The following is a 56658-nucleotide window of genomic DNA, read 5'->3' as shown; positions in this document are numbered from 1 at the left end:
CGGCTCAATGGGCTGGCTGAGATCGCCCTGGGCAATCTGGCGGAACTGCTGGCGAATGCGATCCAGCGGTTTTACCAGCATCGCCACCAGGTAACGGTCGGTGAAGAGCAGGATCAGCAGGCCAATAATCGTGGCAACGATAATCACTGTGCGGGTCATGCTTGTCAGGCCGTCCACCACCACGCGGGTGCTGTCGAGCGACTTCGCGGCGGCATTATTGAACTCCTCAGCGGCCGCACCAAACGCGCGGCTCAGCGGCGGCGTGACGTTGTTGGCCTGCTGGCGATACCCCTCCAGAGCCCCCTGCTTCGCCTGCTGCATTTGCGGCGTTACGCCCTGTTCAAGCAGCGCCTGCCAGGTGCCAATCACCCTGGAAGAGATCTGCTCATCCATCGGGCCTGGGGAGATCGCCTTCATCTCGGCCAGTTTCTTGCCCATGTTATCCAGCGCCTGTTGGGCAGATGACAGATCCGGCGTGCCGCCTGCGGCTTTGACTTCCATTGCGCGGCTCAGACGGGTCACAAAGCGGAAATATTGATCGTTACCCTGGCTGAGTACCGTCATCTGTTTAACCAGCTGGCGATCGACTTCGTTGCCGTCTGAAACGCGAGAAAGGGACCAGGTGCTGTACAAGCCAACACCCGCCCACATTAAACAAAAGATCCCGAGAATCGTCAGCATGACGAAACGGATCGTGAAATTACGGAGCATATTCATAAGTCTTCCTTGCCGTGAGGGTGAGTTCGCCCAGAGGCGAGTACTACTCTCGTTATCGGCAGGAAAGAGGGAAATTATAACGTTTTGTGATCATTTTTAATTAGCGTGGCTTCACTGGTCACACAGCAGTTGTTAACCATCAGGCCCGAGCTTAGTGATGTAATTTGTGATGTGATAAGTTCAGAATGAAAACGTTGTTTCGAAAATTTCATCAATAAGAAAGGAGACATCATGTCCTGGCACCCTTACCCCGGCCGCTATGAGAATATGCAATACCGTTATTGCGGCAAAAGTGGCCTGCGCCTGCCCGCGCTGTCGCTGGGACTGTGGCATAGCTTCGGCCACGTCCAGCCTCTTGATGCCCAACGCGCGCTGCTGCGAAAAGCCTTCGACCTCGGCATCACTCATTTCGATCTTGCCAATAACTACGGACCACCGCCGGGTAGCGCGGAAGAGAATTTCGGCCGCCTGCTGCGGGAAGATTTTGCCGCATACCGCGACGAACTGGTTATCTCCACCAAGGCGGGTTATGACATGTGGCCTGGGCCGTACGGTTCCGGCGGTTCACGCAAATATCTGCTCGCCAGCCTCGACCAGAGCCTGAAGCGTCTGGGCGTCGAGTACGTCGATATTTTCTACTCCCACCGCGTGGATGAAAACACCCCGATGGAAGAGACGGCATCCGCGCTGGCCCATGCCGTGCAGAGCGGAAAAGCGCTGTATGTGGGGATTTCCTCCTACTCGACAGATCGCACACAAAAAATGGCCGAGCTGCTGCGCGAGTGGAAGATCCCCCTGCTGATCCATCAGCCGTCCTATAACCTGCTTAACCGCTGGGTCGATAAGACCGGCTTGCTGGATGCGCTGGAAGCAAACGGTACGGGCTGTATTGCCTTCACCCCGCTGGCGCAGGGGTTGCTGACAGGGAAATACCTGAACGGTATCCCTGAAGGATCACGCATGCAGCGCGAAGGGAATAAAGTGCGCGGCCTGACGCAAAAGATGCTCACCGACGCCAACCTGAGCAGCCTTCGCCTGCTGAATGAGATGGCGCAGGCGCGCGGACAAACCATGGCGCAGATGGCACTAAGCTGGCTGCTGAAAGATGCGCGCGTGACGTCCGTGCTGATTGGCGCAAGCCGCCCGGAACAGCTGGAAGAGAATGTACAGGCGCTGGAAAACCTGCGCTTTACGGAGGACGAACTCAAGCGGATTGACCAGCATGTTGCGGATGGGGAGTTGAATCTGTGGCAGGCGTCGTCTGATAAATAATGCCGCACCGAGCAGTCCCCTCTCCCCTTTGGGGAGAGGGTTAGGGTGAGGGGTAAGGCGTACTTTACTTCTTACTGATCTTATCCAGATACCCCATCACAAACGCAGACAGCACAAACGTCAGATGGATAATGACGTACCACATCAGTTTGTTATCCGGCACGTTCTTCGCGTCCATAAATACGCGTAGCAGGTGGATAGAAGAGATCGCCACAATCGACGCGGCCACTTTATTCTTCAGCGACGAGGCATCCATTTTGCCCAACCAGCTGAGCTTCTCTTTACGCTCGTCGATATCAAGCTGGGAGACGAAATTCTCGTAGCCGGAGAACATCACCATCACCAGCAGCCCACCCACCAGGGTCATATCCACCAGCGAGAGCAGAACCAGAATCAAATCCGCTTCGGCAATGGAAAAGATATTCGGCAGAACGTGTAGGATTTCCTGAAAGAACTTAATCGTCAGCGCGATAAGTGCCAGCGAAAGGCCAAAATAGACGGGGGCCAGTATCCAGCGAGAGGCGTACATGGCATTTTCAAAAAAGCGTTCCATAGAGTCCTGTTTGCAAAAGAAACCAGCGCCCAGTATATCTCAACGGCGCTGACTGTTTGCAATAACTCAACGGTACGTCACTCAGACGTTGTCTGGATTAACTTCCGGACGTGCGTACTCCGGCCAGACAAGCGCCACCAGTTCAGGATAGGCTTCCAGACTGAACTCGCGAAAACACTGCCGCAAATTCAATACGTCCAGATCGGAATAAGATACCTTTTCTCCGTTAAGACAGCGCTTTTTGATATTGTCATAATATTTATAGACTGCTGAATTCAGATCGCTACAGCGACGCTGCGCCTCAAACAGTCCGGGCGTGTCATTAATTTCCGACATTTTCATGCGCTTAATTGTCGCATGTAAAAAGTCGATATATTCGTGGTTCACCCGCCAGTACCAGACAGGCGTAACGGAGTTCATCAATACAGAGAAATGGTCTTCACCTTCCTCTTTTGTCATCAGTTCAGGTTGTGGGGGCTCACTGGCGTCTTTCGACACTTTCGTTTTATTGAACTCTTGCATCAATAAAAGCACACCAGCGGTCAATAATAGTAATGTGATGACCGTAAAAAAGATGCTGTTCATGGGTAGGCTCCATTTTTTTTGATTTTAAATTTGCCTCATGATATTGTCAACGAATCTCACGCCTTTACCAACCCCACCCTGTTGAAATTAAAGGAAATTAAAAATGCTGCCCGACTATCTCGTCCCGGCTAAGTACCACATTACGCCTGTGGAACAGCAACCGACGGAAGCAGAAAAAGAGGCCAGTTTCACTCAGGGGAAAAGAAAGCTCTCTGATTTCGAGCCCGATATATTAATTGGTGTTTCCCGAACTGGCAAATCGCGAAATATGTTGCTGGAAGAGCACGATCGTCATATAAAAGACCGCTTATTTCGCGCTATAAAAATTGAAGCCTTTGTCCACCTGCTGAATGACCTGCAGGCCGAGGGAGAAATAGATGCCCAGAAACTAAGTCAAATAATAGCCGAGAAAACCGAAGAAATTAATGAAGCGGGCAATGAAATTTGGCTTAATTTAATTACGCGCGAAAAAAACAACCCAATTTTTTATAGCCTGGGGGAAGATTAACGTGAAAGAAGTTAAAAATAACGACGTTTATTTGACTTTAGATGATAAAAAAAGTGATGAATTTATCTTAAAGCAAAATCTCGACGTACTACGAAACACAAAAAATGACGAGATGACGCGCATTACACAAGACCTGGTATCGATCCCGGCGACGCTGGTTCGGCTTAAATGGCAGAATCGCCGTGAAATTTATCCGCTGCAGGTCAAAGAAGAAATTTACGGTGCCGTGATGAATGCCATCATTGAACAGCGGCCAGAGCTGAAAGAGAAGCTTCTGGGGCGCCTCGAGGCCAATTATCAGTATCTGCTTGCCAGAGAAATCGCCACCCTGCGTCTGACGCGCAAGCTGTCAGACGGTGAGTACCGTACCTCAAACGTCACCTGCGTTGCGCTTGATGAGGACGCGCTGGCAAATCCTTCTGCCGCACCAACGAATCACAAAAGCGCATAACCGACAGGCATAAAAAAAGCCGGCTTTCGCCAGCTTCTTTATCACTTCGAGGCCGCCTTTTCTTCGCCGACCAGTCCAATCTTCAGGTAACCCGCCTGATGCAGCGTGTCCATTACCTTCATCATGGTTTCATAATCAACGGTTTTATCCGCACGGAAGAAGACCGTAGTGTCTTTCTTTCCGCCCGTAAGCTGCTCCAGCGCCGGGATGACTGAGTCGGCCGTCACCGGGTCGTTCCCGAGGAACATGGATTTATCCGCTTTCACCGACAGGTAAATAGGCTTCTCCGGGCGCGGCTGGGGCTGGCTGGAAGATGCCGGCAGATTCACCTTCACATCCACCGTCGCCAGCGGTGCAGCTACCATGAAGATAATCAGCAGAACCAGCATGACGTCGATAAACGGCGTCACGTTGATTTCATGCATTTCGCCGTTATCGTCCAGATTTTCGTTTAGACGCATCGCCATACTATTAACCTGCGCGCAGTTTAGACGCCGCATGCACCGGCTTAACCGAGCTGGCATTCAGATCGAGATCGCGACTTTGCAGCAGCAGAACCTGCGCGGCAACGTCTCCAAGAGTCGCTTTATAGCTGCCAATCATACGCGCGAAGATATTATAGATGACCACCGCCGGGATAGCGGCAACCAGACCGATTGCTGTCGCCAGCAGCGCTTCTGCGATACCCGGCGCCACGACCGCCAGGTTGGTAGTTTGGGTCTGCGCGATACCGATAAAGCTATTCATGATGCCCCAGACCGTGCCGAAAAGACCGATGAACGGTGAGATCGCGCCGATGGTAGCCAGATAACCATTGCCGCGCCCCATGTGTCGGCCAACGGCCGCAACGCGGCGCTCCAGGCGGAAACCGGTACGCTCTTTGATGCCTTCGTTATCTTCACTGCCTGCGGAGAGTTCCAGCTCGTTCTGCGCTTCATTCACGAGCAGGGTAGTCAGGCTTTTCGCGTGGAAAGATGAGGTCATATCTGAAGCCTGATCCAGAGAGCGGGCTTCAGCCAGCTGCTGCTGTTCCCGCTTCAGGCGACGCTTCTGCGAAAGCAACTCGGCACTTTTGCTGAAGAAGATAGCCCAGGTGACAACGGACGCCAGAATCAGGCCGATCATCACAATCTTAACCACGATGTCAGCATGCTGATACATGCCCCATACGGAGAGATCCGTCTGCATCAAATTATTACCCACTCTGTATCTCCAGGACGCAAATCACAAAATCTGAGCGTAATAATATCAAAACGTCGTCGAATTGATAGTAGTTCTCATTAGTATTTGCATGGTGCCGTAATTTTCGCTCACTTTCCTTGCGCTTACGCAGTAAAAATTTCTTATGCGGTTTTTTGCTAATATTTTCTGCTTATTCGATAAGCCTCGGGGTGCAGTTTTTTCCAATCGTGGTAGTCTGGACGTCCAGACGTATAAAAACAGGGTTAGCGAACATGACAAAGAAGCATCTTGATACCACGCTGGTACAGGCAGGACGCAGCAAAAAATATACTCAGGGATCGGTCAACAGCGTGATTCAACGAGCCTCCTCGCTGGTGTTTGACACCGTTGAGGAGAAAAAAAACGCCACGCGTAACCGCGCGAAAGGCGGGCTGTTTTATGGCCGTCGCGGCACGCTAACCCATTTTTCTCTGCAGGAAGCGATGTGCGAGCTGGAAGGCGGCGCGGGCTGTGCGCTCTTCCCGTGCGGGGCGGCGGCGGTCGCCAACACCATTCTGGCGTTTGTGGAACAGGGCGACCATATCCTGATGACCAACACCGCCTATGAACCCAGCCAGGACTTCTGCACCAAAATCCTCAGCAAGCTCGGGGTAACGACCGGCTGGTTCGACCCGCTGATTGGTGAAGGCATTGCCGAACTTATTCAACCAAACACGCGCATTGTGTTCCTGGAATCTCCGGGGTCGCTCACCATGGAAGTTCACGACGTGCCGGCTATCGTGAAGGCCGTACGCAGCAAAGCGCCAGAGGCGATCGTTATGATCGACAACACCTGGGCGGCAGGCGTGCTGTTCAAAGCGCTGGAATTCGACATTGATATTTCGATTCAGGCGGCAACGAAATACCTGATAGGCCACTCTGACGGCATGATTGGTACTGCGGTCTCCAACGCGCGCTGCTGGGATCAGCTGCGTGAAAATGCGTACCTGATGGGCCAGATGGTAGATGCCGACACGGCCTACATGACCAGCCGCGGTATCCGCACGCTGGGCGTTCGTCTGCGTCAGCACCATGAAAGCAGCCTGAAGGTGGCAGAATGGCTGGCGCAGCATCCGCTGGTTGAGCGCGTAAATCATCCCGCGTTACCAGGCAGTAAAGGCCATGAGTTCTGGCAACGTGACTTTACGGGCAGCAGCGGGTTGTTCTCATTCGTACTGAAAAAGCGGCTGAATAACGACGAGCTGGCGAGCTATCTGGATAATTTTACCCTTTTCAGCATGGCCTACTCCTGGGGCGGTTTTGAATCCCTGATCCTGGCTAACCAGCCGGAACAGATCGCGGCCCTTCGCCCCGGGGGTGAAGTAGACTTCAGCGGTACCCTGATACGACTGCATATCGGTTTAGAAAATGTTGACGATCTGATTGCCGATTTAGCAGCAGGGTTCGAGCGTATCGTGTAGAGTGCTGGCTGAAAATGTACTCTCTGGACGCTTTTGTGGACACCGCAAGCAGAAAAGTCTGCATGAGTTGCGCCCGGGATCAAACCCGACGGGCGAATAAGGGAGTACAATAGCGCTATATCTGCTGTTCCACAGGAAAGTCCATGGCTGTTATTCAAGATATTATCGCGGCGCTCTGGCAACACGACTTTGCCGCGCTGGCGGATCCTCACGTCGTCGGTATCGTTTACCTCGTGATGTTCGCAACTCTGTTTCTGGAAAATGGATTACTGCCAGCCTCGTTTTTACCCGGTGATAGCCTGCTTTTACTTGCCGGGGCGTTAATCGGGAAAGGCGTCATGGACTTCACGCCAACGATGGTTATTCTCACCTCCGCAGCCAGCCTGGGCTGCTGGTTGAGCTATCTTCAGGGCCGCTGGCTCGGGAATACCCGCGTCGTAAAAGGCTGGCTGGCGCAGTTACCGCATAAATATCATCAGCGTGCGACCTGCATGTTCGATCGCCACGGCCTGCTGGCATTGCTGGCGGGGCGTTTCCTGGCGTTTGTTCGCACCCTTCTGCCGACGATGGCGGGCATTTCCGGTCTGTCGAACCGCCGCTTCCAGTTCTTCAACTGGCTGAGCGCCCTGCTGTGGGTGGGTGTAGTCACCACGCTCGGCTACGCGCTGAACATGATCCCTTTTGTGAAACACCACGAAGATCAGGTGATGACCTTCCTGATGGTGCTGCCGATGTTCCTGCTGGTGGCGGGTCTGGTGGGAACCATCGCGGTGGTGATTAAGAAGAAGTACTGCAGCGCATAATTCAACAAGCCGGGTGGCGCTGTCGCTTACCCGGCCTGTGTTTCCCCTCAGGCTCCCTGCATCGTTCTGATACGTGACGCATCCTCTCCCGGCGTGACGCCGAAATAGCGCTTAAACTCCCGGCTGAACTGCGACGCACTTTCATAGCCCACCCGCATCGCCGCCGCGCTGGCCTTCATGCCGTCGTGGATCATCAACATCCGCGCCTTATGCAGCCGGTAGGTTTTGAGGTACTGCAGCGGAGAGGTGCTGGTCACCGATTTAAAGTTATGGTGAAACGCCGAGACGCTCATGTTTGCTTCCGCCGCCAGCTGGTCGACGCTGAGGTTTTCCGTGTACTGGCTCTCGATACGCTTGAGCACGCGGCTTATCAGGCTGAAGTGGGTCTGTCGGCTCACCAGAGCCAGTAACGCCCCGCCGCCCGGGCCCAGCAGCACGTGGTAGAGAATTTCGCGGACGATCTGCTTGCCCAGAATACGCGCGTCCAGCGGCCTCTCCATCACGTCCAGCAGACGCTCAATGGCGCAGAGGATCTCTTCAGACAGCGTCGCCGAGTTAATCCCGCTCGAGGCCATCGAAGGCTGGAAGAGTTCATCTTCGCCAATCTCCATCAGCAGCTCCTGCAGTTGGAGGATGTCGACATTGACGCGAATACCCGCCAGCGGAACCGCCTCTGTCGCGAAGGTTTCACATTCAAAGGGTAAAGGTACCGTCAGGAGAAGATATTCATTGGTGTCGTAGCGGAACACGCGCTCGTTGATATAGCCAATTTTATGGCCTGAAAAGAGAAAAACGATGCCCGGCTGATACATGACCGGCGTGCGCGTCCCCGGCTGCGTGCCATAGAGCAGGCGAATATCCGGCAGCAGATCGCTGGCACGATTATCATTATCTATCAATCTCTTAATCTGCACAGTGAGCTGCTGGCAGATAGCCTCACGGTTCATCCTGCGTTACTCCGGGTACGGTTTTTGACGCTAACAGTGTGCGTCGTTTTCCGCGCTTTCTCCAGCGCTCTGTAGAAATGGGCAAGACATCGGCAGGAATGTGCATTGAGGGGATAGCCCCGGACGGCCACAATGTGCAGCATCAGGTCGCCCTCTGCGCACCACGGTTTTTCACCCACTAAAGGGAACGAGCAATGAACAACTTTAATCTTCACACCCCAACCCGCATTCTGTTTGGTAAAGACGCTATCGCTGACCTGCGCGCGCAGATCCCTGCTGACGCCCGCGTACTGATCACCTACGGTGGCGGCAGCGTGAAAAAAACCGGCGTACTGGATCAGGTTTATAGCGCGCTGGACGGTCTGGACGTGCGTGAGTTCGGCGGTATCGAACCAAACCCGTCTTACGAAACGCTGATGAACGCGGTGAAAATTGCCCGCGAAGAAAACGTCACCTTCCTGCTGGCCGTCGGCGGCGGCTCCGTACTGGACGGCACCAAATTCATCGCAGCGGCAGCGCACTACGCTGAAGGCATCGATCCGTGGCACATTCTGGAAACCCGCGGCAGCGACATTAAAAGCGCCATCCCGATGGGCTCCGTGTTGACCCTGCCAGCCACCGGTTCTGAATCCAACAAGGGCGCGGTGATCTCCCGTAAAACTACCGGCGACAAACAGGCCTTCATGAACGAACACGTCCAGCCTGTGTTCGCTATCCTGGACCCGGTTTACACCTACACCCTGCCTGCGCGTCAGGTGGCGAACGGCGTGGTCGATGCCTTTGTTCATACCGTTGAGCAGTACGTCACGTACCCGGTGAATGCCAAAATTCAGGATCGCTTCGCGGAAGGCATTCTGCTGACGCTGATTGAAGAAGGTCCGAAAGCGCTGAAAGAGCCTGAAAACTACGACGTTCGTGCCAACGTGATGTGGGCCGCCACACAGGCGCTGAATGGCCTGATCGGCGCTGGCGTGCCGCAGGACTGGGCGACCCACATGCTGGGCCACGAGCTGACTGCGATGCACGGTCTTGACCACGCCCAGACCCTGGCCGTTGTGCTGCCTGCCCTGTGGAACGAAAAACGCGACACCAAACGCGCCAAACTGCTGCAATATGCTGAGCGCGTGTGGAACATCACCGAGGGTTCTGACGACGCGCGCATTGATGCCGCCATCGAAGCGACCCGCAGCTTCTTTGAAGGTCTGGGCGTGCCAACGCGTCTGTCCGGCTACGGGCTGGACGGCAGCTCCATCCCTGCCCTGCTGGCGAAACTCGAAGAGCACGGCATGACCCATCTGGGCGAGCACGGCGACATCACGCTGGACGTCAGCCGTCGTATTTACGAGGCGGCACGCTAAGCGTTTTTGTCCCCCCGACTTTCGTTTTTTGACATTTCGTCCAGACTTAATGCACACCCCATCGCCGGAGTCTCCCTCCGGCGATGCGCACCTGAAGGAGGAAAAATGGCAAACCAAACCGTAATCAAGCTGCAGGACGGCAACGTGATGCCCCAGTTGGGGCTAGGTGTATGGAAAGCCGGTAACGACGAGGTCGTCTCCGCCATTCATAAAGCCCTTGAAGTCGGCTATCGGTCGATTGACACCGCCGCCGCGTACAAAAACGAGGACGGCGTGGGTACCGCACTGGCCAGCGCCGGTGTCCCCCGCGATGAGTTATTCATCACCACGAAACTGTGGAATGACGATCAAAAACGTCCCCGCGAGGCCCTGCAGGAGAGCCTGGATAAGCTCCAGCTCGACTTCGTCGACCTTTATCTGATGCACTGGCCGGTTCCGGCTATCGACCATTATGTTGATGCCTGGAAAGGGATGATTGAACTGCAGAAAGAGGGGCTGGTGAAAAGTATCGGCGTCTGCAACTTCCAGGTTCATCACCTGCAGCGGCTGATTGACGAGACGGGCGTCGCGCCTGTCATTAACCAGATCGAACTGCACCCGCTGCTGCAGCAGCGTCAGCTTCACGCCTGGAACGCCACGCATAAAATCCAGACCGAGTCATGGAGCCCGCTGGCACAGGGTGGCGAAGGCGTGTTCGACCAGAAAATTATCCGCGACCTGGCGGATAAATACGGCAAAACCCCGGCGCAGATCGTCATTCGCTGGCATCTGGACAACGGCCTGGTGGTGATCCCGAAATCGGTCACGCCATCGCGCATCGCCGAGAACTTCGACGTCTGGGATTTCCGTCTCGACAAAGATGAGCTGGGGGAAATTGCGAAGCTGGATAAGGGCAAGCGGCTTGGGCCGGACCCGGATCAGTTTGGCGGGTAATTGCGTAAAAAAGCCGGGTGGCGGCTTCGCCTTACCCGGCCTACGTGTCGATATAAAAACCCCGGCTTGCCGGGGTTTTTTATTTACGCTTTGCGCTTCACGGGCTTCTTCACACTCGAATTACCATTCGAACGCTGATGCACAATCGGCGTGTGCTTGGTCAGCGCCGGGCGCGTATTGCGGTTCTGGCGACGCGCTTCGCGCATCTCATCCAGCGTCGGGGCCGGTACCAGACAGTCGCGGCGCGAGCCGATCAGGTGTTTTTTACCCATCTCTTCCAGCGCCTGGCGGATCAGCGGCCAGTTTTTCGGATCGTGGTAACGCAGCAGTGCCTTGTGCAGACGACGCTGTTTATCCCCTTTAGGCACCACCACCTCTTCACTCTTGTAGCCAATCTTACTCAGCGGGTTCTTGCCGGTGTAATACATGGTCGTCGAGTTGGCGAGCGGTGACGGATAGAAGTTCTGCACCTGATCCAGGCGGAAGCGGCGCTGCTTCAGCCACAGCGCCAGGTTCACCATGTCCTCATCACGCGTGCCCGGGTGCGCAGAGATGAAGTACGGGATTAGATACTGCTCTTTGCCCGCCTGCTTCGAGTAGGTGTCGAACAGCTCTTTAAAGCGATCGTAGCTACCCATGCCCGGCTTCATCATCTTCGACAGCGGGCCTTCTTCGGTGTGCTCCGGCGCAATCTTCAGATAGCCACCGACGTGGTGCGTCGCCAGCTCTTTGATGTAGCGCGGATCTTCCACGGCGATGTCGTAACGTACCCCGGAGGCTATCAGGATCTTCTTGATGCCCTTCAGGTCACGCGCGCGGCGGTAGAGGTTGATCGTCGGCTCATGGTTAGTGTCCATGTGCTCGCAAATGCTTGGATAGACACAGGAGAGGCGACGACAGGTTTGCTCTGCGCGCGGCGACTTGCAGCGCAGCATGTACATGTTCGCGGTTGGACCGCCGAGGTCGGAAATCACGCCGGTAAATCCAGGTACCGAGTCGCGAATCGCTTCGATCTCATTGATGATCGAATCTTCAGAGCGGCTCTGAATAATGCGCCCTTCGTGCTCGGTAATCGAGCAGAAAGAACAGCCGCCGAAGCAGCCGCGCATGATGTTGATCGAGAAGCGAATCATCTCATACGCCGGGATACGGGCGTTGCCGTACGCAGGGTGCGGCACGCGCTTGTACGGCAGCGCAAAGACGCTGTCCATCTCTTCGGTGGAAAGCGGGATCGCCGGCGGGTTGATCCAGATAAAGCGCTCGCCGTGCTTCTGCATCAACGCGCGGGCGCAGCCAGGGTTGGTTTCATGGTGCAAAATACGGGACGCGTGCGCGTAGAGCACCTTGTCGGCTTTCACCTTCTCATAGGAGGGCAGCAGCACGTAGGTCTTTTCCCACGGCTTCGGGCGCGGAGGCTGCACGACGATAGCCTTCGCTTCCGCTTTCTTTGGCTCTACCGGCTTGTTATCGGCACACGGCAGATCGTCGCCATACGGATGTGGGATCGGGTCGATTTTACCCGGCATATCAATGATGCGGGAATCCACTCCGCGCCAGCCCGGCAGCGCCTCTTTCACCATGATGGCGGTATTGCGCACGTCGCGGATGCTGCTCACCGGCTCGCCCTGCGACAGACGGTGCGCCACTTCCACCAGCGGACGCTCGCCGTTTCCGTAAATCAGCATGTCGGCTTTGGAATCCACCAGCACCGAGCGGCGCACGGTATCAGACCAGTAATCGTAGTGCGCGGTACGGCGCAGGCTCGCCTCGATGCCGCCCAGGATCACCGGCACGTCTTTCCAGGCTTCTTTGCAGCGCTGGGTATAGACGAGGGTTGCGCGGTCAGGGCGTTTACCCGCCACGTTATCCGGCGTGTAGGCGTCGTCATGACGAAGCTTACGGTCGGCGGTATAGCGGTTGATCATCGAGTCCATGTTGCCTGCTGTCACGCCGAAGAACAGGTTCGGTTTACCCAGACGCATAAAGTCGTCTTTGCTGTTCCAGTCAGGCTGGGAGATGATCCCCACGCGGAAGCCCTGCGCCTCAAGCATACGTCCACAGATGGCCATGCCGAAGCTCGGGTGGTCAACGTAGGCATCGCCCGTGACCAGAATGATGTCGCAGCTGTCCCAGCCCAGTTGGTCCATCTCTTCCCGGGACATCGGCAGGAATGGCGCCGGTCCAAAGCAGGCCGCCCAGTACTGGGGCCAGGAGAAGAGATCACGATCCGGCTGGATCAGGGAAATTGCGCTCATAATGCTTCCGAAGAAAAAATAAACAAAAGGAGCGGGATTATACGCTGTTCATCCGCCGGATTTGAAGAAAAGGATGCAGGAAGCAGGCAGATATTCACGGAACTCGTTAAAATACAGCACCCTGATAATTTTGGATCATAATATTCACTATATTTTCCGGTGATTTGCCCCGGAATGCGTGTTTGTGCGGAGCTCAGTTGTGAAGCCCAACGATTCGTTACATGTCTCCCAACTGCGGGTTGTCCTTCACCTCTGCGGTTTTCTGGTTCTGCTGTACAGCCTTTCTATGCTGCCGCCGATGGTTATCGCCCTGCTGAATAAAGAGCGGACCTACTTTGCCTTTCTGACCACCTTTTTAACCTTTTTTACTCTCGGAGGGCTAACCTGGCGGGCAACCCGTCACGCGGGCATACAGCTGCGCACCCGCGACGGTTTCGTGATCATCGTGCTGTTCTGGCTGCTGTTTTCATTGATTAGCGCCATGCCACTCTGGATGGATGACGGGCTACAGCTCTCTTTTGCCGACTCGCTCTTTGAAGGGGTTTCCGGGATCACCACCACCGGGGCAACGGTGATCGGGGACGTCAGCGCCCTGCCTAAATCGTACCTTTATTACCGCGCTCAGCTGAATTTCATTGGCGGGTTAGGCGTCATCGTGCTGGCCGTCGCGGTCCTGCCGCTGCTGGGCATCGGTGGCATGAAGCTCTATCAGTCAGAGATGCCGGGACCGTTCAAGGAGGAGCGCCTGACGCCCCGCCTTGCCGATACTGCGCGCACGCTGTGGGTGACCTACTTCGCGCTGGGGGTGGCCTGCACCCTGGCCTACTGGCTGGCGGGAATGTCTTTTTTTGACGCCCTCTGTCACGGGCTGTCGACCGTGTCACTGGGCGGGTTCTCCACCCGCAGCGAGAGCATTGGGTTTTATGACAGCCACGCGATTGAGCTGGTCGCCGGGGCGTTTTCACTGCTCTCCGCGTTTAACTTCACCCTCTGGTACGTCGCCATTGTCAGACGCACCCTGAAACCGATTCGCCGCAGCCCGGAGGTTAAATTCTTTCTGAGCGCCGCCGCGGTGATTATCGTCATCACCGCCTGGCAGGTCTGGCATGCCGGGATGTACAACGCCACTGATAGCCTGGTGCATGCCTTCTTCCTTGCCAGTTCGATGATGACCGATAACGGCCTTTCGACAGCCGACTATGCCCAGTGGCCAGCACATACCATCTTCCTGCTGTTGAGCGCCAGCTTTTTTGGCGGCTGCGTAGGCTCGACCTGCGGCGGGATCAAAGCGCTGCGTTTTCTCATTATGTTCAAGCAGAGTATTCAGGAGATGAACCAGCTGGCGCATCCGAGAGCGCTGCTGAGCATTAAGGTGGGCAAAAGCGTGGTGAATGAACGCGTCCTGCGCTCGGTCTGGAGCTTCTTTTTTCTCTACGTGATGATTACGGGCTTTTTTGTCTGGTCGCTCAATCTGATGGGCTACGACCTGTTTACGTCATTCGCAACGGTTGCCGCATGCATCAACAACATGGGGCTGGGGTTTGGCGAGACGGCGTCGACGTTCGGCACGTTAACAGAGGGGGCAAAACTGCTGATGTGCGCGGCGATGATCTTAGGGCGTCTGGAAATTTATCCGGTGCTGATACTGTTCTCGCGCTTTTTCTGGCGGGCATAAAACATTCCCGGCGAACCGGGAATGTCAGGATTATGGGGCCGGATTGATCAGCATCTGCCCTACGGAGCCCCTGTCCATCATCTCCAGCGTCTGGCTGTGGAACAGGAACGGGAAATGCGGCCACGAAGGCTGACCGTAGTAGACAAGCAGCTCAACCTGGCCGTCCACCCAGACGGTATCTTTCCAGCCGCGGTCTTCCGGGAACGGCATGGCACCGTTGACGTTGCGGATCAGGAATGCCACCCCTTCAATATGGAACGACTGCGGCATATCTGAACGCACCGTCCAGCGCTCCCAGGTACCCTGCTGCGCGGTAATGTCAATGCGGTTGACGTCCCACAGCGCGCCGTTGATGCCCGGGTCGTCGCCGAGGCTGATATCACGGCTGCGCACCGGCGAGCCGCTCATGATCTCCTGCGGCAGCAGGCGCATGGGCAGGCTATCGGTCACCAGCGGCAGCAGACCGGTTGGACGCAGGGTCAGCACCAGGGTCGAGACCAGAATGCTCGACGGTTCAAAGAACCCGCGAATACGGTCGACAATGCTGGCCGCTTCACCGCAGGTGACAGACACTTCATCCCCATTGGTCATATCAATGAGAACTTCGCGACGTTCGCCCGGCGAGAGCGCAAGCTGTTTGACGGACACCGGCGCCGGTAAAAAGCCCTGATCGCCGGAGATCACGTGCAGCGGACGGCCATCGCTCATTTGCAGCTGATAGCGGCGCGAGTTGGACGCGTTGAGCAGGCGCAGGCGCACCCAGCCGCGAGAAACTTCGACATACGGGCTTTGCGCGCCGTTGACCAGCAGCGTATCACCGACGAAGCCACCGCTGCCCGGCTCGCTGTATTCAGGCGTGCCGAAGTTATCCAGACGTTTGTCCTGGATGATTATGGGGAAGTCATCCACGCCGTAGTGATTCGGGATCGGCAGAGATTTGCTGACTTCATCTTCCACAAGCCACATGCCGGCCAGGCCGTTATAGACCTGCTGCGCCGTGCGGTTAGGGGTGTTGGCGTGATACCACAGGGTTGCCGCGCTCTGGCGAATCGGCAGAACGGGCGCCCAGTCGGCGCTGGGTGACATCATTCGCGCCGCGCCGCCAATCAGCGGGCCAGGCACCTGCAGGCCGCTGATGGTCATAGCGACATTTTCAGGGGTGCGGTTACTGTAGATGAGCTTTACGTCATCGCCATTCCACACGCGTATGGTCGGCCCGAGGTAACGTCCGTTAATGCCCCAGACGGGCGCACGCGTCCCCTGGGTAAAGGACCAGTGGCTACGCTGCAGCGTCAGGAAAAGCGGCTGACCGCGACGGGATTCAATTAATGGCGGTATAGGCAGCGGCTGTTGCTGCCCGGCGGCGCTGGCTGTCAGCGGCATCGCACCCGCACAAAGGGCGATCCCTGAAGCCTGAATAAACTGACGCCGACTGAGTGACATATAAGCTCCATCTGAAACGACTAACAACGCGGGAATTCGTTTTCCCTTCAACGCCGGGTTAAATCTTACCGGCGGCTTCTCTCTCTGCGACTTCTTTGTCGAGCTGCGCAATATGCTGAGCCATTAGCTCACGGCAGTGTGCTGCCAATTCACGCACCTGATCTTTACCGTATTTGCTGGTATCGACAGGTGGCAGCATTTCGACAATCACCAGCCCATTATTCAGGCGGTTAAGATTAATCTTATTCGAAGTATTGGAAACGCACACGGGAATAATTGGAACACCTGCCGCAATTGCAGCATGAAACGCACCGGTTTTAAACGGCAGCAGGCCGCGACCGCGGCTGCGCGTTCCTTCCGGGAACATCCAGATTGAGATTTTGCGCTTTTTAAAATGATTCACTACTTCCGCAATGGTGCTGTGCGCTTTTGCACGGTTATTACGGTCAATCAGCAGGTTACCGGTAAGCCAGTACAGCTGACCAAAAAACGGGATCCACAGCAGGCTTTTTTTGCCCACCGTCACGGTCGGTGGAAGCACGATATTAGAGGCCGTCACCATATCGTAGTTGTTCTGATGGTTGGCAATATAGATGGCGTTACCGAAATTCTCCGCCCCTTCCGGCAGACGTTTTTCAACCTTCAGGCCAAACAGCGGAGCAAGGCGCCCGAACATATGGCCAAAGGTGGCGACATGCTTCGGATTACGCGGGCTGAACAGGCAATAAATAGAGCCGAAAATACAGACCAGAATACAGTAGATGACGGTAAGAATAAGACGAACAATATATAGCATAGCGACCTCTGAAGCCCCAACAGCTGACAATTATACTTCACCTGTGGCCAGGTAAGGACTTTATTACGAGCGCGTATTGTTAATCGCAACGCACGAATTAACAACGATTTTACGGGAAATTTTATTGAAATTCCCCCTCCGGACAGAGGGGGGATATCACGACATTACTCTTCGCTGTCGCCCGCCGCGCTGCGTGCAGGAGAGTCAATCTCCACGCGATCGATACGCTGCAGACCGCGCATCAGCGAGCCGCGGCGACCGCGCTCACCCACCACCTTCTGCAGCTCTTCCGGACGAAGCTTGATTTTGCGCTTGCCGACGTGAATGGTCAGCGTGCTCTGCGGCGGCAGAAGGAAGAGGTGCGCCAGGCCATCTTCACCTTTCGCGGCCTCCGCCGACGGGATGTTGATGATCTTGTTGCCCTTGCCTTTTGACAGCTCCGGCAGATCGCTGACCGGGAACATCAGCATACGTCCGGCGGTAGTGATCGCCAGCAGCATGTCGCTTTCGTTCTCAATCACCAGCGGTGCCATCACGTGAGCGTTGTCCGGCAGGCTAATCAGCGCCTTACCGGCACGATTGCGGGAGACCAGATCGTTGAAGGTACAGATAAAGCCGTAGCCCGCATCGGACGCCAGCAGCAGCTTCTGGTCATCGGCTTCCATCAGCATATGGTCAACCGTCGCTCCCGGCGGCAGCGTCAGCTTGCCGGTGAGCGGCTCGCCCTGCCCGCGCGCGGAAGGCAGCGTGATCGGGTCAATGGCGTAGCTGCGACCGGTGGAGTCGATAAACGCCACCGGCTGGTTGCTCTTGCCTTTCACCGCCGCTTTGAAGCTGTCGCCCGCTTTATAGCTGAGCCCCGGCGCGTCGATATCGTGGCCTTTGGCGCTGCGTACCCAGCCGCTCTGCGACAGGACAATAGTCACAGGCTCGGACGGCTGCATGTCGTGCTCGTTCATCGCCTTCGCTTCTTCGCGCTCGTGCAGCGGAGAACGACGGTCGTCGCCGAAGGCGTCGGCATCGGCCTGCAGCTCTTTTTTCAGCAGGTTATTCATCTTGCGTTCGGACGCGAGGATCGCCTGCAGCTGATCGCGCTCTTTTTCCAGCTCGTTCTGCTCGCCGCGGATCTTCATCTCTTCCAGTTTGGCGAGATGGCGCAGCTTCAGCTCGAGGATCGCTTCGGCCTGGGTTTCGCTGATGCCAAAGCGCGACATCAGGGCGGGCTTCGGCTCGTCCTCGGTGCGGATGATCTCAATCACCTCGTCGATATTGAGGAACGCCACCAGCAAACCTTCAAGGATATGCAGGCGCTTAAGCACTTTCTCCAGACGATGGTTCAGACGACGGCGTACCGTATCGCGGCGGAACGTCAGCCATTCGGTGAGGATCTCCAGCAGGTTTTTCACCGCCGGGCGTCCGTCGAGGCCGATCATGTTCAGGTTGATGCGGTAGCTTTTTTCCAGATCGGTGGTGGCAAACAGGTGGTTCATCACCTGCTCCATGTCCACGCGGTTGGAGCGCGGCACGATCACCAGACGGGTCGGGTTCTCGTGGTCCGATTCATCGCGCAGGTCGTCGACCATCGGCAGCTTTTTATTGCGCATCTGGGAGGCGATCTGCTCCAGCACTTTGGCGCCGGAAACCTGATGCGGCAGCGCGGTGATCACCACGGCGCCGTCCTCTTTATTCCACACCGCGCGCATGCGCACAGAGCCGCGCCCGTTCTGGTAGATTTTGCGGATTTCCGCGCGCGAGGTGATGATTTCGGCTTCGGTTGGGAAATCTGGCCCCTGCACGATATCCAGCAGATCGTCGAGCGAGGCTTTCGGCTGCTCGATCAGGGTGATGGCGGCTTTCGCCACTTCACGCAGGTTGTGCGGCGGAATGTCCGTCGCCATACCGACCGCAATACCGGTGGTACCGTTCAGCAGGATGTTCGGCAGACGCGCAGGCAGCATCTTTGGCTCCTGCATCGTACCGTCGAAATTTGGCACCCAGTCGACGGTTCCCTGACCCAGCTCGCCCAGCAGCACTTCGGCATATTTAGAGAGACGGGATTCGGTATAACGCATTGCCGCGAAGGATTTTGGATCGTCCGGCGCCCCCCAGTTCCCCTGACCATCCACCAGCGGGTAGCGGTAAGAGAACGGCTGAGCCATCAGCACCATCGCTTCATAGCAGGCGCTGTCGCCGTGCGGATGGTATTTACCCAGCACGTCACCGACGGTACGGGCGGATTTCTTGAACTTGGCGGTGGCGTTCAGCCCCAGTTCGGACATCGCATACACGATGCGGCGCTGAACGGGCTTCAGGCCATCCCCGATAAACGGCAACGCCCTGTCCATGATGACGTACATGGAATAGTTCAGGTAGGCGTTTTCCGTGAATTCATGTAGCGCGAGGCGCTCTGCCATATCGCTCATTACGTGTGATTCCTCAACTCAGAAACCGAAGGGTTTCAGGCAATATTGCCGCAGATACTACCCTATCTGACGAGTTGAGTCACAAAGAAAAAGGGCCGCTTATGCGGCCCTTTCCGGGTTATTTGTTCAGCTTAATGACCTGCTTCACGTCGATTTCAAAATCGTTCCACTCTTTATCGACCTTGCCCTGGATTTCCACTTTATCCTGAGGGGTGACGGTCACGCCGTTCCAGCGCTTGTGGTCAATCTCCACATTGACCGTGCCGGTCTCATCGCGGAAGGTGTAGCGGTCATCGGACAGGCGCTGGGTAATGTTCCCGCGCAGCTTCACCCAGCTATCGTCCTTCATCTCTTTTACCTTCACCGCAGTGGTGAGGTTAGCGTCGTTATCAACAAAACCTCCCGTCTGCGTCTGGGTCTGGGTTTGCGTGGCCGACGGGCCGTTAAATCCGCCCTGCGCGGCAAAAACGGGGGCAGTGGTCATCATCATGATGGCGGCAATAGCAGCGAATTTTTTCATATTAACTCTCCCTTTAATCTGGTTTCGCAGTCCATTAAACAGGGTAATCCTTAACAACTTCTTAAGGGAAAAATTTATTTATTATTGCTGTACAGCAGGCGCTTACAGAGGGTTTACTGACGGCATCAAGGAGGGAATATGCGCATTTTACTGGTAGAAGACGACACGTTAATCGGCGACGGTATCAGGGCGGGTTTAAGCAAAATGGGCTTTAGCGTGGACTGGTTTACCGACGGTAAAACCGGTCAGGCCGCGCTTGCTTCTGCGCCCTATGATGCCGTGGTGCTGGATCTGACGCTGCCGGAAATCGACGGTCTGGACATCCTGCGCGCGTGGCGCGAAAGCGGGCGCAGCGAGCCGGTATTGATCCTGACCGCGCGGGATGCGCTCAACCAGCGCGTGGAAGGGCTGCGTCTTGGCGCGGATGATTATCTCTGCAAGCCGTTCGCGCTGATTGAAGTCGGCGCCCGCCTCGAGGCGCTGGTCCGCCGCAGTCACGGCCAGACGCATAGCGAGCTACGCCACGGCAAGGTCACGCTCGATCCGACCCGTCTCGTCGCCACGCTGGACGGTGAACCGCTGACGCTGAAGCCGAAAGAGTTCGCGCTGCTGGAACTGCTGATGCGCAATGCAGGCCGCGTGCTCCCTCGCAAGACGATTGAAGAAAAACTGTATACCTGGGATGACGACGTCTCCAGCAACGCGGTAGAAGTCCACGTTCATCACCTGCGCCGCAAGCTTGGCAGCGAGTTTATCCGCACCGTGCACGGCATCGGCTATACCCTGGGTGACGCATGAAGCTGACGCAACGCCTGAGCCTGAAGCTGCGCCTGACGCTCCTCTTTTTAGCGCTCTCCCTGACGGCATGGTTTGCCGCCAGCCTGGTGGCCTGGCAGCAGACCACCCACAAGCTGGATAAGCTCTTCGACACGCAGCAGATGCTGTTTGCCAAACGGCTGCTGACGATGGATCTTGACGAGATCCGCGCCCCCGAACGGATGCGCGAGATCCCGAAAAAAGTGAAGCATGGCCGTCTCGATGACGACGCGCTGGCTTTCGCCATTTACGCCGTCGACGGCAAAATGCTGCTGAACGATGGCGAGAACGGGCGCGATATTCCGTACCACTATCGCCGCGACGGGTTTGCTAACGGGCAGCTCCAGGACGACAACGACGAATGGCGTTTCCTGTGGCTGACCTCACCCGACGGGAAGTACCGCGTGGTGGTCGGCCAGGAGTGGGAGTACCGCCAGGAGATGGCGCTGGACGTGGTCAGCTCGCAGCTCACGCCCTGGCTGGTGGCGCTACCGGTGATGCTGCTTTTGCTGGTTCTCCTCCTGAGCCGGGAGCTAAAGCCGCTGAAAAAGCTGGCGCAGACCCTGCGCTCCCGCTCGCCGGATGCTACCGATAAACTGCCGACGGAGGGCGTCCCTACGGAAGTGCGCCCCCTTCTTGATTCGCTGAATCATCTCTTCGCGCGTACCCAGGAGATGATGACCCGCGAGCGCCGCTTTACGTCCGACGCCGCCCACGAGCTGCGCAGCCCGCTGGCGGCCCTGAAGGTGCAAACTGACGTGGCGCAGCTCTCGCAGGACGATCCGCAGGCGAGGGAAAAAGCGCTGGCGCAGCTGCATGCAGGCATCGACCGCGCTTCCCGGCTGGTGGACCAGCTCCTCACGTTGTCGCGTCTGGACTCGCTGGATAATCTTGACGACGTCGAACCGATAACGCTTGCCGATTTACTTCAGTCGGCGGTGCTGGATATCTGGCATCCGGCGCAGCAGGCAGGGATTGATATTCGCCTCAACAACCACGCCCCGCAGATCAAACGTCAGGGACAGCCACTGCTGCTAAGCCTGCTGGTGCGCAACCTGCTGGACAACGCCATCCGCTACAGCCCGCGCGGCAGCGTGGTGGACGTCACCCTGGACGCGCGTAGTTTTACCGTGCGCGACAATGGCCCAGGCATTTCACCTGACGCGCTGGCGCGCATCGGCGAGCGCTTTTATCGTCCGCCGGGTCAGGATGCCACGGGCAGCGGGCTGGGGTTATCCATCGTAAAACGCATCGCCGCGCTGCACGGTATGCGCGTCTCGCTGAGCAATGCGCCTGAAGGCGGTTTTGAAGTGAAGGTCAGCTGGTAGAGATTATTGCGTTTAATGCAAAAGACTTTGCACATTTTGCTCATTTTTCCGCTCCGTCCTCGCGCGTAGAATACTCGCCATACTCTCATCGTCGAGGACAAATAATGAGCAACATCCTGATTATCAACGGTGCAAAAGAATTTGCGCACTCTAAAGGCCAGCTGAATGACACCCTGACCGAGGTCGCGGACGGTTTCCTGCGCGACGCCGGGCATGATGTTAAGGTCGTACGCGCGGACAGCAATTATGACGTGAAGGCCGAAGTACAGAACTTCCTGTGGGCTGACGTGGTGATCTGGCAGATGCCAGGCTGGTGGATGGGCGCGCCGTGGACCGTAAAAAAATACATGGACGACGTGTTCACCGAAGGTCATGGCTCACTGTATGCCAGCGATGGCCGCACCCGCTCTGACGCGTCCAAAAAATACGGGTCAGGCGGTATGATTCAGGGCAAAAAATATATGCTCTCTCTGACCTGGAACGCCCCGCTGGAAGCCTTCACCGAGAAAGATCAGTTCTTCGAAGGCGTGGGCGTTGACGGCGCGTACCTGCCGTTCCACAAGGCTAACCAGTTCCTGGGCATGGATCCTCTGCCGACGTTTATCGTCAACGACGTGATTAAAATGCCTGATGTCCCGAGCTATATCGCAGAATATCGCAAGCATCTCGCGGAAATTTTTGCTTAACTGGTAGCCTGGAATTAAAGGAGTAGTAAACATGCTTACCGTTATCGCAGAAATCCGTACTCGTCCAGGTCAACATCACCGTCAGGCGGTGCTGGATCAGTTCGCGAAAATTATCCCGACCGTACTGAAAGAAGAAGGCTGCCACGGCTACGCGCCGATGGTGGATGCCGCCACTGACGCCAGCTTCCAGGCGACCGCACCGGACTCGATCATCATGGTTGAGCAGTGGGAAACCGTCGCGCACCTCGAAGCACACCTGCAGACCACGCACATGAAAGCGTGGAGTGACGCGGTGAAGGGTGACGTGCTGGAAACCCACATCCGCATTCTGGAGCAAGGGGTTTAAGTTTTCCCTCACCCCAGCCCTCTCCTGACGGGAGAGGGAGAACAGGTCCAGGCCCGGTGAGCGTCAGCGCAACCGGGCTTTGTTGTTTTTAGCTGCTTTTCTTCCCCGGTTTTAACCCGCGATGTAGCTCGTTGATGCGCTTCATCGACTTGATAGTGCGCTGCGGCTCGGTGGAGGCTACGGATAAAATAATCATCTCCAGACACAGCAGCACCGTGCCGTGGAGCGGGATTTTGCCCTTTTCGCCGCCGCGCGGAACGTGGATCACCACGCTGGCCTCCTTGCTGAAGCGCGAATCAAGGGCGTTGGTCAGCAGTATCGTTGGAATGCCCAGACGTTTTGCTTCACGCAGGGTGGTTTGCCCCTCCCGGTGCGCGGACTTCTGCGCCATCATCACAAGCACGTCGCCGCGCTGAAGCGCAATCAGCTGCTCGGCAAGCCCTATTCCGGTACGGTTAAGCGGCGTGGCGGGTAACCCCATGCGGCTGAACAGCCTGGCGGTATACTCGGCCAGAATGCCGGAGGCGCCAATGCCAAATATGGCGACCTGCCTCGCCTGCGCCAGCAGAGAGACCGCCTGGGCCATCGCGTAGCGGTTGTGCGGCTCGGACAACACCTCGCAGGTGTGTTGATGCCCCTCCAGAACGAAATCAATGCTCGCGTTGACGTCGCTGGCAAGCGTGTTCACCGTAGTGGACATCTTTTCGCTGGAGGTGACCACCGGACCAAACCACTGCTCAAGCGTTTGCTTGAGATCGCGCAGCCCGGCGAAACCCAGCGCCTGGATGGCGCGGACCACCGTGGCATCCGAGGTTTTCAGTTCCGCAGCAATCTCCATGGCGGTCTGTTCCATCACCGCTTCGCGATTGTCATGAATATAGCGTGCAACCTGCAGCAGACGCGGCGTCAGCTGATGCGCCCGCGCGCGAAAACGGTCGCCATAGACATCCACGCGCCCTTTCTCTTTGCGGATCACCGTGATGCCTCCGGCAGCGGACGCCCGGCAATCTGAGACTGTACCTGCGCGACCATCAGCCCTAAAGACGCGAACGAATTCGAGATCGCCTCTTCACGCGAGATCAGCACGTAATGCCCGGTTCGGCAGGCATTGAGGAACTGACACCAGCCCGGCATGACCGCATCCATCGCCGCCAGCTCGTCCTGCGGTTTACCGCCCGTATCCCCGCGCCAGGTGGCGAAGACGAAATCGGCATCCAGCTCCGGCAGGCGCTCGGCGCTGACGTCAATCCGTCCCCCTTCCGGGATGGACTCAATCAGCGGCGGGAACTTGAATCCTGCGTCGCGCAGCACGCGGCCCAGCGAGTGGTAGCTGTGCATGGCGTTAATCTTCCCCTGATTCGCCTGAATCACAGACACGGTCACCTTGCTGGTATCAATAGTCGACTTCAGCGCCTTAATCTGCTCCTGATAGCGCCGCTCCAGAACCTTGAGTCGCGCCTGCGTTCCCGTCAGCTGAGCCAGCTTGCGGTAGATCTCCGGCGCGCCGCCGTCGAGATGATCGATGCTCACCGTCGGGGCAATTTTCGCCAGCTGTTCCACCGGGGTGTTGCGGGTCGGCTCGGTAATAATGAGGTCAGGCTTTGCGGCGGCGATGGCTTCAATGTCGATATCGGCCGTGCCGATAAATTTAATGTCGGAATTATCGAAGTCGACGCCGGTCAACATGCCGCTGGAGCGCAGAAAGTGGCTACCGTCCGGCCGCGTGCGGCCATGGCTCGCCACCGGCGGCACGCCAAGCTCAATCAGCGGAATGGTGATATCCAGATCGTGTAATGAAACAATCCGCTTCGGATGAACCGGCACAACGACCTTGCGTCCCAAATCGTCGGTAAATACCTGCGTTGGCTCCGCCGCGCTTACCGCGAACCCCACCAGTAACAGCATCGAAAATAGTACGCGCATTATAGTCCCCTAAAATCTGTCCCGACGCTGCCAGAGCAGCAGCAGGAAAAACGGTCCGCCAATCAATGAAATGACAATTCCCGCCGGCAGCTGCAGCGGGAGGAATGCAAGACGTCCGACGTTATCCGCTATCAGCACCAGCAGCGCGCCCAGCACGGCGCTTCCCGTCAGGAGCGCCGTTTGCCCACCACGCAGCAGCAGGCGCGCCATATGCGGAGCAATCAGCCCCACGAAGCCTATACTGCCCACGCACGAGACGCTGGCCGCCGTCAGCACTACCGGGGCGAGAACCCGCAGCAGCGCCAGCCGCGTTATGCGCACGCCAAGACCCGCTGCGGCCTGATTGCCGAGCAACGCCACGTCCGCTGCCCGCGCGGTAAACAGCAGCAGCGCAAAAGCGGGAGCGGCCCAGAGCGCGGCCAGGCCCACCAGCGTCCAGTTTGCCGCATGCAGGCTTCCCGCCAGCCACAGCATCGCCGTCTGCACGTCGCGCACGTCGGCAGTAGTGATAAAGACGCCCATTGCAGCGGCAAAGGCCCATGACACGCCGATGCCGATCAGGATGAACCGCGGGCGCGAGATATCGCGCGCCAGGGCGATAACTACCAGCGCGGTGAGCAGCCCACCGGCCATGCCGACCAGCGGACGCCAGGCCAGGCCCAGCCCCGGGAATTGAAAAATCAGCAGCAGTACCGCCGCGCTACAGCCCTCCTTCACGCCGATAAGCCCCGGGTCAGCCAGGCCGTTGCGGGTGATGGACTGCATTGCCGCCCCCGCCATGCCGAGCATCGCGCCGCACAGCACCGCCATCAGCAGGCGCGGCAGGCGGATATCCATCACGATGTAGCGCGTCTCCGCCGTCAGGCTTTCAGGTGAAAACAGCGCGCGCACGATGGCGGAGGTGGGAATAGGCAGAGAACCGTGCGTCAGGCCAAAGCCCAGCAGGCTTAACGCCGCCAGCGCGAAAAGCGACAGGCACGCCAGCGCCCGCGGGCGAATCAGCGCCGACAGGTGGCCAACGCGGATCGCGCGGAATCCGGCCCGGTTCATTTGAACATCCTCGACGCCATACAGATGAACACGGGCGCGCCGACCAGGGCGGTCATGATGCCGGTTGCCAGCTCCCAGGGGGTAAACAGCGTGCGGGCGGCGATGTCCGCCAGCAGCAGCACCAGCGCGCCGCACAGCGCAGATAGCGGCACCATCACGCGTAAATCGACTGACACCAGACGGCGAATGAGCTGCGGCACGACCAGGCCAATAAAACCAATCGGCCCGGCGATAGAGACGGCCGCACCGCAGAGTAGCGCGATGGCCAGCAGGGCGAGCAGGCGGGTTTTCAGCAGGGACACGCCAAGCCCCTGCGCCATTCTGTCGCCCAGCGCCAGCATGTTGAGCGAGGGCGACAGCCCGATCGCAAGAACAAAACCAGCGGCTGCAGCCCACAGGGCGCTCTGGAGCATCTGCGCGTTGACCCCGGCGATATCACCCGCCAGCCAGGTACGCAGGTCGAGCAGCGTCTGTTCATCCAGGATTAACACCGCGGCGGTAATCGACGAGGCAAACGCCGACATCGCCACGCCGCACAGGGTGACCTTCATCGGCGTGAGCCCGGTGCGACCGGACGAGGAGAACATCAGCACCAGCAGAAACAGCGCGGCGGCACCGGCGGCGGCGATCAGCGGGCGACCAAACGGCAGCGACAGGCCAAGCGCGCTGACGCTCACCACTGCCAGCGCAGCCCCGGCGTTGAGCCCCAGAATATGCGGCTCGCCTAGCGGGTTGCGGATCACAGACTGCAGCAGCACGCCCGCCACGCCGAGCGCGGCGCCCGTCACCATCGCGGCGCAGAGGCGCAGCAGTCGTAATTTGATAATGACGTTATGGTCGAAATTGCGCGGGTCGAAGTGGATGAATGCCTCCACTACCGTCTGCGGGGCGATAAAGCGTGCGCCGATGCCAAGATGCGTAATCGCACCCAGTGCCAGCAGCACTATAAAAATCAGGAAGGCCAGAGAAGCGCGTATCATGGCTGTTCAAGGCTCTGGCGAAACGGCATAAAGAACGGTTTGCCGGTCAAGGGGTTGATGGACATATGCACGTCCACATCAAACACCGCTTTGATCAGTTCCGGCGTGCAGACGTCGCCCTCATGTAACACCCCCTCAACTTTCCCCTGGCGTAAAAAAACCAGCGAATCGCCGTAGTTTACGGCAAAGTTGAGATCGTGCAGCACTACCACCACGGTACGCCCGTGCTGGCGGGTCAGGGCATGCAGCAGTTCCAGGATCTCCACCTGGTAGCGGAGATCGAGATATGTTGTCGGCTCGTCAAGCAGGATATACGGCGTTTGCTGCGCCAGCGCCATGGCGATCCAGCAGCGCTGACGCTGGCCGCCGGATAAGCTTTCCACCGGCATATGGGCAAACTCTGCCGTGCCGGTCAGGCGCAGGGCCTCTTCTACCGCCAGCTCGTCCTCGTCGCTCCACTGACGCATAAAGTTCTGCCAGGGAAAACGCCCGCGCGAAACCAGTTCAAAAACGGTTAACCCTTCCGGAAGCAGCGGCGACTGCGGGAGAATGCCAAGCTGACGGGCGACCGCTTTGGTGGGCTGCTCGTGGATCGCCTTGCCGTCGAGAACTGCCGCGCCGCCAAGCGGCTGGAGCAAACGCGCAATGGTGCTCAGCAGCGTGGATTTCCCACAGCCGTTCGCCCCTACCAGCACGGTCATTTTCTGCTGTGGGATCGCAAGGGAGATATCATCAACGATGATTTTTTTCTGATAGCCCGCTGAGAGGTTCTCCAGAACCAGACCCGGTTTGTGTGTGTTGTGAGCCACGTGAACGCCAACGTAATGAAAAACCAATAAATAAAAATAAAACTCATTCTCTTTTGAGAGTTTGACGCCGCGCCATGTAGTAGTCAAGCGAAGAAACACCCTGGAAAAACCAGGGATAAGCCTGAGTAAAAGTGAAAACTGAATGACTTTCAAAAGCATATATTTCAATAACTTAACTGTCATCCCGCTGCGCTTGTACGCACGGTTAAATGTTGTAGTCGATTTTTTCTTTTTTCCATTTACTACTACATTCACGCATGATTGAATGATTCTCAATTACATGTCCGATGCTAATTCAGGCTAACGGACAGACCGTAAAGGGCAATGACTCACACAGTTTGCCGCGAAACGTCATTCGCGGGATATTTCGGGATAACAGATGTAATGGCTACGTTCACACCTTCACTCTCTGGGGTAAAAGGGCGCGCGCTCTTTTCACTGCTGTTTATGGCGCCGCTGGTTCAGGCAGCAGATAACACCGCGGCTAAAGACGGCGAAACGCTTACCGTCACCGCCGATCCAAATACGACGGCGGAGGCCACCAACGGCTATCAGCCGCTGAACACCTCCACCGCGACGTTAACCAACATGCCGATGCTGGATATACCGCAGGTGGTCAATACCGTCAGCGATAAAGTGCTGGAGGATCAGCACGCCACTACGCTGGATGAAGCGCTGTACAACGTCAGCAACGTGGTGCAGACCAACACCCTGGGCGGTACGCAGGATGCCTTCGTGCGCCGCGGGTTTGGCGCAAACCGCGACGGATCGATCATGACTAACGGCCTGCGCACCGTCCTGCCGCGCAGCTTTAATGCCGCAACCGAGCGCGTGGAGGTGTTGAAAGGCCCGGCCTCGACGCTCTACGGTATTCTCGATCCGGGTGGCCTGATCAACGTTGTCACCAAACGCCCGGAGAAGACCTTCGGCGGCTCCCTTTCCGCCACCTCTTCCAGCTTTGGCGGCGGCACCGGACAGATCGATGTTACCGGCCCGATTGACGGCACGCGCCTTGCGTATCGCCTGACGGGCGAATATCAGGACGAGGATTACTGGCGTAATTTTGGCAACGAACGCAGCACCTTTATCGCCCCGTCGCTCACCTGGTTCGGCGACGACGCCACCGTGACCGCGCTCTATTCGCATCGCGACTATAAAACGCCGTTCGATCGCGGAACGATCTTCGATCTCAACACTAAAAAAGCCGTTGATGTCGATCGCAAAACCCGCTTTGACGAACCGTTTAACATCACCGACGGGCAGTCCGATCTCGCTCAGCTCAACGCGGAGTATCGCCTCAACAGCCAGTGGACCGCGAAGTTTGACTACAGCTACAGCCAGGATAAATACAGCGATAACCAGGCGCGCGTGATGGCCTACGATTCAAAAACCGGCAACCTGACCCGCCGCGTGGATGCGACCCAGGGCTCGACACAGCGTATGCACACGACGCGCGCGGATCTGCAGGGGAACGTGGACATCGCGGGCTTTTACAATGAGATCCTGACCGGCGTGTCGTATGAGAATTACGATCTGCTGCGCACGGACATGATCCGCTGTAAGAACGTTAAGGATTTCAATATCTATCACCCGACCTATGGCAAACTCGGCAAATGCACCACCGTGTCGGCGTCCGACAGCGACCAGACGCTGAAGCAGGAAAGCTACTCTGCCTATGCGCAGGACGCGCTGTACCTGACCGATAAGTGGATTGCCGTCGCAGGCATGCGCTACCAGTATTACACCCAGTACGCGGGGAAAGGCCGCCCGTTCAACGTCAACACCGACAGCCGCGACGAACAGTGGACGCCGAAGCTGGGGCTGGTTTATAAGCTCACGCCAGCGGTCTCGCTGTTTGCCAACTACTCGCAAACGTTTATGCCGCAGTCGTCCATTGCGAGCTACATCGGCGATCTGCCGCCGGAAACGTCGAATGCTTACGAGGTGGGCGCAAAGTTCGACCTGTTCGACGGGGTTACCGCCAATATCGCGCTGTTTGATATTCACAAACGCAACGTGTTGTACAACGAAAGCGTGGGAGGGGAAACCATCGCCAAAACGGCGGGCCGCGTGCGCTCCCAGGGCGTGGAGGTGGATCTGGCCGGTTCACTGACCGAGAACACCAATATTATCGCCAGCTATGGCTATACCGACGCGAAGGTGCTGGAAGATCCGGACTACGCGGGCAAACCGCTGCCGAACGTGCCGCGCCATACCGGCTCCCTGTTCCTGACCTACGATATTCACAATGCGTTTGCCGGTAATACCCTGACGCTGGGCGGCGGCGGGCACGGCGTAAGCCGTCGTTCCGCAACCAACGGTGCGGATTATTATCTGCCGGGCTATTTCGTGGCGGATGCGTTTGCGGCGTACAAGATGAAGCTACAGTATCCGGTGACGCTGCAGGTGAACGTGAAGAACCTGTTTGATAAAACCTACTACACCTCATCTATCGCCACCAACAATCTGGGTAATCAGATTGGCGACCCGCGCGAAGTGCAGTTTACGGTGAAGATGGAGTTTTGATGTAAAAAGCCCGGTGGCGCTAACGCTTACCGGGCCTACGATCCATTCCCTCTCCCTGTGGGAGAAGGTTAGGGTGAGGGCATCAGGCCTCAATATCCGCCATATCGCCTTTCTCCTGCAGCCAGTTACGACGGTCTTCCGAACGTTTCTTGGCAAGGAGCATATCCATCATGGCGTTGGTCTGCTGTTCGTCTTCGTCGCTGATCGTAAGCTGCACCAGACGGCGCGTGTTCGGATCCAGCGTCGTTTCGCGCAGCTGCATCGGGTTCATCTCGCCCAGCCCTTTAAAGCGCTGAACGTTAGGTTTGCCCTTCTTGCGCTTCAGCTGTTCCAGCACGCCCGCTTTTTCTTCTTCCGTCAGCGCGTAGTAAACCTCTTTGCCGAGGTCGATACGATAAAGCGGCGGCAGCGCCACGTGGACGTGACCATTTTTAACCAGCGTGCGGAAGTGCTTCACAAACAGCGCGCACAGCAGCGTGGCGATGTGCAGACCATCGGAATCCGCATCCGCGAGGATACAGATCTTGCCGTAGCGCAGCTGGCTCAAATCGTCGCTGTCCGGATCGATACCGATCGCCACCGAGATATCGTGGACTTCCTGCGAGGCCAGCACTTCGTCTGAAGAGACCTCCCAGGTGTTCAGGATTTTCCCCTTGAGCGGCATGATCGCCTGGTATTCACGGTCGCGCGCCTGCTTGGCCGATCCGCCCGCCGAGTCTCCTTCCACGAGGAACAGCTCGGTACGGTTGAGATCCTGCGCGGTACAGTCCGCCAGCTTGCCCGGCAGCGCAGGGCCGCTGGTCAGCTTTTTACGCACCACTTTCTTCGCGGCACGCAGACGACGCTGGGCGCTGGAAATCGCCATTTCAGCCAGCATCTCTGCTGCCTGAACGTTCTGGTTCAGCCACAGGGTAAACGCATCTTTCACCACGCCGGAAACGAACGCCGCGCACTGGCGTGACGACAGACGCTCTTTGGTCTGACCGGCAAACTGCGGATCCTGCATCTTCACGGAGAGCACGTAGGCGCAGCGGTCCCAGATATCTTCCGCCGACAGCTTCACGCCGCGCGGCAGGATATTGCGGTATTCGCAAAATTCGCGCATCGCGTCCAGCAGTCCCTGACGCAGCCCGTTGACGTGGGTACCGCCGAGCATGGTTGGGATCAGGTTGACGTAGCTTTCGGTCAGCAGTTCGCCGCCTTCCGGCAGCCACAGCAGAGCCCAGTCGACCGCTTCGGTATCGCCGCTAAAGTTACCGACGAACGGTTTTTCCGGCAGCGTCGGCAGGCCGTTTACCGCTTCGCACAGGTAGTCGTTCAGGCCATCGGCGTAGCACCAGGTCTGCTCGGTATTGTTGACGTTATCCTTAAAGGTAATTTCCACGCCCGGACACAGCACCGCTTTGGCTTTCAGCAGGTGCGTCAGGCGGGATACGGAAAAGCGCGGGCTGTCGAAGAAGCTTTCGTCAGGCCAGAAGTGGACGCTGGTGCCGGTGTTGCGTTTGCCGCACGTGCCGACAACCTGCAGATCCTGCACCTTCTCGCCGTTTTCAAACGCGATGTTATAAATCTGGCCGTCGCGACGGACGTTCACTTCCACGCGTTTGGACAGGGCGTTCACGACGGAAATCCCCACGCCGTGCAGGCCGCCGGAGAACTGGTAGTTCTTGTTGGAGAACTTACCGCCCGCATGCAGACGACAGAGGATCAGCTCAACGGCAGGCACGCCCTCTTCCGGATGGATATCCACCGGCATGCCGCGCCCGTCGTCGATGACTTCCAGCGACTGATCGGCATGCAGGATAACGTCAACGCGTTTGGCATGGCCCGCCAGCGCTTCGTCCACACTGTTATCAATAACTTCCTGGCCCAGATGGTTTGGGCGCGTTGTATCGGTGTACATCCCCGGGCGGCGGCGAACCGGCTCAAGCCCGGTGAGGACCTCAATGGCATCAGCGTTATAGGTTTGCGTCATGATTTAAACTAGCAATTCGCATTGATTGTCAGTGGCTGTGCAGTCCAAGAAAATCGACAATCTGGGTGAAATGATTCTCAAAGCCCGTGAAAGCATGGTTTCCGCCCTCTTCTATAGTCTGGCGGCAGGAGGCGTAATACGCCACTGCCTGGCGGTAATCCAGCACTTCATCACCCGTCTGCTGCAACAGCCAGATGAGATCCGGCGCCTCAAGCGGGTCGACCTGCATAACTTTGAGATCGTAAATATGGCGTGACTCTAGCACATATTGCTGCCCGGTGTAGGGGTTCTCGTTTTCGCCAAGAAAGTCCCTCAGCAGCTCAAATGGCCGAACCGCCGGATTAACCACAACGGCAGGTAGCATGAAGCATTGTGAGAGCCAGGTGGCGTAATACCCGCCCAGCGAGGAACCGACCACACCGAAGGTTTCGCCGCCGTGCGCAAGCACAATGGATTCCAGCATCTCCGCGGCCTCTGCCGGGTAAGGCGGCAGCTGCGGGATAATCATCTCAACGTCGGGGTGATGCTCGCTCAGCCACTGGCGAAACAGTGTCGCTTTTGCGGAGCGCGGCGAGCTGTTGAATCCGTGCAGATAAAGGAGCGTAGACATCAATAGCCTTCTGAAGCGGTATCCGGGCGGAATTTTGCACCGGTCAAACGGCAGACTTCCGTGGTCAGCGTGCCGTCGGCATGCAGTTCCAGCCAGCGCCAGCCTGGCGCAATGGTATCCAGCGTAAAGTTGGCGCAGTGCGGCTTAAACTGAACGCAGGTCGACGGCGTCGCCAGCATGCGGCGCCCGTTCCAGTCGAGATCCTGTTCCTGGTGAATATGTCCACACAGCAGGTTTTTCACTCGCGGGAACTTCGCCAGCACGCGATCCAACGCTGCGGAGTTGCGCAGACTGTGCTGATCGAGCCAGCTACAGCCCGCCGGCAGAGGGTGATGATGAAGCAACAGCAGCGTGTGACGTTCAGGTTCAGCAGCCAGTTTGGTCTCCAGCCAGTCGAGCTGAAACTCGCTTAACTCACCGTGCGGGACGCCAAACACCTGGCTGTCCAGCAGCAGGATCTGCCACTGGTCACCCGCAAAAACACATTTCGCCGGAGAAATACCCGCATCCTGGAGAGAACTGTACATAGCGGGCTGGAAGTCATGATTTCCTGGCAGCCAGACGCAAGGCACGCTAAAGCTCGCGATGCCTTCAGCAAAATGCTGGTAGGCCGCGGAAGATTGGTCCTGCGCCAGATCGCCCGTTGCGACAATCAGATCGCATGCACGGTTTTCGGCGTGAATCGCGCTAAGTACCGCCTGATAACTCTCCCAGGTATTCACCCCCAGCAGCGTTTCATGCTTTTCGGCAAAAAGGTGGGTATCGGTGATTTGTAATATCCTGACTGGCGCCCCACCAGCAACAGTCAGGTTCAACAGGCTTTCCAAATGGTGTCCTTAGGTAGGTTTATGACGCTAACAAACCGGAATCGCCATTGCTCCATGTGCTAAACAATATCTTAGCCAGTCGGCTAAAAACTGGTTAATTTGATGCTTTTCGTCGCGTTGATGCAACTTTTTATTCGGGTAATCATACCGCGCCTTGAAGCGAAAGATCTGCTGGCTTGAACACACTTCAGCGACCATCGCGTCGTGATAGAGGCGTACCGTCATTGACGGCAGGCTCCAGTAGCTAATGCTGGGTGCCGTTTGCTCAATTTCCACCAGCGTAGTGTAGCGCGTTGATTCTGTTATCGTTAAACGATACTGCGCGTTGCTCACCTGATAGCTTACCGTTTCGCCGGGTGCGTCGTTTTTCGGCAGCAGGCGGCGCAATTGTGCGAAATTGGTTTCGCACAGGCGCATCATTTCTGGGAAGTCAGGCGTATAGCGCTTCATTTTTTCCACTCGTTTCGTAATGTCTGATAATGCAGCTGCAGCCATTGCAGGGCGATGACAGACGCTGCGTTGTCGATTTTCCCCTCTTCTACCCACTGATAAGCCTGTTCCCGGCTCACCACATGAACCCGAATATCTTCGTTTTCATCTGCCAGACCGTGGATCCCTTCCGCCGTCGTGGCGTCCACTTCTCCCACCATAATGGACAAGCGCTCGCTGGTACCTCCCGGGCTTGCCAGATAGCTCAGCACCGGTTTTGTGCGGCCCACCACCAGCCCGGCCTCTTCCAGCGCCTCGCGTCGGGCGACGTCTTCAACCGTCTCACCCTCTTCGATCATCCCGGCCACCATTTCCAGCAGCCACGGGCTCTCACTGACGTCATAAGCGGCGATGCGGATCTGCTCCACCAGCACAACTTCGTCACGCACTGGGTCAAAGGGTAGCAAGACTGCCGCATGCCCGCGCTCAAAAATTTCGCGTCTGATTTCGCCGCTCATTTCCCCGTTAAACAGACGATGCCTGAAACGGTAAAGATCCATTGAAAAAAAACCGCTATAAAGCGTTTCTCGTGCAATAATTTCTACATCGTTTTTGGCGAATGTCACGGGCAACTTTTCTGGTTTTTGCATGAGTCGAGTCCTGGTAGCAATGGTGATGAAATTGTGAATTTCAAGGCTGTTTGGCTGCCGTTTGTAAGGCTATATGGTAGATTGGTGCAAATTACCGCCAGATGGCACGTAACGCCAACCTTTTGGTGTGGATGATTCTGTTAGAATCGGCAATTATTTTTTAATTAGATCAGCGCTAATACTGCTTCACAACAAGGAATGCAAATGAAGAAATTGCTCCCCATCCTTATCGGCCTGAGCCTGACGGGCTTCAGTGCAATGAGCCAGGCGGAAAACCTGTTACAGGTCTACCAGCAGGCACGTCTGGGCAACCCTGATTTACGTAAATCAGCGGCCGATCGTGATGCTGCGTTTGAAAAGATTAACGAAGCTCGTAGCCCCTTGCTGCCACAGTTAGGTTTAGGTGCAGATTATACCTACAGCAACGGTTTCCGCGACGCTAACGGCGTAAACTCCAATGCTACCAGCGCCTCACTGCAATTAACACAGACGCTGTTTGATATGTCCAAATGGCGTGCCCTGACCCTGCAGGAAAAGAGCGCAGGCATCCAGGATGTGACCTATCAGACCGACCAGCAGACGCTGATCCTGAATACTGCCACGGCGTACTTCAACGTGCTGAGCGCGATTGACGCACTCTCCTACACCGAAGCGCAGAAACAGGCCATTTACCGTCAGTTAGATCAAACCACCCAGCGCTTCAACGTGGGCCTAGTCGCGATCACCGACGTGCAGAACGCCCGTTCACAGTACGACACCGTGCTGGCTAACGAAGTGACCGCGCGTAACAACCTCGACAACGCGCTGGAATCCCTGCGTCAGGTCACCGGCAATTACTATCCTGAGCTGGCCTCCCTGAACGTCGACAGCTTCAAAACGGATAAGCCGCAGGCCGTTAACGCCCTGCTGAAAGAGGCGGAAAACCGCAACCTGACGCTGCTGCAGGCGCGTTTGAGCCAGGACCTGGCCCGCGAGCAAATTCGTCAGGCGCAGGACGGCCATCTGCCAACCCTGAGCCTGAGCGCGTCTACCGGTGTCTCTGATACAACCTACAGCGGCTCTAAAACCAATACGTCCCAGTATGACGACAGCAATATGGGCCAGAACAAGGTGGGCCTGAGCTTCTCCCTGCCGCTGTATCAGGGCGGTCAGGTCAACTCCCAGGTGAAACAGGCGCAGTACAACTTTGTTGGCGCGAGCGAGCAGCTGGAAAGCGCCCACCGCAACGTGGTGCAGACCGTGCGTTCCTCCTTCAACAACGTGAACGCCTCAATCAGCAGCATCAACGCCTATAAACAGGCCGTTGTGTCTGCACAGAGCTCCCTGGACGCGATGGAAGCAGGTTACTCGGTCGGTACACGTACTATTGTGGACGTGCTCGATGCGACCACCACGCTGTACAACGCGAAACAGCAGCTCTCCAGCGCGCGTTACCAGTACCTGATTAACCAGCTGAACATCAAACAGGCTCTGGGTACGCTGAACGAGCAAGACCTGCAGATGCTGAACAGCGCGTTGGGCAAACCAGTCTCCACCTCTCCGGACAGCGTTGCACCGGAGAACCCGGAGCAGGTTGCCGCGGTTGATAACTTCAACGCTAACGGCACTACCCCTGCTGCACAGCCTGCTGCCGCGCGAACCACAGCGCCTGCCAGCAAGAGCAATAATCCGTTCCGTAACTAAGAGTGTCATCAGGCCCACTGCGGCCTGATGCCTTCACTCCAGCCCTCTTCCACAGGGAGAGGGCGCATCTGAATCACATCCGAACGTAAGCCAACGTAAAGATCCCCCTGATTCCGCCCCTCTTCGCTTCATTTTCAACCACTCATACTCTATCCTGAGCGTTATTACCACTGGGTCCTGGAAGACAAAGATGAAACGGACAAAAACGATCAATCACGCGTCGTTCCGCAAGAGCTGGAACGCACGTCACCTCACCCCTGTTGCGCTGGCGGTCACGGCTGTCTTTATGCTGGCAGGCTGTGAGAAAAATGACGAAACGGTTTCGCTGTATCAAAACGCGGACGACTGCTCTGCCGCAACCGGCAAAGCCGCCGAATGTAAAACGGCTTACACCAGCGCGCTGAAAGAAGCGGAACGTACCGCGCCGAAATATGCCTCACGCGAAGACTGCGTGGCGGAGTTTGGTGAAGGTCAGTGCCAGCAGGCACCGGCTCAGGCAAGCACCGCACCTGAAAATCAGGCGCAGGCGCAGTCCAGCGGCAGCTTCTGGATGCCACTGATGGCAGGCTACATGATGGGCCGCCTTATGGGCGGTGGTGCAGGCTACCAGCAGCAGCCGCTGTTTAGCTCGAAAAACCCGGCCAGCCCGGCTTACGGTCAATATACCGATGCGAGCGGCAAAGGCTACGGCGCAGCGACCCCTGGCCGCACCATGACCGTACCGAAAACGGCGATGGCGCCGAAGCCTGCGACCACCAGCACCATCACCCGTGGCGGGTTCGGTGAGTCTGTGGCGAAGCAGACCAGCATGCAGCGCAGCGCGACAGGCACCTCATCTACTCGCTCTATGGGCGGCTGATCATGGAACGAGTCAGTATCACCGAGCGCCCGGACTGGCGCGAAAAAGCCACCGAGTACGGTTTTAACTTCCACACCATGTACGGCGAGCCGTACTGGTGTGAAGACGCCTATTACAAGCTCACGCTGGCCCAGGTTGAGAAGCTGGAAGAGGTAACGGCCGAGCTGCATCAGATGTGCCTGAAGGTGGTTGAAAAAGTCATCGACAGCGACGAGCTGATGGCAAAGTTCCGCATTCCAAAGCACAACTGGAGCTTTGTCCGCCAGTCGTGGAAAACGAATCAGCCTTCGCTTTACTCTCGCCTGGATCTGGCGTGGGACGGCAAAGGTGAACCGAAGCTGCTGGAAAACAACGCCGATACCCCAACGTCCCTGTACGAAGCGGCGTTCTTTCAGTGGATTTGGCTGGAAGACCAGGCCAATGCCGGAAACCTGCCGGAAGGCAGCGACCAGTTCAACAGCCTGCAGGAAAAGCTGATCGAGCGCTTCGCCGAGCTGCGCGAGCAGTTTGGCTTCAACCTGCTGCATCTCGCCTGCTGCCGCGACACGGAAGAAGACCGTGGCACGGTTCAGTATCTGCAGGATTGCGCCGCTGAAGCGGAGGTGGCGACCGAGTTCCTCTATATTGAGGATATTGGCCTGGGTGAAAAAGGTCAGTTCACGGACATGCAGGACCAGGTGATCAGCAACCTGTTCAAGCTCTACCCGTGGGAATACATGCTGCGCGAGATGTTCTCCACCAAGCTGGAAGATGCTGGCGTGCGCTGGCTTGAGCCGGCATGGAAGAGCATTATCTCCAACAAAGCCCTGCTGCCGATGCTCTGGGATATGTTCCCGAATCATCCGAACCTGCTGCCGGCGTACTTTGCAGAAGATGATTACCCGCAAATGGAGAAGTACGTCGTTAAGCCGATCTTCTCCCGCGAAGGCGCGAACGTGTCGATTATCGAAAACGGCAAGACGCTGGAAGCGGTTGAAGGCCCGTACGGCGAAGAAGGGATGATCGTCCAGGAGTTCTATCAACTTCCAAAATTTGGCGACAGCTATACGCTGATTGGCAGCTGGCTCATCAACGATCAACCTGCCGGAATTGGCATTCGCGAAGATCGCGCGCTGATCACGCAGGATCTGTCGCGGTTCTATCCGCACATTTTCGTGGAGTAAGACTGCGGCCTGATGCCCTCTCCTACAGGGAGAGGGTGGAAAGACTAAAAACGGCAACCTGACGTTGCCGTTTTGCTTTTATTATCCCACCTGCACCGATAGCATACCCAAACTGCCCATCTCAATACCGTCGACCGGGATCGTAACCGGCTCCTGACCATCCCACGCGCCAAGTACGTACAGCAGCGGCAGGAAGTGCTCCGGGGTCGGGTTAGAAAGCGAACCGCCCTCATGATCCAGATAGTTCACCAGCGGATGCGCCTCAGCCGGCCCCTGCCAGGTCAGGTTCGCTTTAACATAGTCGTTAAAGGCGGTCGCCCACGGGTAGGGCGTATTCTCACCGTGCCAGCGTGCGGTACGCAGGTTATGGACCACGTTGCCGCTCGCCACCAGCATGATGCCTTCATCACGCAGGGTCGCCAGCTTGCGGCCCATCTCCAGATGCCAGGCGGCCGGTTTGGTGCTGTCGATGCTCAACTGCACCATCGGAATATCCGCATCAGGATACATTTTAATAAGCACGCCCCAGGAGCCGTGGTCAAAGCCCCAGGCCTCTTTATCCAGCGTCACAGGGACAGGCGCCAGCAAATCCACCAGCCTTTGTGCCAGCTCGGGCGAGCCGGGGGCCGGATAATGCGTGTCGTAAAGCGCCTGCGGGAAGCCGCCAAAATCATGAATGGTTTTTGGCGCTTCCATGGCGGTCACGCCCGTCCCACGGGTAAACCAGTGCGCAGATACCACCACGATCGCTTTCGGACGCGGTAGCGTCTCGCCCAGATGACGCCAGGCGCGGGTATAGACGTTGTCTTCCAGAACGTTCATAGGGCTACCGTGGCCTACAAACAGGGCTGGCATACGTGAAGAAGTCATGGTGATATCCTTACGAAAGGTGTCAATTTAATGGTGATACATTACGCGCAATCCGGCAAAGATGAACGCAGATAAGCGTGAAGATCATCATCAGGAAATTTGAATGTAAGGAATGTGTAAAGCCGGGTTTTCCCCCTCGCTTTGCCAGAAATGAATCATTTATATTAATGAGAATCATTATCATAAGGAGCAATGCATGTCAGTCCCTCTGATCCTGACCATACTGGCGGGCGCCGCGACCTTCATCGGTGCACTTCTCGGCGTGCTCGGCCAAAAGCCCTCTAACCGCGTGCTGGCCTTCTCACTGGGCTTTGCTGCCGGGATCATGTTGCTCATCTCCCTGATGGAAATGCTCCCTGCCGCGCTGGGCACGGAAGGCATGTCTCCGCTGCTGGGCTACGGCATGTTTGTCTTTGGCCTGCTGGGATACTTTGCCCTCGATCGAATGCTGCCGCACGCCCATCCGCAGGATTTAATGCAAAAAAACGTGACGCCCATGCCGCGCAATATCAAGCGTACCGCCGTGCTGTTAACGCTTGGCATCAGCCTGCATAACTTCCCGGAAGGCGTCGCCACCTACGTGACGGCCAGCAGCAATCTTGAGATGGGCTTTGGCATCGCGTTGGCGGTCGCCTTACACAATATTCCTGAAGGACTGGCCGTTGCCGGACCCGTGTATGCCGCAACGGGATCGAAACGCACCGCGGTGTTCTGGGCCGGTATTTCCGGGATGGCCGAAATCCTTGGCGGCGTGCTGGCCTGGCTGATCCTTGGTAGCCTGGTCTCTCCGGTAGTGATGGCAGCGATTATGGCAGCGGTAGCCGGGATCATGGTTGCGCTTTCGGTGGATGAACTGATGCCGCTGGCGAAGGAGATCGATCCTAACAACAACCCCAGCTATGGCGTGCTGTGCGGAATGTCGGTGATGGGATTAAGTCTGGTTCTGCTGCAGACCGCAGGAATCGGGTAAAAAAACGCCGGGACATCCCGGCGTTTTTATTATCAGCTGGCTTTGCGCTCGTGCGCCTGGCGATACTCGACCAGATCTTCAATCGTTACCACCGGCATATTGTGCAGACGGGCAAAGGTGATGCACTCCGGCGCGCGCGCCATGGTGCCGTCATCGTTGGTCAGTTCACACAGCACACCGGCAGGTTTGAAGCCCGCCAGCGTCACCAGGTCGATCGTCGCTTCGGTGTGACCGCCGCGGGTCAACACGCCGCCCGCCTGCGCGCGCAGCGGGAAGACGTGGCCTGGACGATGCAGATCGGATGGCTTCGCATCATCAGCAATGGCGGCACGTACGGTTGTCAGACGGTCAGCCGCAGACACACCGGTGGTCACGCCATGCGCCGCTTCAATGGTCACGGTAAAACCGGTACCAAAGGCGCTGGTGTTGTTTTCGACCATCATCGGCAGCTCGAGCTGCTTACGACGATCTTCAGTAATACACAGGCATACGATGCCGCTGCCGTGACGGATGGTCAGCGCCATCTGTTCAACGGTCATGTTTTCGGCGGCGAAAATCATATCGCCTTCGTTTTCACGGTTTTCATCGTCAAGCACCATCACACCGCGGCCTTCGCGCAGTGCATCCAGTGCATGTTCAACACGTTGAGTTGAAGTGCCAAAAGAGGAAAGTAGCGTCTGATTCATGGTAAAAAAACCTCATTAACATTATGGTTACCAGAATCAGGGCAGTCTTAGGAGCGCCGTATAAGCGGCAAAAAGATAACGTGAGCGGGCCCATGCCCGACTTGATCGTTACTCTCTCCCATCCGGACTCTAACCGTCGGCCCCGGAATTACACCGGATCTGCTGACCTTTGAGTGTTCACCCAAAGCGCTCGCGGGCTTTCAGCGTCACGCTGATTTACCGCCGGTGGGGAATTTCGCCCCGCCCTGAGAATAAGCGAGATAACTATAACGCTATTGATTATCCTGGGCAATGCATAAGCATCAAACAATTTTGTTTACCCCGGGCATGACGCGCTACAATGGACACTAACACCTTTCCATCAAGGGAAACGACAATGATTGACCCGAAAAAAATTGAGCAGATCGCGCGTCAGGTTCATGAATCTATGCCAAAAGGCATTCGTGAATTTGGTGATGACGTAGAAAAGAAAATCCGCCAGACGCTGCAGGCGCAGTTGGTTCGCCTTGATTTAGTCAGTCGCGAAGAGTTTGACGTGCAGACCCAGGTTCTGCTGCGCACCCGCGAGAAGCTGGCGCTGCTGGAACAGCGTCTGACCGAGCTGGAAAACCGCAATGCGCCGGAAGAAGTGAAGCCGGCACCGGCCATTCCGCCGGTGGATGACCAGGAGTAAGTGCGGCCTGATGCCCTCACCCCATCCCTCTCCCTGTGGTAGAGGGTGAAAAAAACGGGCCAAACGGCCCGTTTTTTTACTTACTGTCTTTCTGGATCTTCTTGATGATGTTGGTGGTTGAGCACCCGTCCTCAAAGTTGAGCACCATCACCTCGCCGCCGTTGGCCCAGACCTCTTCGCTGCCCGCGATTTGCTCCGGCTTATAATCGCCGCCTTTCACCAGCAGGTCCGGCAGAATGCCGGCAATCAGGCGCTGCGGGGTATCTTCTTCAAACGACACCACCCAGTCCACCGCTTCCAGCGCACCGAGCACAATCATACGCTGCTCGAGCGGGTTCACCGGACGCGTTTCACCCTTCAGGCGTTTCGTCGAGGCATCGCTGTTGACCGCCACAATCAGGCGATCGCCCAGCTTGCGCGCATTCGCCAGATACGAAACGTGGCCAGCGTGCAGAATGTCGAACACGCCGTTGGTCATCACCACTTTTTCACCACGCTTACGCGCGGCGGCGACGGCTACCTTCAGCTCGTCTTCGGTCATGACGCCAAAACCAGTATCCGCGCGACCACGCACCGCGTTTTCCAGCTCGATTGGCGAAACGGTTGAGGTCCCGAGTTTACCCACGACCACGCCCGCCGCGGCGTTAGCGAAGTAGCACGCCTCTTCCAGAGAATTACCCGCTGCCAGCGTCGCCGCCAGCACGCCGATCACCGTGTCACCGGCACCGGTCACGTCGTACACTTCCTGCGCCTGGGTTGGCATATGCAGCGGCGCTTTGCCCGGCTGCAGCAGCGTCATCCCCTGCTCGGAGCGGGTCACCAGAAGCGCAGATAATTCGAAGTCAGCAATGATCTTCATGCCGCGCTCAACCAGCTCTTCCTCGGTTTTGCATTTGCCCGCCACCGCTTCAAATTCGGAGAGGTTTGGCGTCAGCAGGGTTGCGCCGCGATAGCGCTCAAAATCGGTCCCTTTCGGGTCGATCAGCACCGGTACGTTGGCTTTACGCGCCAGCTGAATCATCGTCTGCACGCTCGCCAGCGCGCCTTTGGCGTAGTCGGACAGCACCAGCGCGCCGATATTGCCCAGCGCCTGGTTGATACGCTCGTGCAGCGGCTCGGGATCAACGCCTTCGAATCCTTCTTCAAAGTCGAGGCGGATCAGCTGCTGGTTGCGCGACAGCACGCGCAGTTTCGTAATCGTTGGGTGGGTCGGAACAGAAACGAAGTCGCACTTCACGTTCACGTCCGCCAGCGACTTGCTCAGCGCGCGCGCCGCATCGTCGATGCCGGTCAAGCCCACCAGACGCGACTGCGCGCCCAGAGAGGCAATGTTCATCGCCACGTTTGCCGCGCCGCCGGGACGCTCTTCAATGGTGTCGACCTTAACCACCGGTACCGGTGCTTCCGGAGAGATGCGGCTGGTCGGTCCATACCAGTAGCGATCCAGCATCACATCCCCAACAACCATAACTCCAGCACGTTCAAACTCTGGCAGTGTTACTTTCATTCCTGACTCCAGAAAGATTCACAATTTGCGCGCGATAATATCACACTTCATTTGTTACGCACGGTTCCACCAGCCACTTCTGCCAGCTGGCCGTTACCTGAGCGCGTTCTGCGACAAAACAGTCCAGCGCCACGTGCCCCGGCTGCTCCTGCAGCGCCAGGTGATGAAGCTCATCGCGAAGCGTCGTGTAGGCGCGGGTTAAGGCCTGTGCCTCCTGCTCGTCCATGATGTCGTTTTGCGCCAGCAGTTCCAGAATGCGCACGTTATCCGACCAGCGGGTCAGCTTCGGCTTGTCATGGGCGTGGAGCAGCACCAGATACTGGGTAATGAACTCAATATCGGTAATACCGCCCTCGTCGGCTTTGATATCAAAGCGATCGCGATGTTTATTACCCAGATGCGCGCGCATTTTCTCGCGCATTTCGCGCACTTCCGTTTGCAGCGTGCTGCCCTCGCGCGGGGTGGTCATGACATCCTTACGGATGGCATCGAACTGCGTTTTGAGCTGAGGATCGCCATACACCACGCGAGCGCGCACCAGCGCCTGATGTTCCCATGTCCAGGCTTCATTCTTCTGGTAATCAGCGAAGGACTCCGTCGAGGTGACCAGCATGCCCGCCGCGCCGGACGGACGCAGGCGCGCATCAACTTCATACAAAATGCCCGACGAGGTGCGGGTGCTGAACAGGTGCATGATGCGCTGCGCCAGGCGCAGGTAGAACTGGCGACCGTCAATCTCGCGCTCGCCGTCGGTCATCACGTCAACCGGGCAGTCGTGCAGGAAGATTAAATCCAGATCGGAGCTGTATCCCAGCTCCCAGCCGCCGAGCTTGCCGTAACCCACCACGGCAAACCCTCGCCCCTCACGATCAGCAAGGTGCTTCGGCTGGCCGTAGCGGGCCACCATCTGCACCCACGCCTGCTGCACTACCGCGTCGATGATCGCCTCCGCGAGCCAGGTTAAGTGATCGCTCACTTTCATCACCGGCAGCGTTCCGGCGATGTCCGCCGCCGCCACGCGCAGCATCTGAGCCTGCTTAAACTGGCGCAGCGCCTCCAGCTGCTGCTCTTCGTCTTCTTCCGGCACGCGCAGCAGATACTGACGCAGCTCGTCCCGGTAGGCATCCGTCGCCGTGGGTTGATACAGCGTATTCGGGTCGAGCAGTTCATCCAACAGCAGCGGATAGCGCGCCAGCTTGTTGGCCACCATCGGCGAGGCGGCGCAGAGCGTAATCAGATGCTTCAGCGCCCCCGGGAACTCGCTCAGAAGCTCCAGATACGTGGTGCGCGTAATAATCCCGCTCAGCAGCGGCATCATGCGCGACAGCGGCACCGGCGCGTCCGCCCGCGAGCAGACCTCTCTCAGCAGATGCGGCATCAGGTGATCCAGCACCTGACGACCGCGCGGGCCGATTGCCCGTTTGTTCAGTTCGAGACGGAAATCCGCGATCAGCGCCACCACGCGATGGCGGGCGTCGTCGGTTAAATGCGTCAGTACCGGCGTGGTGTCATCTTCCTGAAGCGCGTCCTGCCACAGCTCGCGCCAGTGCTCGGAAAGCGCATCGTCCTGCGATTCACTTTCGTCATCACCAATCAGCTCGTTAAAGATGCGGCGCACGCCCGCCATGTGAGCGTCCAGCCGTTCGGTCAGCGTAGACCAGTCATCCACGCGCATCCCCCAGGCCAGGCGCGCCCGATTAAGGTCATCCCCCGGCAGGGTCTGGGTCTGTTCGTCGTTGATGCTTTGCAGCAGGTTTTCCAGACGTCGCAGGAAAAGATAGGCCTCGCGCAGGGTTTGCGCGTCGCCGTCCGGCAGCAGATGAAGCTGCTCGATGGCGCTCAGCGTCGGCAATAGCGAGCGGGACTGTAACGACGGCTCACGCCCGCCGCGAATAAGCTGGAAGACCTGAACGATAAATTCGATTTCGCGAATACCGCCCGCGCCGAGCTTGATGTTGTCCTTAAGCCCGCGACGGCGAACCTCACGGGCGATCATCCCTTTCATATTACGCAGGGACTGGATGACGCTGAAGTCGATATAGCGACGGAACACGAACGGGCGCAGCATGGCGCGCAGTTCGTTAGCGTAAGCGTCGTCGCTGTCGCCCATGATCCGCGCTTTGACCATCGCATAGCGCTCCCAGTCGCGCCCCTGCTCCTGGTAGTAATCCTCCAGCGCGGCAAAGCTCAGCACCAGAGGTCCACTGTCGCCAAACGGACGCAGGCGCATGTCCACGCGGTAAACAAAGCCGTCCTGCGTCGGCTGATCCAGCGCCTTAATCAGACGCTGACCGAGGCGGGTAAAGAACTGGGCGTTGTCCAGCTCGCGACGACCGCCGCGCGTGGAGCCGTTCTCGGGCCACGCGAAAATCAGGTCGATATCGGAGGAGAAGTTCAGTTCGCAGCCGCCCAGCTTGCCCATCCCCAGAATCAGCAGCGGCTGAGGAACCCCTTCCTCGCTGCACGGCGTGCCCCACTCTTTACAGCAGGCGGCATAGAGCCAGTCGCGCGCGGCGACAATCAGCGTTTGCGCCAGCTCGCTTAACTGCTGCAGCGTGCTCTCTTCGCTCACCAGCTCCAGCGCCTGAGCCCAGGCAATGCGCACCATCACCCGACGGCGGAAATGGCGCAGGACGCGCATCAGCGTCGCTTCATCCGCTACGTCTTCGAGTGCGGCCTGCAGCCAGCCGGCATAGTGCCGCCACTCGTCCGCCTGCGGCGGTGCGTTTTCAAGCTCCGCCAGCCAGTCCGGGTAGGCTGCGATGCTTTCCTGCACAAAATCACTGAAGGCGAGCACGCTCTTCGCCTGCTCGCTTAACGATGACGCCGGTAATGACTCAGGCAGACGTTCGCAAACGTTCTGCCACTGCTGCTGTAACGCTAAAGAAAGCGGCATTATAGGGGTTCCTTGCCAGAGTTAACGTTTTCCGCTGTGCAGCCAGTACGGATCCTGCGAAATGGCCTCGTTACGGAAATGCTCTATCTCGATATGCTGACGGGTTTCGATGGCATGCTTCAGCCCCTGCCAGTTTTCCAGCCACGCCTGCGCCTTTGGACCATCGTAGGCACCGGAAAGGAGCAGCATGCTGTCGATGTTGCGCGAAAGACGGGGAAGCTGATCGCCATATTTATCGCCGAGCGGATACGCAAAGGTGCTCTTCAGTTCAGCGGCATGACGGGAAAGATGAATGTCCGCGAAACGCTTAAAGTTTTCCGCGATTTTGGCCTCGGCTTTCGCATCCAGGAAGGCGCGCCAGCCGCGCGTCACCAGAAACTCGGTCAGCGCCAGTTTTGCCGAAGCGGCCTGCGGGCTGTAGATCGCCGTTTGCGCCGAGACGTCCGAGAGCATCAGCGTTTCGGTTTGCGTCAGCAGATCGCGTAAGTGAGCGCTCGCTTTGCGAGGAACGATACCGCCGAACAGCGCCAGGGTATGGCGCACCAGGGCAATCGCCGCGAGCACGTGGGATTTCGCGTTTTTCACATTTCGCACCCACAGCTCTTCGTGGTACTGCCACTGAGAAAGCGCCAGCTCCAGCGCGGCTTCCAGACCCTGTTCAACGCTGGCTTTCGGCGCAACGTGCAAAATGGTCGTCTCTTTCAGCACGCGTGGCGCATTTCCGGCGGCCAGATGGTAACCCCGCGCGGCTTTGCTCAGGCTCCCCTGGCGTAATCCGGAATGGTTCACCAGCCTGCGCGCCAGCTTCAGAACGTCATTTGCGTCCCCTTCCAGCAGCTCAAGCTCCAGTTCGCAAATCGGTTCCTGGAATTCCCCTGCCTTCACCTCACCCAGATCGAGGGCGATTTCGATGCGGCTGTTGCCTTCCGTCACCAGCCATTTCTCGCGCCAGAAATCTGTGCTGAACAGCGGCTGTACCTGTTCCGCCAGCGCGGAAGGCAGCTCGCCTTCCGGCCAGACTTCCGCCGGGAAACGTTCCAGCTCAAGTTCTGGCTTACTGATGTCGATATTGTATTCCGGGCGCTGATGTAAACCGCCGACCACGCGGCCGGCAATTTTCATCGTCATCTCGTAGCGCCCGCTCGCGCCACGGATGCGCAGCCCCATATCGTGGCGGCGCAGCCAGTTGTCTGGCGTTTCGTAATAGATATTAAGTAGTTGTACCGGTGCATGGTGTTCGCCGGAAAGCGTATGCAGATGCTGGCGGAGTGCGTCAACGCTGCCTTTTTCGACGATAAATTTTAATTCGATTTCCTGAGCCATAGCCTTGTACTTTTGCGGGCGTCACAGACGCGTCAATGAGGGCGAACTTCCTCGCCATTTGTTTGTCAGTACATAGTATTTTGCGCCAAATTGCCATGCAATGAGCAATTTGTCGGGCGTAAATGTGTAGAGTCGTGACACAGATGATTCTGATTGCTGACGAATGCTTTGCGTAGAGACACTGTTGCCACTACTATCGTTCCACTATTTATGAAAATAACGACTAATGATGCTTAAATTACGCCTGATTGGACTTACTTTACTCGCTTTTAGCGCCGCAACCGCAGTGCACGCTGAAGAAAAGCGTTACGTTTCTGACGAACTGAACACCTGGGTACGCAGTGGCCCCGGAGATAATTATCGCCTCGTGGGTACGGTAAATGCCGGCGAGGAAGTCACCCTGTTACAGACCAACGCAGACACCAATTACGGTCAGGTTCGCGACAGTACCGGTCGTACTTCCTGGATCCCGCTGAAAGAGCTCAGCACCGTGCCAAGCCTGCGCACGCGCGTTCCCGATCTGGAAAACCAGGTAAAGACCCTGACCGACAAGCTGAACAACATCGACGGCACCTGGAACCAGCGCACCGCTGAAATGCAGCAGAAAGTAGCGCAAAGCGACGGTGTGATTAACGGTCTGAAAGAAGAGAACCAGAAACTGAAAAACGAGCTGATTGTCGCGCAGAAGAAAGTGAATGCCGCCAATCTACAGCTCGACGATAAACAGCGCACCATCATCATGCAGTGGTTTATGTATGGCGGCGGCGTGCTGGGCGTCGGTCTGGTGCTGGGCCTGGTTCTGCCGCACCTGATCCCGAGCCGTAAGCGTAAAGACCGCTGGATGAACTAATTCGTCTTCTCTGCCAGACTTACGTATCATTCTGGAAAAGAGAAAACGGGAGAGTTGGGCGTGAAAAGTTATCTGGTCGGTGGTGCGGTACGTGATGCGTTGTTAGGTCTGCCGGTCAAAGATAAAGACTGGGTGGTGGTTGGCGCCACCCCGGAAGAGATGCTCGACGCGGGCTACCAGCAGGTAGGCCGCGATTTTCCCGTCTTCCTCCACCCGAAAAGTCGTGAAGAGTATGCCCTGGCGCGTACCGAGCGGAAATCGGGTTCGGGCTACACGGGCTTTACCTGCTATGCCGCGCCGGACGTCACGCTGGAGGAAGATCTTCTGCGCCGCGATCTCACCATCAACGCGCTGGCGCAGGACGAGAACGGCCAGATCGTTGACGCTTATGGCGGCCAGGACGATCTGCGCAACCGCCTTTTACGTCACATCTCCCCGGCGTTTTCTGAAGATCCGCTCCGCGTCCTGCGCGTGGCGCGCTTTGCCGCACGCTACGCCCATCTCAGCTTCCGTATTGCCGATGAAACCATGGCGCTGATGACCGCCATGACCGAGGCGGGCGAGCTTGAACACCTGACGCCAGAGCGCGTCTGGAAAGAGACGGAAAATGCTCTCACAACGCGCAACCCGCAGGTCTTTTTCCAGGCCCTTCGCGACTGCGGCGCGCTGAAGGTGCTGTTCCCGGAAATAGACGCGCTGTTTGGCGTGCCTGCTCCGGCGAAATGGCACCCGGAAATTGATACCGGCGTGCACACGCTGATGACCCTGAGCATGGCGGCCATGCTCAGCCCTGACGTGGACGTGCGCTTTTCCACCCTGTGCCACGATCTCGGCAAAGGCCTAACGCCAAAAGAATTCTGGCCTCGCCACCACGGGCACGGCCCGGCAGGGGTGAAGCTGGTCGAGGGGCTGTGCCAGCGTCTGCGCGTGCCGAACGAAATCCGCGATCTGGCGAAACTGGTCGCTGAATTTCACGACCTGATCCACACCTTCCCCATCCTCAAACCGGCCACCATCGTTAAGCTTTTCGATAACATCGACGCCTGGCGTAAACCGCAGCGCGTGGAGCAAATCGCGCTGACCAGCGAAGCTGACGTGCGCGGGCGTACCGGGTTTGAGGCGTGCGACTATCCGCAGGGGCGTTTACTGCGAAAAGCCTGGGAGGTAGCGAAAGCGGTGCCGACGAAGGACGTTGTCGAGGCGGGATTCAAAGGTCCGGAAATTCGCGAAGAACTCACGAAACGGCGAATTCAGGCGGTGTCTGACTGGAAGGAAAAACACTGCCCTCAGCCAAAAGACTGAGGGCTATCGGTCAGAAGAAGACCACGTACACCGCAGCGGCAACGATAAAGCGATAGATCGCGAACGGAATGAACGAGATACGCTTAATCAGCTGCAGGAAGGTTTTGATGGCAATCAGCGCCACGATAAACGCGGTGATGAAGCCAACGGCAAACATCGGAATGTCGCCCGTAGTGAGGAAACCGATGCTTTTATAGAGGTCAAGCGCGGTGGCACCCATCATCATCGGCACCGCCAGCAGGAACGAGAACTCTGACGCGGCGTAACGGCTTACGCCCATCAGCATCCCGCCGGAGATGGTTGCGCCTGAACGCGAGAAGCCCGGCCACAGCGCCAGACACTGGAAGCAGCCAATGATAAACGCCTGACGATACGTCATATCGTCCAGCCCTTCCGCGCGCGGCGTTTTTGGCTTCAGCACTTCCGCGGCGATCAGCAGGAAGCCGCCCACCACCAGCGCGTACATCACGTTAATCGGGTTAAACAGCGATTTGATGGCGTCGTGGAAAACCAGACCCAGCACCACCGCCGGGATCATCCCGAGCAAAATATGGATCAGCGACAGGCGACCTTTACTCATCCCTTCGTGCTGCGGCGGACGGCCAAAATAGATACCGATCAGGCCAAACAGACGGCGCCAGAACATCACCACCACCGCCAGAATCGAACCCAGCTGGATAACCACTTCAAACGTTTTGGCGGTATCGCCTTCAAAGCCCAGCAGATGGCCAACGATAATCATATGGCCGGTACTGGAAACCGGTAAAAACTCCGTCAATCCTTCGACCACACCCAGTATTGCCGCCACCAGCAGCGAGTGCATATCGCTCATCTATAAACCCCTAAAAAGATATAAAAAAACGGTCGCCCCAACGGCTACCGTGAAAGATACAGCTTTAAGACCGGTATAACCTAAATTGGTTTAGCAATTATGACGTTAATTCTTGCCTTTCAGATTTGTGCCACGCTCAATGATGACGCCAACGTTGGCGGCTCGCGCCACCGCGCCCGGCTTGCTCAGCTTGATGCGTACCCACGGTGAGTTGAATTTTTTCAGCAGCAATTCTGCGACTTCTTCCGCCACCCGTTCGACCAGCGCAAAACGCTGCCCTTCAACGTGGGCGATGACCGTTTCACTGATGTCGGCATAGCTGAGACAGTCGTTCACGTCATCGCTTTTTGCCGATTTGCGATTATCCCATCCCATTTCGATATCGAACACCAGCTTCTGCTCGATGGTCTGTTCCCAGTCGTAAACACCAATTGTGGTGATTACCGAAAGTTGCTCTATAAATACAATATCCATCACGACCTGCCTGCTTTTTGGCTAAACCGGATACCACTTCCGGCGAATTATGCGTATTATCCACAGATGCTGAGAATACAGATACATTTTCAAAACGGAACAGCGTTATGAGTGCAATCGCGCCTGGAATGATCCTCCTCGCCTATCTTTGCGGCTCAATCTCCAGCGCCATTCTGGTCTGCCGCATCGCCGGGTTACCCGACCCGCGTGAAAATGGTTCCGGGAATCCGGGGGCGACCAACGTACTACGAATTGGTGGCAAGGGAGCAGCCGTAGCGGTTTTGATTTTTGATGTTCTGAAAGGGATGCTGCCCGTCTGGGGCGCGTATGCGCTGGGCGTCACGCCGTTCTGGCTGGGGCTTATTGCTATTGCGGCATGTGTCGGCCACATCTGGCCCGTATTCTTCGGTTTTAAAGGTGGCAAAGGCGTGGCGACCGCCTTTGGTGCCATTGCGCCTATCGGCTGGGACCTAACCGGCGTGATGGCCGGGACCTGGCTACTGACCATTCTGCTGAGCGGCTATTCGTCGCTGGGCGCCATCGTCAGCGCGCTGATCGCCCCGTTCTACGTCTGGTGGTTTAAACCTCAGTTCACCTTCCCTGTGTCGATGCTCTCCTGCCTTATCCTGCTGCGTCATCACGATAATATTCAGCGCCTGTGGCGTCGTCAGGAGACCAAAATCTGGACGAAGCTCAAGAGGAAGAAAAAAGACGCGCCGTAAGGGTTAGTTATGCCTTATAGCCAAATGTGATTTTGGTCACCTTCTGCCTGTGGTAACTGTTAATGACACAACACAACCACATTAGAAGAAAATGGCTGAAATCACAGAAACAACTCCCCTTTCAACGGCAGAAAAACACCCCGATGGCGACATCAAGTGGGTGCGCAGCGCTTCGGATGTATCACGCCTCGTTAATGACGGCTCACAGGGCCGGGCCAATGCCCGCATCGTGGTCGGTATCGCGCTGGGCGGGATTTTCCTCGATGCTTACGATCTGGGCGCGCTGGCCTTCGGCATAAAAGATATCACCCGCGAATTTAACCTGACGCCCGCCGGGACCGGTATGGTGGCCTCGGCAATTACCTTTGGCGCGATTGTCGGGGCGCTGCTCGGCGGTTACCTCACGGATAAAATCGGGCGCTACCGCGTTTTTATGGCTGATATGGTGTTCTTCGTGGTGGCCGCCATCGCCTGTGCGCTGGCCCCGAACGAATATGTGCTGGCGGGTGCCCGCTTTGTGATGGGGCTTGGGGTCGGGATCGACCTTCCCGTGGCGATGGCGTTTTTAAGCGAGTTCGCCAGGCTGAAAGGTCCGGGAAACAAAGCCTCCAGCGTCGCGATGTGGTGCCCCACCTGGTATGCCGCCATCAGCGTCTCCTACCTGCTGGTGCTGTTCTTCTACGCCGTGCTGCCGGAAAGCCACAGCGACTGGCTGTGGCGTTTAATTCTCGGCTTTGGTGCAGTGCCAGCGCTGGTGATTATCGCCATCCGCAGCCGCTATATGAGCGAATCGCCGGTATGGGCGGCGAATCAGGGCAATCTGAAGGAGGCGGCGTCGATTTTGCGGCAGTCGTACAATATTAACGCCCACGTCCCGCAGGATGCGCTCGGCCAGCCTGCACCCGTCGTGAATAAAGCGAAATGGTCAAACTATCTGAACCTGTTTCGCGGCGTCTACTTACGCCGCACGACGCTCGCCACGCTGCTGTCCGTCGTCTCGTCGTTTGCCTATAACGCCGTGGCGTTTGGCCTGCCGGTGATCATCTCCAGCTTCTTTGTCAAGTCGATGCTCACCACCATTCTCATTTCTCTGGCGCTTAACCTGCTGTTTGCCTTCGTCGGCGGACTGCTGGCGGTACGCTATGTGCCGCGCTTCGGCGCCTGGCGGATGTCGCTTGCGGGTTATGCCTGCCAGCTTGTCGCGCTGCTGGGCCTCGCGCTGATTGGCCGACCGGAAGGTGCCTCTGAAGGCGTGCTTGCCGTGGCGATGCTGGCGCTATTCCTTTTCGGTCAGGGCTTTGGCCCGGGCGCGCATACCATGACGTTCGCCTCGCTGAGCTACCCGACCTCGCTCCGCGGCGTGGGCGTGGGTCTCAACCAGACGCTGATGCGCAGTAGTTCTACGCTGTCGCTGTTCCTGTTCCCGCTGCTGGTGGCGTCGCTCGACACCGCCGTGTTCTGGGTGATTGCGCTGGCGCCGTTTATCGGCCTGGCATCGCTGCTGGCGATCCGCTGGGAGCCGTCCGGGTATGATGTGGATGCGGAGGACTATCGGTAACGACACATCGCTTCGGTGGGTTCCCCCCCACCGAAGGGTTCTTACAAATCGTCCAGCAGCGTTCGGGAAAGTTTTTTTAGCATATCAAGCTCATCATCGTTCATCCGCATGCTGCAGCGAATCTGGTCCGGCAATGCCATCACCCGTTTTTTCAGTTCTTTCGCCTTATCGGTCAGCACGACATTTTTCATCCTTTCATCCCCCACAACCGCGATACGGTTGAGGAATCCTTTTGCCTCAAGCTTTTGTACAAGCGGCGTCAATGTGCCCGAATCAAAAAACGTCTTATCGCTGAGATCGCGAAGTGGAATGTTGTCTTTCTCATAAAGCGCCATCAAAACAACGAATTGCGGGTAGGTCAAATCCATCTCTTGCAGTAGGGGACGATACTGGCGAACAAACGCATTGGTGACCGAGTACAGCGAGAAGCAAAGTAAATCATCTAGCGTTTTGTTTTCTTTCATTTTTCTATCAACTCCGAATCTGTTGCCTAAAAAAATTATAAATAATGTTTGACTAAAAGTATCTTGCGCGCAAGTATTATACCAGCAACTAAGTAGCACGCTATTTAGTTATCTCATCCGATCAAATGCGCTTAAAGAGGTACCACCATGAAAACACTAACCGCCATCCTGGTTTCTTCCGTCTTCGCGTCAGCTGCGGCATCCGCTCAAACCACCAATACCCCAGCTCCGACCGCAGGCGTACAGGCATTTCTTAATATTCTGAATTCCGGCAAGGGTAAGCCAATGGAACAGATGACCCCACAGGAGGCCCGGCAGGTACTGATCGGCGCGCAGCAAGGCGCAAAACTGCCGCCCGCTCAGGTTTCAGAAAAAACGATCCAGGTAAATGGTCAGGCGATCAAACTGAAAATAGTGAAACCTGAAAACGCGACCGGCACGCTCCCGGCATTTATGTTCTTCCACGGCGGCGGTTGGGTGCTGGGCGATTACCCAACCCATGAACGCTTAATCCGCGATCTGGTTCGCGCATCAGGCGCCGCAGCGGTTTACGTTGATTACACGCCGTCACCTGAGGCCCATTTCCCGGTGGCCATCAATCAGGCCTATGAAGCGACAAAATGGGTAGCCGAACACGGTCAGGAAATTGGCGTGGACGGTAGCCGTCTGGGTCTGGTCGGTAACAGCGTGGGCGGCAATATGGTGGCTTCCGTGGCGCTGCAGGCAAAACAGTTCAATGGGCCCAAAATTCGCTACAACGTCATGCTCTGGCCTGTGACCGATGCGAATTTTGATACTGCCTCGTATAACCAGTTCGAGAACGGCTATTTCCTGTCGAAAAACATGATGAAATGGTTCTGGGATAACTACACCACCAGCGCGGCCGATCGCAACAATATCCTTGCCTCTCCGCTTCGCGCCAGCGCCGCGCAGTTGAAAGGCTTCCCGGAGACGCTGATTCAGACAGCTGAGCTGGACGTTCTGCGGGATGAAGGTGAAGCATTCGGGCGTAAGCTGGATGCGGCTGGCGTCCCGGTGACCGTCACGCGCTATAACGGCATGATCCACGATTACGGCCTGCTTAACCCGCTGAGCCAGGAGCCAACGGTTAAAGTTGCCCTGGAGCAGGCAGGCGCAGCGCTGCATGAGCACCTGAAATAACGGCATCGCGATGTTTGTCAGACAGCACGCCCCCGGGGCGTGCTTTTTTGTTTCGTCTTAACCGCCATCCATAAGCGACTCATATGACAGCCTTCATTTCTGCCAGGGCATACTGAAACGACCCCGATGATGAGCAGATGGATGCAGCATGTTAGCAGCTCAGGTCACTGATAATTCGTACAAAGGCTGGCAGGCGTCGCTTGCCCTGCAGTTTTGTCACACCCCTGAGAAAACCCTCCTGCACTCCGCTCATCACGTCGGGCCGCTTACCGTTCAGCGTCCATTTTATCCCGAAGGGGAAACCTGCCACCTTTATCTGCTGCATCCGCCCGGCGGAATTGTGGGCGGCGATACGCTGGACATTTCCGTTCGGCTGGACGCCAAAAGCCATGTGCTTATCACGATGCCCGGCGCCAGCAAGTTCTATCGCAGCAGCGGCCCGCAGGCTCGTCTGAGTCAGCATTTTTATCTCGAGGAAGATTCCACGCTGGAGTGGCTGCCGCAGGACACCATTATCTTCCCCGGGGCAAATGCCGCGCTGCGCTCCGTCTTCCACCTGAAGACCTCCAGCACGCTGCTGGCGTGGGAGCTTTATTGTCTGGGGCGCCCGGTGATCAATGAGACCTTCAGCCACGGCACGCTGGAGAGCCGCCTTGAAGTCTGGGTTGAGGATGAACCGCGCCTGATTGAGCGTCAGCACCTTGCCGACGGCGATCTCACGCCCGTCGCCGGATATCCATGGCTCGGCACGCTGCTGTTCTATCCGGCCAATGAAGAACATCTCGACACGGTACGCGAACGGCTCGCGCCGCTGGAACACTTTGCGGGGGCAACGCTCACCGACGATCTGCTTTCGGTGCGTTTTCTCTCCGATGACAACCTGATTTGCCAGCGGGTGATGCGCGACGTCTGGCAGTCGCTTCGCCCGCTTCTCACCACCAAAACCGCCTGTTCGCCGCGTATCTGGCAGACATAAGAGAAACGTTATGGAACTGACCCCCAGAGAAAAAGACAAGCTGTTGCTGTTCACCGCCGCGCTGGTTGCCGAACGCCGCCTTGCGCGCGGGGTAAAGCTTAATTACCCGGAATCGGTCGCGCTGATCAGCGCCTTCATCATGGAGGGCGCGCGCGATGGCGAAACCGTCGCCTCGCTGATGGAGGCGGGCCGCCACGTCCTGACGCGCGATCAGGTAATGGAAGGCGTGCCGGAGATGATCCCGGATATTCAGGTCGAAGCCACCTTCCCGGACGGTTCGAAGCTCGTCACCGTCCATAACCCGATCGTCTAAGGAGCGCGCGATGATCCCAGGTGAATACCAGATCCAGCCCGGAACGATTGCGATCAACGTCGGGTGTGAAACCCAAAGCGTGGTTGTCGAAAATCACGGCGACAGGCCGATCCAGGTCGGATCGCATTACCACTTTTACGAGGTCAACCCGGCCCTGAAGTTCGAGCGGGAAGCCACCAAAGGCTACCGGCTGAATATCCCGGCGGGCACCGCCGTGCGCTTCGAGCCCGGCCAGAAGCGGGAGGTGACGCTGGTTCAGGTCACGGGCGCGCAGCGCATTTTCGGTTTTCGCGGCGAGGTGATGGGCGAGGTGAAACATGGCTGAGATTTCACGTCGGGCATATGCCGATATGTTCGGCCCCACCACCGGCGATAAAGTGCGGCTGGCCGACAGCGAGCTGTGGATTGAAGTGGAAGACGATCTCACGGTCTACGGCGAAGAGGTCAAATTCGGCGGGGGAAAGGTGATCCGCGACGGCATGGGTCAGGGGCAGATGACCGCAGACGACTGCGTGGATCTGGTTCTCACCAACGCGCTGA

General features: G+C 57.2%; 56 protein-coding genes and 1 riboswitch (2 of these 57 cut by a window edge). Of the genes, 27 read left to right on the top strand and 29 right to left on the bottom strand.

From position 1 onward, the window contains the following. Positions 1–717, bottom strand: partial view of a methyl-accepting chemotaxis protein gene (locus tag USH94_RS02775; RefSeq protein WP_045403971.1) — the beginning only. Its footprint begins 831 nt before the window's first position; only the first 717 of its 1548 coding nucleotides appear in the window; the start codon lies at positions 715–717; its stop codon lies beyond the left edge, outside the window. A gap of 231 nt (positions 718–948) precedes the next feature. Here USH94_RS02775 and USH94_RS02770 point away from each other — a divergent pair, with 231 nt between their 5' ends. Then, positions 949–1989 (top strand): aldo/keto reductase, encoded by a 1041-nt coding sequence (locus USH94_RS02770; protein ID WP_111963267.1) that lies wholly within the window; start codon positions 949–951, stop codon positions 1987–1989. Between the two features lie 64 nt (positions 1990–2053). On the opposite strand, the gene USH94_RS02765 is transcribed toward USH94_RS02770, so the two are convergent. Together USH94_RS02765 and USH94_RS02760 are read right to left on the bottom strand one after the other, a co-directional pair. Further along, positions 2054–2542, bottom strand: coding sequence for a TIGR00645 family protein (locus USH94_RS02765; protein ID WP_008499805.1), 489 nt, complete (start codon positions 2540–2542; stop codon positions 2054–2056). Between the two features lie 81 nt (positions 2543–2623). Further along, positions 2624–3127 carry an ESA_00282 family adhesion-associated protein gene (locus USH94_RS02760; protein ID WP_111963268.1) on the bottom strand — a complete coding sequence of 168 codons (504 nt, stop codon included), beginning with the start codon at positions 3125–3127 and terminating at the stop codon, positions 2624–2626. A gap of 103 nt (positions 3128–3230) precedes the next feature. Here USH94_RS02760 and USH94_RS02755 point away from each other — a divergent pair, with 103 nt between their 5' ends. Both USH94_RS02755 and USH94_RS02750 read left to right on the top strand, forming a co-directional pair. Further along, positions 3231–3635, top strand: a complete 405-nt coding sequence (locus USH94_RS02755; protein WP_032659974.1) for a hypothetical protein — start codon at positions 3231–3233, stop codon at positions 3633–3635. A gap of 1 nt (position 3636) precedes the next feature. Beyond that, positions 3637–4086, top strand: a complete 450-nt coding sequence (locus USH94_RS02750) for a cytoplasmic protein (protein WP_111963269.1) — start codon at positions 3637–3639, stop codon at positions 4084–4086. Between the two features lie 41 nt (positions 4087–4127). Here USH94_RS02750 and exbD read toward each other — a convergent pair whose 3' ends face one another. Then, entirely contained in the window at positions 4128–4553 is a 426-nt protein-coding gene (gene exbD, locus USH94_RS02745; RefSeq protein ID WP_023309173.1) for a TonB system transport protein ExbD, read from the bottom strand. Positions 4554–4557: 4 nt separating this feature from the next. Next, complete coding sequence (gene exbB / locus USH94_RS02740; protein WP_023333405.1) at positions 4558–5289, bottom strand: tol-pal system-associated acyl-CoA thioesterase; 732 nt, start codon at positions 5287–5289, stop codon at positions 4558–4560. A gap of 251 nt (positions 5290–5540) precedes the next feature. Between exbB and metC the strand changes: the two genes are divergently transcribed. Next, positions 5541–6728, top strand: coding sequence for a cystathionine beta-lyase (metC, locus tag USH94_RS02735; protein ID WP_111963270.1), 1188 nt, complete (start codon positions 5541–5543; stop codon positions 6726–6728). A 143-nt stretch (positions 6729–6871) separates the two neighbouring features. Continuing rightward, on the top strand, positions 6872–7531 hold the full coding sequence (gene yghB, locus USH94_RS02730) for a DedA family general envelope maintenance protein YghB (protein WP_023309176.1): 660 nt from the start codon (positions 6872–6874) through the stop codon (positions 7529–7531). A 47-nt stretch (positions 7532–7578) separates the two neighbouring features. Here yghB and USH94_RS02725 read toward each other — a convergent pair whose 3' ends face one another. Beyond that, on the bottom strand, positions 7579–8478 hold the full coding sequence (locus USH94_RS02725; protein ID WP_111963271.1) for an AraC family transcriptional regulator: 900 nt from the start codon (positions 8476–8478) through the stop codon (positions 7579–7581). 194 nt (positions 8479–8672) lie between these two features. On the opposite strand from USH94_RS02725, the gene yqhD reads away from it, so the two are divergent. Continuing rightward, complete coding sequence (gene yqhD, locus USH94_RS02720; protein WP_111963272.1) at positions 8673–9836, top strand: alcohol dehydrogenase; 1164 nt, start codon at positions 8673–8675, stop codon at positions 9834–9836. A 105-nt stretch (positions 9837–9941) separates the two neighbouring features. Continuing rightward, positions 9942–10769 (top strand): 2,5-didehydrogluconate reductase DkgA, encoded by an 828-nt coding sequence (dkgA, locus tag USH94_RS02715; protein ID WP_111963273.1) that lies wholly within the window; start codon positions 9942–9944, stop codon positions 10767–10769. 83 nt (positions 10770–10852) lie between these two features. On the opposite strand, the gene USH94_RS02710 is transcribed toward dkgA, so the two are convergent. Then, positions 10853–13024, bottom strand: a complete 2172-nt coding sequence (locus USH94_RS02710; RefSeq protein WP_111963274.1) for a YgiQ family radical SAM protein — start codon at positions 13022–13024, stop codon at positions 10853–10855. 199 nt (positions 13025–13223) lie between these two features. Between USH94_RS02710 and USH94_RS02705 the strand changes: the two genes are divergently transcribed. Next, on the top strand, positions 13224–14699 hold the full coding sequence (locus USH94_RS02705) for a TrkH family potassium uptake protein (RefSeq protein WP_111963275.1): 1476 nt from the start codon (positions 13224–13226) through the stop codon (positions 14697–14699). Between the two features lie 30 nt (positions 14700–14729). On the opposite strand, the gene ftsP is transcribed toward USH94_RS02705, so the two are convergent. From ftsP to USH94_RS02685, 4 genes are all read right to left on the bottom strand, one after another. Continuing rightward, a complete protein-coding gene (ftsP, locus tag USH94_RS02700; RefSeq protein WP_023309186.1) occupies positions 14730–16142 on the bottom strand; it encodes a cell division protein FtsP in 1413 nt (470 codons plus the stop codon). A gap of 58 nt (positions 16143–16200) precedes the next feature. Next, positions 16201–16938, bottom strand: coding sequence for a 1-acylglycerol-3-phosphate O-acyltransferase (gene plsC / locus USH94_RS02695; protein WP_045404006.1), 738 nt, complete (start codon positions 16936–16938; stop codon positions 16201–16203). 164 nt (positions 16939–17102) lie between these two features. After that, entirely contained in the window at positions 17103–19361 is a 2259-nt protein-coding gene (gene parC / locus USH94_RS02690) for a DNA topoisomerase IV subunit A (protein ID WP_111963276.1), read from the bottom strand. 118 nt (positions 19362–19479) lie between these two features. Further along, a complete protein-coding gene (locus USH94_RS02685) occupies positions 19480–19881 on the bottom strand; it encodes a YgiW/YdeI family stress tolerance OB fold protein (RefSeq protein ID WP_111963277.1) in 402 nt (133 codons plus the stop codon). Between the two features lie 138 nt (positions 19882–20019). Here USH94_RS02685 and qseB point away from each other — a divergent pair, with 138 nt between their 5' ends. From qseB to USH94_RS02665, 4 genes are all read left to right on the top strand, one after another. Next, entirely contained in the window at positions 20020–20679 is a 660-nt protein-coding gene (gene qseB, locus USH94_RS02680) for a quorum sensing response regulator transcription factor QseB (protein WP_023326078.1), read from the top strand. Continuing rightward, positions 20676–22025, top strand: a complete 1350-nt coding sequence (qseC, locus tag USH94_RS02675; RefSeq protein WP_111963278.1) for a quorum sensing histidine kinase QseC — start codon at positions 20676–20678, stop codon at positions 22023–22025. Before qseB ends, qseC begins: the two co-directional genes overlap by 4 nt. Before the next feature lie 104 nt (positions 22026–22129). Further along, the gene (locus USH94_RS02670) at positions 22130–22711 is read left to right on the top strand and encodes an NAD(P)H-dependent oxidoreductase (protein WP_111963279.1); all 582 of its coding nucleotides are present in this window, start codon (positions 22130–22132) and stop codon (positions 22709–22711) included. A gap of 31 nt (positions 22712–22742) precedes the next feature. Continuing rightward, on the top strand, positions 22743–23057 hold the full coding sequence (locus USH94_RS02665) for a putative quinol monooxygenase (RefSeq protein ID WP_032664433.1): 315 nt from the start codon (positions 22743–22745) through the stop codon (positions 23055–23057). A gap of 88 nt (positions 23058–23145) precedes the next feature. Here the strand turns inward: USH94_RS02665 and USH94_RS02660 are convergent, their stop codons facing one another. From USH94_RS02660 to USH94_RS02640, 5 genes are read right to left on the bottom strand one after another with little or no spacing between them, the layout of a single operon-like run. Beyond that, entirely contained in the window at positions 23146–24033 is an 888-nt protein-coding gene (locus tag USH94_RS02660) for a MurR/RpiR family transcriptional regulator (protein WP_111963280.1), read from the bottom strand. Further along, positions 24030–24980: an iron-siderophore ABC transporter substrate-binding protein gene (locus USH94_RS02655; protein ID WP_111963281.1), complete on the bottom strand. Its 951-nt coding sequence runs from the start codon at positions 24978–24980 to the stop codon at positions 24030–24032. Before USH94_RS02655 ends, USH94_RS02660 begins: the two co-directional genes overlap by 4 nt. A gap of 9 nt (positions 24981–24989) precedes the next feature. Then, on the bottom strand, positions 24990–26030 hold the full coding sequence (locus USH94_RS02650) for a FecCD family ABC transporter permease (RefSeq protein ID WP_111963282.1): 1041 nt from the start codon (positions 26028–26030) through the stop codon (positions 24990–24992). Further along, the gene (locus tag USH94_RS02645) at positions 26027–27010 is read right to left on the bottom strand and encodes a FecCD family ABC transporter permease (protein WP_111963283.1); all 984 of its coding nucleotides are present in this window, start codon (positions 27008–27010) and stop codon (positions 26027–26029) included. Before USH94_RS02645 ends, USH94_RS02650 begins: the two co-directional genes overlap by 4 nt. Beyond that, positions 27007–27819, bottom strand: coding sequence for an ABC transporter ATP-binding protein (locus tag USH94_RS02640; protein WP_111963345.1), 813 nt, complete (start codon positions 27817–27819; stop codon positions 27007–27009). Before USH94_RS02640 ends, USH94_RS02645 begins: the two co-directional genes overlap by 4 nt. A gap of 384 nt (positions 27820–28203) precedes the next feature. Here USH94_RS02640 and USH94_RS02635 point away from each other — a divergent pair, with 384 nt between their 5' ends. After that, positions 28204–30345, top strand: a complete 2142-nt coding sequence (locus USH94_RS02635) for a TonB-dependent siderophore receptor (RefSeq protein WP_111963284.1) — start codon at positions 28204–28206, stop codon at positions 30343–30345. A gap of 82 nt (positions 30346–30427) precedes the next feature. Here USH94_RS02635 and parE read toward each other — a convergent pair whose 3' ends face one another. From parE to nudF, 5 genes are read right to left on the bottom strand one after another with little or no spacing between them, the layout of a single operon-like run. Continuing rightward, positions 30428–32320, bottom strand: a complete 1893-nt coding sequence (gene parE, locus USH94_RS02630; protein WP_111963285.1) for a DNA topoisomerase IV subunit B — start codon at positions 32318–32320, stop codon at positions 30428–30430. Positions 32321–32348: 28 nt separating this feature from the next. Next, entirely contained in the window at positions 32349–32930 is a 582-nt protein-coding gene (yqiA, locus tag USH94_RS02625; RefSeq protein WP_047173609.1) for an esterase YqiA, read from the bottom strand. After that, positions 32930–33757 carry a 3',5'-cyclic-AMP phosphodiesterase gene (gene cpdA, locus USH94_RS02620; RefSeq protein ID WP_111963286.1) on the bottom strand — a complete coding sequence of 276 codons (828 nt, stop codon included), beginning with the start codon at positions 33755–33757 and terminating at the stop codon, positions 32930–32932. The genes yqiA and cpdA overlap by 1 nt, the downstream gene beginning before the upstream one ends. 27 nt (positions 33758–33784) lie before the next feature. Next, positions 33785–34207 (bottom strand): DUF1249 family protein, encoded by a 423-nt coding sequence (locus USH94_RS02615; protein WP_014833293.1) that lies wholly within the window; start codon positions 34205–34207, stop codon positions 33785–33787. Then, complete coding sequence (gene nudF / locus USH94_RS02610) at positions 34204–34836, bottom strand: ADP-ribose diphosphatase (RefSeq protein ID WP_008502974.1); 633 nt, start codon at positions 34834–34836, stop codon at positions 34204–34206. Before nudF ends, USH94_RS02615 begins: the two co-directional genes overlap by 4 nt. 204 nt (positions 34837–35040) lie before the next feature. Here nudF and tolC point away from each other — a divergent pair, with 204 nt between their 5' ends. The 3 genes from tolC to USH94_RS02595 all read left to right on the top strand — a co-directional run bounded on the left by tolC (position 35041) and on the right by USH94_RS02595 (position 38541). Then, the gene (tolC, locus tag USH94_RS02605) at positions 35041–36519 is read left to right on the top strand and encodes an outer membrane channel protein TolC (protein ID WP_111963287.1); all 1479 of its coding nucleotides are present in this window, start codon (positions 35041–35043) and stop codon (positions 36517–36519) included. Between the two features lie 190 nt (positions 36520–36709). Then, a complete protein-coding gene (locus USH94_RS02600) occupies positions 36710–37378 on the top strand; it encodes a DUF1190 family protein (protein WP_111963288.1) in 669 nt (222 codons plus the stop codon). A gap of 2 nt (positions 37379–37380) precedes the next feature. Then, positions 37381–38541 (top strand): glutathionylspermidine synthase family protein, encoded by a 1161-nt coding sequence (locus USH94_RS02595; RefSeq protein WP_111963289.1) that lies wholly within the window; start codon positions 37381–37383, stop codon positions 38539–38541. Between the two features lie 81 nt (positions 38542–38622). Here USH94_RS02595 and ygiD read toward each other — a convergent pair whose 3' ends face one another. Continuing rightward, a complete protein-coding gene (ygiD, locus tag USH94_RS02590) occupies positions 38623–39411 on the bottom strand; it encodes a 4,5-DOPA dioxygenase extradiol (protein ID WP_111963290.1) in 789 nt (262 codons plus the stop codon). Positions 39412–39607: 196 nt separating this feature from the next. On the opposite strand from ygiD, the gene zupT reads away from it, so the two are divergent. Then, positions 39608–40381, top strand: coding sequence for a zinc transporter ZupT (zupT, locus tag USH94_RS02585; RefSeq protein ID WP_033146665.1), 774 nt, complete (start codon positions 39608–39610; stop codon positions 40379–40381). Positions 40382–40413: 32 nt separating this feature from the next. On the opposite strand, the gene ribB is transcribed toward zupT, so the two are convergent. Beyond that, entirely contained in the window at positions 40414–41067 is a 654-nt protein-coding gene (ribB, locus tag USH94_RS02580) for a 3,4-dihydroxy-2-butanone-4-phosphate synthase (protein ID WP_028017147.1), read from the bottom strand. Between the two features lie 106 nt (positions 41068–41173). Then, positions 41174–41324: riboswitch (FMN riboswitch) on the bottom strand. Positions 41325–41443: 119 nt separating this feature from the next. On the opposite strand from ribB, the gene ubiK reads away from it, so the two are divergent. Beyond that, complete coding sequence (gene ubiK, locus USH94_RS02575) at positions 41444–41740, top strand: ubiquinone biosynthesis accessory factor UbiK (protein WP_014071796.1); 297 nt, start codon at positions 41444–41446, stop codon at positions 41738–41740. Between the two features lie 76 nt (positions 41741–41816). Here ubiK and hldE read toward each other — a convergent pair whose 3' ends face one another. The 3 genes from hldE to USH94_RS02560 are packed head-to-tail and all read right to left on the bottom strand — an operon-like array spanning position 41817 to position 47466. After that, a complete protein-coding gene (hldE, locus tag USH94_RS02570) occupies positions 41817–43247 on the bottom strand; it encodes a bifunctional D-glycero-beta-D-manno-heptose-7-phosphate kinase/D-glycero-beta-D-manno-heptose 1-phosphate adenylyltransferase HldE (RefSeq protein ID WP_111963291.1) in 1431 nt (476 codons plus the stop codon). 40 nt (positions 43248–43287) lie between these two features. Beyond that, a complete protein-coding gene (gene glnE / locus USH94_RS02565; protein ID WP_111963292.1) occupies positions 43288–46143 on the bottom strand; it encodes a bifunctional [glutamate--ammonia ligase]-adenylyl-L-tyrosine phosphorylase/[glutamate--ammonia-ligase] adenylyltransferase in 2856 nt (951 codons plus the stop codon). 21 nt (positions 46144–46164) lie between these two features. Further along, entirely contained in the window at positions 46165–47466 is a 1302-nt protein-coding gene (locus USH94_RS02560) for an inorganic triphosphatase (protein ID WP_111963293.1), read from the bottom strand. A 229-nt stretch (positions 47467–47695) separates the two neighbouring features. Here USH94_RS02560 and USH94_RS02555 point away from each other — a divergent pair, with 229 nt between their 5' ends. Next, positions 47696–48316, top strand: coding sequence for a TIGR04211 family SH3 domain-containing protein (locus USH94_RS02555; RefSeq protein WP_024906484.1), 621 nt, complete (start codon positions 47696–47698; stop codon positions 48314–48316). A 60-nt stretch (positions 48317–48376) separates the two neighbouring features. Beyond that, on the top strand, positions 48377–49618 hold the full coding sequence (locus USH94_RS02550; protein WP_111963346.1) for a multifunctional CCA addition/repair protein: 1242 nt from the start codon (positions 48377–48379) through the stop codon (positions 49616–49618). A gap of 10 nt (positions 49619–49628) precedes the next feature. On the opposite strand, the gene bacA is transcribed toward USH94_RS02550, so the two are convergent. After that, a complete protein-coding gene (gene bacA, locus USH94_RS02545) occupies positions 49629–50450 on the bottom strand; it encodes an undecaprenyl-diphosphate phosphatase (protein ID WP_111963294.1) in 822 nt (273 codons plus the stop codon). A 105-nt stretch (positions 50451–50555) separates the two neighbouring features. After that, positions 50556–50924 carry a bifunctional dihydroneopterin aldolase/7,8-dihydroneopterin epimerase gene (folB, locus tag USH94_RS02540; RefSeq protein WP_023333447.1) on the bottom strand — a complete coding sequence of 123 codons (369 nt, stop codon included), beginning with the start codon at positions 50922–50924 and terminating at the stop codon, positions 50556–50558. 107 nt (positions 50925–51031) lie between these two features. Here folB and plsY point away from each other — a divergent pair, with 107 nt between their 5' ends. Both plsY and USH94_RS02530 read left to right on the top strand, forming a co-directional pair. After that, positions 51032–51646: a glycerol-3-phosphate 1-O-acyltransferase PlsY gene (plsY, locus tag USH94_RS02535; RefSeq protein WP_111963295.1), complete on the top strand. Its 615-nt coding sequence runs from the start codon at positions 51032–51034 to the stop codon at positions 51644–51646. A gap of 91 nt (positions 51647–51737) precedes the next feature. Then, complete coding sequence (locus USH94_RS02530; RefSeq protein ID WP_111963296.1) at positions 51738–53204, top strand: MFS transporter; 1467 nt, start codon at positions 51738–51740, stop codon at positions 53202–53204. A gap of 41 nt (positions 53205–53245) precedes the next feature. Here USH94_RS02530 and USH94_RS02525 read toward each other — a convergent pair whose 3' ends face one another. Further along, a complete protein-coding gene (locus tag USH94_RS02525) occupies positions 53246–53668 on the bottom strand; it encodes a MarR family winged helix-turn-helix transcriptional regulator (protein ID WP_111963297.1) in 423 nt (140 codons plus the stop codon). Between the two features lie 147 nt (positions 53669–53815). On the opposite strand from USH94_RS02525, the gene USH94_RS02520 reads away from it, so the two are divergent. The 5 genes from USH94_RS02520 to ureC form a co-directional block, all read left to right on the top strand. Next, the gene (locus USH94_RS02520) at positions 53816–54829 is read left to right on the top strand and encodes an alpha/beta hydrolase (protein WP_111963298.1); all 1014 of its coding nucleotides are present in this window, start codon (positions 53816–53818) and stop codon (positions 54827–54829) included. Between the two features lie 148 nt (positions 54830–54977). Next, a complete protein-coding gene (locus tag USH94_RS02515) occupies positions 54978–55805 on the top strand; it encodes an urease accessory protein UreD (protein ID WP_111963299.1) in 828 nt (275 codons plus the stop codon). A 10-nt stretch (positions 55806–55815) separates the two neighbouring features. Beyond that, positions 55816–56118, top strand: a complete 303-nt coding sequence (locus USH94_RS02510; RefSeq protein WP_003862556.1) for an urease subunit gamma — start codon at positions 55816–55818, stop codon at positions 56116–56118. Positions 56119–56128: 10 nt separating this feature from the next. Then, positions 56129–56443, top strand: a complete 315-nt coding sequence (locus USH94_RS02505) for an urease subunit beta (RefSeq protein WP_111963300.1) — start codon at positions 56129–56131, stop codon at positions 56441–56443. Continuing rightward, a protein-coding gene (ureC, locus tag USH94_RS02500) for an urease subunit alpha (RefSeq protein ID WP_111963301.1) crosses the window boundary here: on the top strand, positions 56436–56658 show its 5' end (the start). Its footprint extends 1481 nt past the window's final position; only the first 223 of its 1704 coding nucleotides appear in the window; it begins with the start codon at positions 56436–56438; the stop codon falls past the right edge of the window. The genes USH94_RS02505 and ureC overlap by 8 nt, the downstream gene beginning before the upstream one ends.

The organism is Enterobacter sp. 148H3, assembly GCF_034107425.1.
Classification (GTDB): Bacteria; Pseudomonadota; Gammaproteobacteria; order Enterobacterales; family Enterobacteriaceae; genus Enterobacter; species Enterobacter vonholyi.
This window is presented reverse-complemented; position numbering and strand designations above follow the sequence as displayed.

Bases quoted from the DNA above. Each gene is read 5' to 3' on its own strand.
- USH94_RS02770 (WP_111963267.1), top strand. From the start codon at position 949: ATGTCCTGGCACCCTTACCCCGGCCGCTATGAGAATATGCAATACCGT.
- USH94_RS02765 (WP_008499805.1), bottom strand. From the start codon at position 2,542: ATGGAACGCTTTTTTGAAAATGCCATGTACGCCTCTCGCTGGATACTG.
- USH94_RS02760 (WP_111963268.1), bottom strand. From the start codon at position 3,127: ATGAACAGCATCTTTTTTACGGTCATCACATTACTATTATTGACCGCT.
- USH94_RS02755 (WP_032659974.1), top strand. From the start codon at position 3,231: ATGCTGCCCGACTATCTCGTCCCGGCTAAGTACCACATTACGCCTGTG.
- exbD (WP_023309173.1), bottom strand. From the start codon at position 4,553: ATGGCGATGCGTCTAAACGAAAATCTGGACGATAACGGCGAAATGCAT.
- metC (WP_111963270.1), top strand. From the start codon at position 5,541: ATGACAAAGAAGCATCTTGATACCACGCTGGTACAGGCAGGACGCAGC.
- yghB (WP_023309176.1), top strand. From the start codon at position 6,872: ATGGCTGTTATTCAAGATATTATCGCGGCGCTCTGGCAACACGACTTT.
- USH94_RS02725 (WP_111963271.1), bottom strand. From the start codon at position 8,478: ATGAACCGTGAGGCTATCTGCCAGCAGCTCACTGTGCAGATTAAGAGA.
- yqhD (WP_111963272.1), top strand. From the start codon at position 8,673: ATGAACAACTTTAATCTTCACACCCCAACCCGCATTCTGTTTGGTAAA.
- dkgA (WP_111963273.1), top strand. From the start codon at position 9,942: ATGGCAAACCAAACCGTAATCAAGCTGCAGGACGGCAACGTGATGCCC.
- USH94_RS02710 (WP_111963274.1), bottom strand. From the start codon at position 13,024: ATGAGCGCAATTTCCCTGATCCAGCCGGATCGTGATCTCTTCTCCTGG.
- ftsP (WP_023309186.1), bottom strand. From the start codon at position 16,142: ATGTCACTCAGTCGGCGTCAGTTTATTCAGGCTTCAGGGATCGCCCTT.
- plsC (WP_045404006.1), bottom strand. From the start codon at position 16,938: ATGCTATATATTGTTCGTCTTATTCTTACCGTCATCTACTGTATTCTG.
- parC (WP_111963276.1), bottom strand. From the start codon at position 19,361: ATGAGCGATATGGCAGAGCGCCTCGCGCTACATGAATTCACGGAAAAC.
- USH94_RS02685 (WP_111963277.1), bottom strand. From the start codon at position 19,881: ATGAAAAAATTCGCTGCTATTGCCGCCATCATGATGATGACCACTGCC.
- qseB (WP_023326078.1), top strand. From the start codon at position 20,020: ATGCGCATTTTACTGGTAGAAGACGACACGTTAATCGGCGACGGTATC.
- qseC (WP_111963278.1), top strand. From the start codon at position 20,676: ATGAAGCTGACGCAACGCCTGAGCCTGAAGCTGCGCCTGACGCTCCTC.
- USH94_RS02670 (WP_111963279.1), top strand. From the start codon at position 22,130: ATGAGCAACATCCTGATTATCAACGGTGCAAAAGAATTTGCGCACTCT.
- USH94_RS02665 (WP_032664433.1), top strand. From the start codon at position 22,743: ATGCTTACCGTTATCGCAGAAATCCGTACTCGTCCAGGTCAACATCAC.
- USH94_RS02655 (WP_111963281.1), bottom strand. From the start codon at position 24,980: ATGCGCGTACTATTTTCGATGCTGTTACTGGTGGGGTTCGCGGTAAGC.
- USH94_RS02650 (WP_111963282.1), bottom strand. From the start codon at position 26,030: ATGAACCGGGCCGGATTCCGCGCGATCCGCGTTGGCCACCTGTCGGCG.
- USH94_RS02645 (WP_111963283.1), bottom strand. From the start codon at position 27,010: ATGATACGCGCTTCTCTGGCCTTCCTGATTTTTATAGTGCTGCTGGCA.
- USH94_RS02635 (WP_111963284.1), top strand. From the start codon at position 28,204: ATGGCTACGTTCACACCTTCACTCTCTGGGGTAAAAGGGCGCGCGCTC.
- parE (WP_111963285.1), bottom strand. From the start codon at position 32,320: ATGACGCAAACCTATAACGCTGATGCCATTGAGGTCCTCACCGGGCTT.
- yqiA (WP_047173609.1), bottom strand. From the start codon at position 32,930: ATGTCTACGCTCCTTTATCTGCACGGATTCAACAGCTCGCCGCGCTCC.
- USH94_RS02615 (WP_014833293.1), bottom strand. From the start codon at position 34,207: ATGAAGCGCTATACGCCTGACTTCCCAGAAATGATGCGCCTGTGCGAA.
- nudF (WP_008502974.1), bottom strand. From the start codon at position 34,836: ATGCAAAAACCAGAAAAGTTGCCCGTGACATTCGCCAAAAACGATGTA.
- tolC (WP_111963287.1), top strand. From the start codon at position 35,041: ATGAAGAAATTGCTCCCCATCCTTATCGGCCTGAGCCTGACGGGCTTC.
- USH94_RS02600 (WP_111963288.1), top strand. From the start codon at position 36,710: ATGAAACGGACAAAAACGATCAATCACGCGTCGTTCCGCAAGAGCTGG.
- USH94_RS02595 (WP_111963289.1), top strand. From the start codon at position 37,381: ATGGAACGAGTCAGTATCACCGAGCGCCCGGACTGGCGCGAAAAAGCC.
- ygiD (WP_111963290.1), bottom strand. From the start codon at position 39,411: ATGACTTCTTCACGTATGCCAGCCCTGTTTGTAGGCCACGGTAGCCCT.
- zupT (WP_033146665.1), top strand. From the start codon at position 39,608: ATGTCAGTCCCTCTGATCCTGACCATACTGGCGGGCGCCGCGACCTTC.
- ribB (WP_028017147.1), bottom strand. From the start codon at position 41,067: ATGAATCAGACGCTACTTTCCTCTTTTGGCACTTCAACTCAACGTGTT.
- ubiK (WP_014071796.1), top strand. From the start codon at position 41,444: ATGATTGACCCGAAAAAAATTGAGCAGATCGCGCGTCAGGTTCATGAA.
- hldE (WP_111963291.1), bottom strand. From the start codon at position 43,247: ATGAAAGTAACACTGCCAGAGTTTGAACGTGCTGGAGTTATGGTTGTT.
- glnE (WP_111963292.1), bottom strand. From the start codon at position 46,143: ATGCCGCTTTCTTTAGCGTTACAGCAGCAGTGGCAGAACGTTTGCGAA.
- USH94_RS02560 (WP_111963293.1), bottom strand. From the start codon at position 47,466: ATGGCTCAGGAAATCGAATTAAAATTTATCGTCGAAAAAGGCAGCGTT.
- USH94_RS02555 (WP_024906484.1), top strand. From the start codon at position 47,696: ATGCTTAAATTACGCCTGATTGGACTTACTTTACTCGCTTTTAGCGCC.
- bacA (WP_111963294.1), bottom strand. From the start codon at position 50,450: ATGAGCGATATGCACTCGCTGCTGGTGGCGGCAATACTGGGTGTGGTC.
- folB (WP_023333447.1), bottom strand. From the start codon at position 50,924: ATGGATATTGTATTTATAGAGCAACTTTCGGTAATCACCACAATTGGT.
- plsY (WP_111963295.1), top strand. From the start codon at position 51,032: ATGAGTGCAATCGCGCCTGGAATGATCCTCCTCGCCTATCTTTGCGGC.
- USH94_RS02530 (WP_111963296.1), top strand. From the start codon at position 51,738: ATGGCTGAAATCACAGAAACAACTCCCCTTTCAACGGCAGAAAAACAC.
- USH94_RS02525 (WP_111963297.1), bottom strand. From the start codon at position 53,668: ATGAAAGAAAACAAAACGCTAGATGATTTACTTTGCTTCTCGCTGTAC.
- USH94_RS02520 (WP_111963298.1), top strand. From the start codon at position 53,816: ATGAAAACACTAACCGCCATCCTGGTTTCTTCCGTCTTCGCGTCAGCT.
- USH94_RS02515 (WP_111963299.1), top strand. From the start codon at position 54,978: ATGTTAGCAGCTCAGGTCACTGATAATTCGTACAAAGGCTGGCAGGCG.
- USH94_RS02510 (WP_003862556.1), top strand. From the start codon at position 55,816: ATGGAACTGACCCCCAGAGAAAAAGACAAGCTGTTGCTGTTCACCGCC.
- USH94_RS02505 (WP_111963300.1), top strand. From the start codon at position 56,129: ATGATCCCAGGTGAATACCAGATCCAGCCCGGAACGATTGCGATCAAC.